This window comes from Motilimonas cestriensis (assembly GCF_021295315.1).
GTDB classification, from domain to species: Bacteria; Pseudomonadota; Gammaproteobacteria; order Enterobacterales; family CBDFNC01; genus Motilimonas; species Motilimonas cestriensis.
In genome coordinates this window covers 1-57,671 of sequence record NZ_JAIMJA010000011.1, presented here as the reverse complement: position 1 = coordinate 57,671, position 57,671 = coordinate 1, and the positions used below count along the sequence as shown (strand labels likewise).

The following is a 57,671-nucleotide window of genomic DNA, read 5'->3' as shown; positions in this document are numbered from 1 at the left end:
CATATGAATTGGTCAAAGAAGGTAAAGACAGAGATCAAGTTGTTGATTACATGGCAGCCCGTTTTGGCAACTTCGTTACCTATGATCCTCCAATGACACCGGCTACCATTTTCTTGTGGTTAGGGCCGTTATTTTTTGTGTTGGGTGGATTAGCAGTATTGTTGGTAAGAACGCGAAAAAATACCGCCTTAACTGACAACCCTGTGATGGATCCAGCAGAGCAAGCAAAGCTGGAACGAATTTTAAATGGAGATAAAGACTAATGCTGCTTTTTTGGCTGTTGTGTATTTTGCTGTTAGTCATAGCGAGTTTAGCTTTAATTGTACCGGTGTTAAAAAACCGCCAAGTGATTGAGGCTGATAGAGATAGTCTGAACAAAACCCTCTACAAGGGGCGTGTGAAAGAAATAGAGCAAGACGTCGAGCAAGGACTCGTTGCTGAACAGGCAGCGGTACTGACTGAATTGCAGCAAAATTTACTGGAAGATGTCGTCGAGGTTAAATCGTCGGCTCAACGCATTAATTTGCCCTTGCTGCTGGTGCCTGGGATCTTACTGTTTTTTGCTATATCCATCGGCTTATACCTGCAATATGGTGCGGGTCAGCAAGTGAGTCATTGGCAAAGTGTTATGACAAATTACGAAAATTTGCAGCGTAAAATGACGATGACGGACGGGCAGCCTCCTTCTAAGCAAGAGGTCGATGACTTTATGTTAGCCTTGCGTAGTCACCTTGCTAATCAACCTAGTGATACTCAAGGTTGGTTAATGTTAGGACGCCTTGCTTTCGCTCTGCGTGATGGTCAGTTGGCACAAGATGCATTGCATAAAGCCTATAAGTTATCGCCAACAGACAGTGATGTACGTGTTGCTTATGCGCAAGCGTTATTGCAGTCTGAGGATGCATTAAAGATCAAGCAAGCGGAAAACTTGATCATTGCTACCGTAGGGCTTGAGCCGAAGAATATTCAAGCTTTATCGGTATATGCCTTTATGGCATTGCAACAAGAAGACTTTGCTAGTGCGATTGAACGTTGGCGTAACATGCTCCCGCTGCTAGCGCCATCGAGTGAGCGTTACAGTATGGTTGAAAGCAGTATCGCTTATGCCGAGCAGCAACTGGCGAAAGTAAATGAGGCGAAGCAGAACCCAGTAGCGGACTCAATGTCTTACCAAGTAAAAGTGACGTTGAGCGATCAAGTTGATCTGCCTGACACAGGTTATTTGTTTGTTTTTGCGCAAATGGTCAATGGCCCTAAAATGCCATTAGCAGCAAAGAAATTACCGCTATCTGAGTTTCCAGCCACCGTTACGCTGTCTGACGCTGACGCCATGATGCCTGAGCTGAAGTTAAGCCAACAAGCTGAGTTTATTATCAAGGCGAGAATATCGATCGATGAGAATGTGGCGGTCGCGGCAGGCGAGTGGGAAGGCGAAAGTAGCGTGATTAAATCAGGTCAACAAGATGTGATAGAAATAGCCATAGATCACAAGATTTAGTGTTATTATTACCCTAGTTAGCGTTAAGGCGTTAGCTAGGCTAAATGTTGTTCTCTGTGACACTTTTAAAGGTATATATGTGATTCTCCCTGTATTAAACCGAATTACCGTGCTTATGGTTGCGGTATTTTTATTTTATTCCGCCTCTGCTGCGGCCTTTAAGCCTGTTGATAACAGCCCCATTAAGGACCCTTTTGAAGGTGTTAACCGAGCTATTTGGGATTTCAATTACGCCATAGACCAATCTATCTATGTTCCTGCAACAAAAACCTACTTATATCTTCCTGAAGGCAGTCGAGAGGCGATCAATAACTTTATTTTGAATTTTGAAGAGCCTTCAAGTGCGGTGAATCATTTATTGATGCTCGATATTGAGGCGTCAATGGGCAGTGTTATGCGTTTTGTGGTTAACTCTACGTTTGGTATCGGTGGTTTGATTGATGTAGCGGGACGCAGTGGCTTAGAGCGAAATCGTGCTGAATTTCAAAGTGTATTAGGAATGGTTGGGGTTAATCATGGTCCTTATCTGATGGTACCATTTTATGGCCCTCGAACTACTCGAAAGTTAGTCGGGGGAATAGTTGATGGTTTATATTTTCCCTTCAGTGAATTTACCTACTTTGAAAATTTGATTCATTGGGGAACAGACGCGCTTTATAAACGTGCTAATTTACTCGATCAAGACCCTTTAATTGAACAATCATTGGATTCATACATTTTTATTCGCGACTCTTACATCCAATATCAACATTACCAAACACCAGGCTCTGATAGTGTTGCGCCAATAGGCCCTTCTCTTTCTGATGAAGAGTTAGAAGAATTTATGAATGAGTAAAAGCAGTTGTACACTGGCGGACTTTACCTTCCTGGTGATTGAAGATGAGGCTGTATTCCGCCAACAATTAAGTGCTTTTCTCAAGCAACGCGGTGCTATTGTCGCGAATGCGGAAAATGGCCTTCATGGCCTTACTTTGGTGGCAGATTTAAAGCCTGACCTCGTGCTTTGCGATTTATATATGCCTGAAATGGGTGGGCAGGAGGTAATTAAAACTATCCTGCGCCAGTATCCAAGCCTGCCTGTTATTGTCATTTCAGCAGCCAGTGAGATGGTTGAGATAGCGGAAGCATTGCGTCACGGTGCAAAAGACTACTTTATGAAGCCATTGCAAAATTGGCTTACATTAGAACAAAGTATTTTATCGATTTTAAAGCCAAACTTGTCGGGGTTTGAGGTGCTATCTCATAAACATATGGCCGATGCAGAGTTAATTAGCCATATGAGCTACTTTCGCCAAGATGATCCTGCGTCGACGCTTTTGATGCAAGAGCTGGCGAGCGAAAGAGAGTTTGATGTTAATGGTTTTTCCTTTCGGGTTGACGCGCAACCACTGGGCTTACTGCTCGTTCATTATCCTTTAAGTGATCATGAAGTAGGTGTATTTGTGCTGGATGTATCCTTGTTTGGCTCTGAAGCGGCCGTGATAGGCGCGTTACTTAAAAGCTTACTCAATGACTCATATCGGCAACATCAATCTAATAGTCATTATCGTTTACGTTCGCCAGCGCAAATGATGCGTTTTTTAAATGATCAAATACATGATTTAGCATTGTCCCACCCCGTTAATGCGATTCAGTTTAATCTGGATGCTAGCCGACTTTGTCTAACATATTCTAATGCTGGTTTTGCCCCGCCTAATGACTTGTTTCAACACTCGGGTATGGGGCTCGGCATGTTAGCAGAACAAAAGTATCAGCAGAGCAGGGTTGAACTACCACGACAGGTTGAGTTCACTTTTACTTCTCAGCTCGGTAATGTATTGAGATTAGCCATATCAAATAAGGCGTCGGCGCCACTTTAATTGAGTGGCACCTAAGTGGTGCTAATATCTATTTTACAGCCAACAGATCTTTATTATTATCTAAAATGCTTTGGCCAATACCAGCCACTTCGAGTAATTGGTCGACATTTTTAAACTGACCAATTTCCTTCCGGTAAGCGATAATCGCTTTAGATTTTTTTTCGCCAACACCTTTTATTTTGGTGAGCTCATCTTCGGTTGCTGTATTAATATTGATTACTTGCTGACTCACAGCGCTACTTTCTTGAGTGACAGCAGTATCTGTTGCTGTTTCGGCTGCAAGGGCAAGTTGACCCATTGATGATACTGCAAATAAAGATGCGGCAATAAGTGTACGTAGTTTCATAATTATCCTCTATTGATTTATTTGTTAATTACAAGGTTAAAGGTAGGAGATAAAACCGCTACGGCATGGTTTTTTATTCTTTATTGTGAAATGCATCAATAAAATGGGAGGCAAGCTTTTATTGGTAGGAAAAATGGTTTACAGGTATATGAGTCAGCACATGATGCGAATGCTCATGTGCTCGATTTATATTACTAGGGGAGGACTAGTTTGAAGGGTTTGACTTCAACATTGGCATAAACACCCGCTGCAACATAGGGATCTTGTTCTGCCCAAGTCTTCGCTTCTTCAATAGAGGCAAATTTAGCAATCACTACTGAGCCAGTAAAACCAGAATCACCAGGGTTTTCATTGTCAACTGCAGGTGATGGGCCTGCCACTAATAAGCGTTGTTCTTTGTTTAGTGCTTCTAAACGAGCGAGGTGAGCTGGCCGGGCTTGTTGGCGCAATGCCAAACTGTTTGCGACGTCTGAGGCGTAAATGGAGTACCACATAAGATTATTCCTTATCTTCTTGAGGGAGATATTTGTACAAATAAATACCAGTGAGCAAGGTGAAAATGAGCATCATGCCCATCAAACCAAATACTTTAAAGTTTACCCAAACATCTTGCGATAGGTAGAAGGCCACGTATACATTAAGGGCGCCGCAGAAAATAAAAAAAACAGCCCAAGCTATATTTAAATTCTTCCAAACAGCATCAGGTAGGGTGAGCTCTTTGCCGAGCATTTGCTTTATTAAGTTCTTTTTAAGCATATATTGGCTGATCAGTAAGCCCGCGGCAAATAGTCCGTAGATGACTGTAACTTTCCACTTTATAAACGCATCATCATGTAAAACAAGGGTTAAGCTACCAAAGCTTATGACCATCACAAAGGTGATCAGATGCATCTTTTCTAATTTTTTATATTTAAACCAGTTGTAAGCAAGCATGACGCCTGTCGCCAGCATCAGTGCTGCAGTGCCTACATAGATGTCGTAAAACTTGTAAGCAACGAAAAATATAATTAGCGGGATAAATTCAAAAAACTGTTTCATTGTCATCATCAAATCGTTAATTAATGTGAGACACAGTGTACTGTTTTCTCCGTTGATAAAAAAGTTACTTTATAAGCTTGTCTGGTGCCAGCTGAACTCACTGACACCATATTGTGAGCAGGTTTACGTTGGAATTAAGTTTAAGAATGGGCGTCACAGGCGAGTGCATCTACCAGTGCTTGTTTTAGTTCATTCTGTTGCTTTATGTCTAGTGCGTGGCCATCCTCGGTAGTGACGATGAAAAAGTCTTCTACTTGCTCACCTATGGTTGTTATTTTTGCCGTGTGTAGCATCACATCTAATTTTTGGAATACATCCCCGATGGTTGCTAATAGGCCGGGTGAATCATAAGCAATTAGCTCCATCATGGTGCGATGGTTTTTATTACTCAGAAAATTAACTTGCGTGGCCACAGAAAATTGCTTTTTCTGCCGCGACAGTCGCTGAGATCGTGCGACGACATTTTCAGGGTGGCTTAATGCTTGCTCTAAAGCCGGCTTTATTTCACGGGTTCGATCGATGGCCAACGGCTCGCCGTCGGGCTCTAACACGATAAACGTATCTAACGTGTAGCCATCACGGCTATTCATAATGGTTGCATCATGAATGTTAAGATTTTTATTATTAAGCTCGGTTGCCACGGTGGCAAATAAATCTAATGAATCTTTACAATAGATAAACACTTCATTACCGCCTCGAGAGGCGCGTTTACTGATCACCACCAGCGGTTTGTCTTGGTCATAGTGCTGTAGAATATACTCGCTGTGCCAAGCAATTTGCGACGGCGTGTGGCGTAAGAAATAGTCTGCTTTAAAGCGCTTCCAAAGGGTTTCAACGGTAGTCGAATTAAACGCCTTACCAAGCAGTTTATTCAGTGCTTGTTGCTTGTGGTCGCGGATACGGCTGCGCACGTCAATGGGTTTTTCTAGGCCTCGTCTGAGGGCTTTCTGGGTTTGATAATAGAGCTCTTTGAGCAACGCGCCTTTCCAGCTATTCCAAACATCATCATTGGTCGCACAAATATCGGCGACGGTAAGCAGCAACAGGTAATTAAGGTATTTTTCATCTTGTACCACACGCGCAAATTCGGTGATCACATCTGGGTCTTGAATATCGCGGCGCTGCGCTGTTACCGACATAACTAAATGATGTTTAACTAACCAAGCGACCAACCGACCATCATGAGCACTTAAACCGTGTAAATCACAAAATGCTTGGGCATCAATGGCGCCGAGTTCAGAGTGGTCACCTTTTCTACCCTTGGCAATATCATGAAAAATAGCGGCCAAAAAAAGTAATTCAGGCTTTTTAATAGTTGGAAAAAGATCGCCACAAATAGGGTGTTCTACTTTTGATTCCTTGGTCGGGAAATTGTAAATATACTTAATCAGTCGATGGGTATGCTCATCAACGGTGTAAGCGTGGAAAAGGTCAAATTGCATTTGTCCTAAAATTTTATTCCACTGCGGAATGTAAGCGGCTAAAACGCCATATTTGTGCATTAAGGTAAGGGGTAAGCCCATTCCTCTCGGATGTTTAAGCAATGCCATAAATTTTTCACGACAGGGGGGGATGTCTTGTAACCAATAAGTAAGCCGACGACGGCTTTCTCGAATTTCACGTAAGGTTGTGGAATAAATGCCTTTGATATTTGGGTTGTCAGCAATGTGCAGGAACAGTTGTAAAATGCTTTCTGGGCGATGAAAAAATTCTCCTGCCGTAACGAGTACGATCAGATCGCCTTTGAGCTGAAAGTGATCATCAATGGGCACTGATTCTATTTCTGCATTGCCTAGAATATCCTCATCGAAATGTTGCAATAACATCTCGTTCAGCTCAGCCACTCGTCGTATGGTGCGATAGAACTGTTTCATCATGGTTTCTATGCCGGCATTGCCTTGGCCTTGATAGCCTAACTTTGCAGCAACATCGGTTTGATAATCAAATAATAGACGATTATCGGCACGATTTGTGACGAGGTGTAAGGCAAAGCGGATTTTCCAAAGAAAGTTTTGACACTCAAGTAACTCGCGATATTCAGCTTGGGTGAGATAATTATCGATGGTCATTTCAAGTAAATTGGCGGCGCCAAAATGACGTCTTGCGACCCAATACAGGGTATGAAGATCACGTAAACCGCCCGGGTTACTCTTGATGTCAGGCTCAAGGCTATAGCCGTTATCGCGGTAATTAAGATGACGCTGGCGTTGCTCCTCGCGTTTAGCACTAAAGAAGGCGGTGGAAGGCCAAAATGTCGGCGCATGTAACTTACTTTTGAGCAAACTGAAACTAGCGTCATTGCCGATGATTAAGCGACTTTCAATGAGATTTGTCGCAATGGTGATATCTTCTAAACCTAGTTGTATACAGTCATCAACCGTCCTAACGCTATGGCCGATTTCGAGGCGTAAATCCCATAGAAAAGTAATAAACGCGCTGATCTGTTGCTCTACTTCGGGACACAGCGGATGGACACTTAGTATCAACAAGTCAATGTCTGATTTTGGATGAAGCTCGCCGCGACCGTAGCCGCCAACAGCGACTAAGCTAAGCTCCTTTGCCATGCCATTGGTAAACTTATCCCACAGCTGTATTAACAGCTGATCCATAAAGTCGGAGCGCTCTAGCACCAGCTCACTAATATCATCGAGTTGGCTAAAGGCAGTTGCCTGTTTGGCGTTAAATTGCGCCATTGCCCCTTTGACACTCTTAAGTGACAGGTCGTCTAAAGCTAATGTCTCAGTGGCCTGCATGAACAGCTCCTATTATGCTTAAAGTAGTGGGATTGGCTTAGGCGTGGTTAATTACCTGTTCAATCGTTTCCTCTTGACGCAGGGTTAATATTTCGCAACCTGTTTCCGTTACTAGCAAGGTGTGTTCCCACTGCGCAGAGCGGGAGCCATCTTTAGTGGTCACCGTCCAACCATCTTTTTTATCTAACTTGGTATGTCGCTTACCTAAGTTGATCATGGGCTCGATAGTGAAGCACATGCCAGGTTCTAAAATAAGCAACGCGTTGGGATCGGTTTTGCTTTTATAGTGCAGAACTTGGGGCTCTTCATGAAAGGTTGCGCCAATACCATGGCCACAATATTCACGTACGACAGAGAAACCTTGTTGTTCCGCATGGACTTGTATTGCTGTGCCAATATCACCAAGGCGAATGCCCGGTTTAACTAATTTAATGCCTTTATATAAACACTCTTGCGCGTTTTGCACTAATTTTTTCGTCAGCGGGTTAGCATCGCCTACCACGAACATTTTTGATGTGTCACCGTGATATCCGTCCTTGATCACCGTGATATCGATATTAATAATGTCACCATTCCGTAATTTTTTATGGTTCGGGATGCCGTGGCAAACCACTTCATTAACGGAGGTGCAAATAGACTTAGGAAAACCGTGGTAATTTAATGGCGCTGGAATTGCCTGTTGTACATCAACAATAAAATCATGACATTTTTGGTTCAGCTCGTCTGTTGTTACCCCTTTAACAACAAAGGGTTCGATCATTTCTAGCACATCCGCTGCCAGCTTTCCGGCAATGCGCATCTTTTCAATTTCTTCAGCTGTTTTGATTACTACACTCATGATTCTCTCTTTTGTTTGTGACTGGCGCGGGGATGTTTTTGTCGCCAATTCCGCATCTCAGATTGTGATTATGACTCGGGTATGGTATAAAGCGCGCCGGGAATTGGCAATGTGAAATTACATTGTTAACCAATAATCGGGGACCACAAGTCACCGAATAGCCCGAAATCAACTTAATTAAACAACACACACACATCGTCACATATTTCGGGGTGCCTGTTAAGGGTCGAGATTATGGGATGTGTGGAGGCCTAACCCCAAGAGGAATTTAACATGGCTAATGTATCAATGCGCGAAATGCTGAAGGCTGGTGTGCACTTCGGTCACCAAACTCGTTACTGGAACCCAAAGATGAAGCCTTTCATCTTCGGCGCACGTAACAAAGTACACATCATCAACCTTGAGCAAACAGTTCCAATGTTCAACGAAGCACTGGATTTTATTTCTGGCGTTTCTGCGAAAAAAGGAAAAGTTCTTTTTGTTGGTACTAAACGTGCAGCAAGCGTTGCGGTAAAAGAAGCAGCGGTAAGCTGTGACCAGTTCTACGTAAACCACCGCTGGTTAGGCGGTATGTTAACGAACTGGAAAACTGTTCGTCAGTCTATCAAACGTCTAAAAGAGCTAGAAGCTCAAACTGAAGATGGCACATTTGATAAGCTAACGAAGAAAGAAGCGCTAATGCGTTCTCGTGAACTTGAGAAGTTAGAGAAAAGCTTAGGTGGTATCAAAGACATGGGCGGTCTACCTGACGCACTATTTATCATTGATGCAGACCATGAGCATATCGCTATCAAAGAAGCGAACAACTTAGGCATTCCTGTAGTTTCTATCGTTGATACTAACTCAAACCCAGACGGCGTAGATTTCATTGTTCCAGGTAACGATGATGCTATCCGTGCGGTACAGTTATACCTAACTTCTGCTGCTGATGCAGTAAAAGCAGGTCGTCAACAAGATATCGTTGTACAGGCTGAAGAAGACGGCTTTGTAGAAGAAGCTGCAGAGTAATAACGGCTTTCGCCCTTATTAACCAAACCATTTTTTTTGGTTAACAGGGGCCCTCAGGCCCCTGTTTTTCATCTTTTTATTGTTGAGGAAACTCAAAATGGCAATTACTGCTGCTCAAGTTAAAGAACTGCGCGATCGTACCGGTGCGGGCATGATGGATTGTAAAAAAGCACTTCAAGAAACCAATGGTGATATCGAAGCTGCTATCGAATTTATGCGTAAAAACGGCCAAGCAAAAGCGGCTAAAAAAGCAGGTAACATTGCTGCTGAAGGTGCTATCTTAATCAAAACTGCAGGTAATGTTGCGGCTTTAGTTGAAGTTAACTGTCAAACAGACTTCGTAGCTAAAGATGCAAACTTCCTAGGTTTTGCTAACGAAGTGGCTGATGCTGCTGTTGCTTCTAAAGTAACAATCGAAGAGCTACAAGCGCAATTCGAAGAAAAACGCATTGCACTTGTGACTAAAATTGGTGAAAACATCAATGTACGTCGCGTGTCTTACATTGAAGGTGCTGCTCTTGCTTCTTACAGCCACGGTTCTACTATTGGTGTTGTTGTTGCAGGTGAAGGTGATGTTGATTCACTTAAGCACATTGCAATGCACGTTGCTGCGAGCAAGCCTGAGTACGTTAACCCTGAAGACGTACCAGCTGAAGTTGTTGAAAAAGAGCGCGCAATCCAAATCGACATCGCGATGAATGAGGGTAAACCTCAAGAAATCGCTGAGAAGATGGTTGCAGGCCGTATGAAGAAGTTCACAGGTGAAGTTGCCCTAACTGGTCAACCTTTTATCATGGAACCAAAGAAAACGGTAGGCGCTGTGCTTAAAGAAAAAGGTATCTCTGTTTCTAGCTTCGTACGTCTAGAAGTGGGTGAAGGTATCGAGAAGAAAGAAGAAGACTTTGCTGCTGAAGTTGAAGCACAAATTGCAGCTTCTAAAGCTAAGTAAGCTCTGCTTTTGTAAATCATAAGTATTAGCCGCGGCCATTGCTGCGGCTGTTTTGCAACTAGGAATCGCGTAAAATGAGTACCAATCCGAAACCAAGCTATAGACGAATTCTGTTAAAACTAAGTGGTGAAGCCTTGATGGGCGAAGAAGGCTTTGGCATTGATGCCAAAGTACTAGAACGCATGGCGCAAGAAATTAAAGAATTAATTGAACTAGGTGTTCAAGTTGGATTGGTCATCGGTGGCGGTAACTTATTCCGCGGCGAAGGCTTAGCTAAGGCGGGAATGAATCGTGTAGTGGGCGACCACATGGGTATGTTAGCAACGGTGATGAATGGCTTAGCCATGCGTGACGCTTTGCATCGTGCATATGTTAATGCTCGCTTGATGTCAGCTATCCCACTGAAAGGCGTGTGTGACGATTATAATTGGGCAGAAGCAATCAGCCTACTTAAGTCTGGTCGAGTGGTTATTTTTTCAGCCGGTACTGGTAATCCTTTCTTTACGACTGACTCCGCAGCATGTTTACGTGGGATTGAGATTGAAGCTGACGCAGTGCTAAAAGCGACTAAGGTTGACGGTGTATATGATGCTGATCCAATGAAAAACCCAGATGCGGTTTTATATGATGAGCTTGATTATTCAACTGTACTTGAAAAAGAGCTTAAAGTAATGGACCTAGCAGCCTTTACATTGGCACGTGACCACGGCTTGCCAATCCGCGTGTTTAATATGAACAAACCCGGTGCGTTACGTCGCGTAGTGATGGGTGAAAACGAAGGTACAGTGATCAAAGCGCCAAGTGTTTCAGAAGAAGAATAAGGCTACTTGGCTGATATAATCTAGCCTAAAAATGTTTAAAAGGAATATACCGTGATTAATGAAATTAAAAACGACGCTCAAACGCGCATGGGCAAAAGCATCGATGCACTGAAATCGCAACTGTCTAAAATTAGAACAGGCCGTGCGCATCCAAGCCTATTAAGCAACATTACCGTGTCATACTACGGCGCAGACACGCCACTGAATCAAGTGGGCAACGTAAGCACTGAAGATTCTCGTACACTCACCGTGACAGTATTTGATCGTGCGATGATCCAAGCGGTAGAAAAAGCGATAATGTCTTCAGACCTAGGTTTGAATCCAAACTCTGCAGGGGCGGTAATCCGTATACCTCTTCCAGCGCTAACAGAAGATCGTCGTAAAGATCTTATCAAGGTCGTTCGTGCAGAAGCTGAAGCGGGCCGTGTGGCTATCCGTAATATTCGTCGTGATGCGAATAGCGATTTAAAAGCATTGGAAAAAGAAAAAGAAATCAGCGAAGACGAGCTACGTAAGTCTGAAGATGATGTGCAAAAATTAACGGATGCAGCCATTAAGGAAGTGGATAGTGTATTAGCCATTAAAGAGAAAGAGTTAATGGAAATCTAAATCCGGCTGGATTTTAGTTGCTAACGCCGTGTGCTAACACGGCGTTTTTTTGTCCATCACGAGAGGTTATTTGTGCAGGAAATGAATGTCGTTCCTCAACACGTTGCAATTATTATGGACGGTAATGGACGCTGGGCAGAGCAAAAAGGCAAAATTCGCGTCTTTGGTCATCAAGCCGGTGTGAAATCTGTAAGGCGTTGTGTCTCGTTTGCCACGCAAAATAATATTAAAACCTTGACCTTGTTTGCGTTTAGTAGTGAAAACTGGAAACGTCCGCCTGCTGAAGTTTCTACATTAATGGAATTGTTTTTTACGGTACTTAATCGTGAAGTAAAAAAGTTACATAAAAACAATATCTGCCTGCGTATTATTGGCGATTTAAGTGCTTTTTCGCCACGCCTACAAGAAAAAATTAAGCAAGCCCAGCAGCTTACTCAGGACAATTCAGGTCTGATATTAAATATTGCTGCAAACTACGGCGGCCGTTGGCATATTGCACAAGCGGCGCAGACATTATCGCAACAAGTGTTAGCGGGTGAAATTAAACCAGAAGATGTGACCGAAGAGGCACTTGATAATGAAATTAAAAAGCTGCCATTGTCGAATGTTGATTTTATGATCCGCACCGGCGGTGAACAGCGCATAAGCAACTTTTTACTCTGGCAGCTAACATATGCAGAGCTGTACTTTACTGATACACTTTGGCCAGATTTTAACGAAGATAGCTTTGCTTTGGCATTGTCTAGTTTCGGTAACAGGGAACGACGCTTTGGCCATACCAGTGCTCAAGTGCAAGCATTAAAACAAGGGTAGCTTTTTGTTAAAACAACGAATTATTACGGCTGGTGTGTTGGCTCCTATGACCATCGCCGCCATTTTTTTACTTCCATTAAAACTATTTTCTTTGCTGGTAGCTGCCATTTTTTTGTTAGCCTCTCGTGAGTGGGGAAGCCTTGTCTCTCGTGAAAAGCGAGCCTATATTCTTTATCCTTTTGGTCTAGTGCTAGGCGCTTCATTGATTGCCATTCCGGTGGAAGGCATTTGGCTTAGCCAAATAAACCAATACGTTTTAGGCATGTTAAGTGCCGGTGGTTTATGGTGGTTATGCTGTTTAGGGTTGGTACTTACTTTCCCTAAGAGTGCTAAGTTATGGCAAGGTCAAGCTTGGTTAAAAGGTCTGTTTGGTTTGTTGACCTTAATGCCGTTTTTTTGGTCGTTAATTACTTTGCGTAGTGTTAATTTTTATCATGATCCACAGCAAGGCGCTTGGCTGGTTTTATTCGTCATGTTACTGGTTTGGGGCGCGGACACTGGCGCTTATTTTACCGGTAAATCCTTAGGTAAACATAAGTTGGCACCAAAGGTCAGCCCGGGTAAAACCATTGAAGGCTTTGCGGGCGGTTTGGTCTCTACTGTTATTATTGCCATTGTTGCTATGTATGGTCTCGCGATTGAAGCTGACAAACAATTATTGTTTATTGTTGCCGCTGTTATCACGAGCTTAGCGTCAAGCTTAGGTGACTTGAGTGAAAGTATGTTTAAACGCCAAGCGGGAATTAAAGACAGTGGTACATTACTGCCTGGTCATGGTGGTGTGCTTGACCGTATCGATAGTTTAACGGCAGCGCTACCTGTGTTCACTCTTTGTTATATCGCTTGGTTGTAATTTGTGATGAAAAAACTGGCTATTCTTGGCGCAACAGGCTCTATTGGCAGCAGCACCTTAGCTGTTTACGCTGAAAACATTGAAACCATGTCGCTGACTTTGTTGAGCGCATGGCGCAACGTCGACAAGATGGTTGATTTATGCCGCGAGCACCACGTCTCATACGCTTTTATGTCATGCCCTGACGCGAACGCAAAGTTGCAACAGTTGCTTGAGCAGGATGCCACGCAGGTATTGGTTGACCAAACCGAATTTGAAGCATGCATTGCGAGCGTCGAAGTGGATGCTGTGATGGCAGCCATTGTTGGCGCAGCCGGCCTCGCACCGACGCTAGCGGCGGTGAATGCGGGTAAGCAAGTGTTCCTTGCAAATAAAGAAGCCTTAGTAATGTCTGGCGCGCTATTTATGGATGCCGCACAACGTAGTGGCGCGCAAGTACTGCCCGTTGACAGTGAACATAATGCCATCTTTCAATGTTTACCTCCTGAATGCCAAGCGTCTATTGGTCACTGCGATCTTAAAAAAAGTGGCATTTCGCAACTGATATTGACCGGCTCCGGCGGGCCATTTTTAACCACCCCGATTAGTGAGTTCAAACACCTGACGCCCGCACAAGCGGTTAAGCATCCTAATTGGTCAATGGGGCCGAAAATCTCCGTAGATTCTGCCACTATGATGAATAAGGGCTTAGAATACATAGAAGCTAAGCGTCTATTTAATACTGAAAAGTCGGACATTCAAGTGTTGATACATCCGCAATCAGTGATCCACTCCATGGTGCAGTACATCGATGGTTCCGTATTAGCGCAGATGGGACTACCTGACATGCGTACCCCCATTGCTCATGTAATGCAGTTTCCTCAGCGTATTCAAAGCGGTGTGGCTCCTCTTGATTTTACACAAATTAGCCAATTAACCTTTGCCGCGCCAGATTTTGATCGTTACCCTTGTCTCAAACTTGCCATAGATGCTTGTTATGCTGGACAGGGTGCAACGACTTTACTTAATGCGGCTAATGAGGTGGCGGTTGAGGCATTTTTGCAGCAAAAAATTCGTTTTGATCAAATCGCATCAATTGCTGCCGAAGTGTTATCAAAGTGCGGTGATCAGCATGCCACATCGATTGAACAAGTGATGTTTCTAGACGGTTTAGCACGCCACACTGCATTGACTTTAGTTGCAACAAACGTGAGGCAAGCTTAACCATGGGTGATTTTTTTTGGAACACGGCCGCTTTCATTGTTGCATTAGGTACATTGGTGACTATCCACGAATTTGGTCATTTCTGGGTGGCCAGACGCTGTGGTGTTAAGGTGCAGCGCTTTTCTGTTGGCTTTGGCCCATCACTGTACACTCGAACAGCAAAAGATGGCACTGAGTACACTCTTGCTGCAATCCCTTTGGGTGGATATGTCAAAATGCTCGACAGCCGTTTAGAGAAAGTGCAAGAGCAAGATTTGCACTTAGCGTTCAATAATCAAACGGTTTGGAAGCGTATTGCGATTGTGGCAGCAGGTCCTATTGCTAATTTTATTTTGGCAATTATCGCTTTCTGGTTAGTATTTATGCTGGGTACGACTTCGGTTAAACCTATGGTGCCAGACGTTGCAGCTAACTCACCTTTAGCCGCTTTAAGCCTCGAAACCCCCTTTGAAGTGATAGCGATAGGTGATAGTCAAACACCTGATTGGCAAGAAGTGAATATGGCGTTGGCTGGCTACATCGGTGACGATGAGCTGACGCTTTCTTATATTGGTCCCGCAAGCAATCAGGTTAAACAAGTGGTGATTAACCTCAGCCAGTGGCAGTTTGACCCGAAAAAAATATCGCCGATAGAGAGTTTGGGCTTTAAACCTTATCGCCCTCAAGTACATCTAGAGGTGGCTGCTATCACACCGCTATCGGCCGCAGAGCAAGCCGGATTAAAAGTAGGTGATCAGTTTGTGGCTGCTAACGGTGAAACATTGCGCGATTGGCAACAATGGGTTGATGTGATCCGTGCCCACCCAGGGCAACAGATTGCAATCGACGTTTTACGAGATGACAAGGTGTTAGCGCTTAATATTACGCCTCAAATTAGGAAGGATGCGTCAGATAATGAAATCGGCCATATCGGCGTTTCTCCTCTTGTTGATACTTACCCGAGCGAATATATTATTACCACCCAATATGGTCCGGTTGATTCCTTGGTTAAAGGTGTTGAAAAGACTTGGAGCTTAACAGCATTAACCTTCGACACCTTAGGTAAGCTTATTACGGGCACCATTTCCATTAATAACCTCAGTGGACCGGTCTCTATTGCAAAAGGAGCAGGCGCAAGTGCAAGCTATGGATTGGTCTATTTCTTGGGTTTCGTCGCATTAATCAGTGTAAATTTAGGTTTAATCAACTTATTTCCGCTTCCGGTACTTGATGGCGGCCACTTGCTTTATTACTGTATAGAGCTTATTAGTGGCAAGCCCGTCCCTGAGCGGATCCAAGAAATCGGTTTTAGAATAGGTGGCGCTTTTATTGTACTCTTGATGAGCGTCGCGCTGCTCAACGACTTCAACCTGTTATAGGGCATAAAGGACAAATAATAACAAGATGGCTAAACGCAGATTCTTAACCCCAAGTGTATTAATGGGCGCATGTTTATTCTCACATTCAGTGATTGCAGAATCATTTATTGTAGAAGATATTAAAGTAGAAGGGTTACAACGTGTAACTCTTGGTGCCGCGCTGCTAAATCTACCAATACGAGTTGGTGATGATGTTGATTCTTTCGCTTTATCTCAGGCCGTTAAGTCACTTTACAGTTCAGGCAATTTTGAAGATGTAAAAGTATTTCGCGAAAACGGCCAGCTCATTATTCAGGTGACCGAACGCCCAACGATCAGTAATATTGAGCTTTCGGGTAACAAAGCAATCAAAGAAGAGCAGTTGCAAGAAACGCTGAAAGCGTCTGGCGTGCGCATTGGAGAGGCACTTGACCGCACGTCTCTTGCTAATATAGAAAAAAGTCTAGAAGACTTTTATCACAGCGTTGGTAAATATGGCGCTAAAGTAACCGCTATCGCAACGCCACTGCCACGAAATCGTGTTGATTTGAAGTTCAACTTTGTTGAAGGTCGCAGTGCGAAGATTCAGCAAATTAACATCGTGGGTAATACCGTTTTCGCTGAAGAAGATTTGCTAAAACAGCTCGAGCTAACGGACAGTGCGCCGTGGTGGAACTTTTTAGCGGATAATAAATACCAAAAGCCAAAATTAGCCGGTGATTTAGAAACATTGCGTAGCTACTATCTTGACCGTGGCTATATCCGGGTTAATTTGGACGCGACGCAAGTGGCGATGACACCTGATCGTAAAGGCATTTATATTACGGTAAACCTTGAAGAAGGCGAAAAGTACACCGTAAAAAATGTTGCCTTGACCGGTAATTTGCTGGGTAAAGATGATGAAATCGCTCAAATAGTTGCGCTAACGGCCGGTAATACTTACTCTGGCGCCGACGTTACCGCTGCTGAAGAATCAATCAGTAAGTATCTAGGGCGTCATGGATATGCTTATCCTAAGGTGACGACTTATCCAGAAGTTAATGATGACGACAAGAGCGTTTCTCTGACCATTGCAGTAGACCCCGGGCAACGTATTTATGTTCGTCGTATCAACATTTCTGGCAACCAAGAAACCAAAGATGTAGTGCTAAGACGCGAAATGCGCCAAATGGAAGGTACTTGGTTATCAAGTGAAAATATCGAATTATCACGTGGGCGACTTAACCGTTTAGGTTATTTTGAAACCGTTGATATCAATACAAACCGTGTTCCGGGTCGTGAAGATCTTGTCGACGTGGACGTTCAAGTAAAAGAGCAAGCTGCCGGCTCTATCAATGCCGGTATTGGTTACGGTACTGAGTCGGGTATCAGTCTATCTGCGGGTGTGCAGCAGAATAACTTTTTGGGTACAGGTAATGTCGTTGGTATTAACACATCGTTAAACGATTATTCAAAAAGTATCGATTTAAACTACACCGACCCATACTTTACCCGTGATGGAGTGAGTGCTGGTGGACGTATTTTCTATACCGAGTTTGAGGCCGGTGAAGCTAACATTGTTGATTATAACAATACCACTTACGGTATTAGAGGTAATTTAGGTTTCCCTGTTAATGAGTTCAACCGACTGAATTTCGGCGTCGGCTTAGAGCGAAATAAAATTTCGCAATTGAAATCTTATGCCCAAGTACAGCAATTTTGGGATATTTATAAGAGCCAACTAGAAGATGATGGCTCGGTTGCGTTTGATACACTCGATTTTACTGCGAGCTGGACGAGAAATACTCTTGATAGAGGGCAGTTTGCTACCTCTGGCTCTTACCAATCTTTGTTTGGTAAAGTGACGGTGCCAAGCTCTGACTTACAGTACTTTAAAATTAATTATGAGCTACGCAATTATTACCGAATTACTGATGATGGCAGCTGGTCTTTCCTCGCTCGAGGCACTGCAGGCTATGGTAATGGCTACGGCACTGTAGATAATAACGACCAAGTATTGCCATTTTTTGAAAATTTCTATTCTGGCGGTTTTAGTACCATTCGTGGTTTCACCAGTAATACAGTAGGCCCTAAGGCGTTACATATACTCAATCAGGGTGGTAATAATAGTGTGGTTGCCACCGAGGACTCGGTTGGTGGTAACGCAGTTTATACGCTAAGTACTGAGTTAATCATGCCTACGCCGTTTTTAGATGAAGCTTACACTCGCCAAGTTCGAACCAGCTTTTTTATTGATGCAGGTGAAACGTGGGATACCGAGTTTAACTCCAACTGGGCCAATACCAATTATTGTGAGCAAAACTGTGATTACTTAGGTGATTACTCAAAACCGGGACGTATTCGTGTTTCTGCCGGTGTTCAAGTTCAGTGGTTGTCCCCAATGGGACCACTTGTTTTTACCCTAGCTCAACCATTAAAAGAATATGCCGGTGACAAGACCGAAGTATTCTCATTTAATATCGGGCAAACATTCTAATTTTTGCGATAGGAGTTATCCATTGAAACAGTTAATTAAAGCCGTAAGTTTAAGTTTAGCCTTAGTGGCAGGGTCATTTTCTACCGCGGCATTAGCGGCTGAAAAAATCGCGGTGGTTTTTCCAGCTGAAGTGTTTCAGCAGTTACCACAAAAAGACCAAATTATTGAAAAACTTAAAAAAGAATTTCAACCACGCATTAACGAAATGAAATCGTTAGAGAACAAAATCAAAGCAAAGCAAGAGAAAGAAAAGCGCGATGCTGAATTGATGTCTTCTGAAGATAAAACCAAGTTATCTCGCGAGATCCAAAGCTTAGTTTCTGAATATCAGTTAAAGCTTAAAGCCTTTGAAGAAGACAACCGTCGTCGTCAAGGTGAAGAGCAAAACAAAATGCGTGAAAAAGTAGTGAAAGCAATTGATGCAGTTGCTAAACGTGAAGGTTACGATCTTGTGCTTAATGGTGAGGCGGCTATTTTTGCTAAACCTAGCCTAGATATTTCAAAGAAAGTGATTGCTGAAATTGGTAAGAGTAACTAAGCGTGCTGCAAATTACTTTAGCCGAGTTAGCTGGCAAAATTGGGGCAAAGTGCCATGGTGATGGCACTTTAATCATCAATAGCGTTGCCTCCCTTGGTCAAGCGGGCCCCAGTGAAATCGCTTTTTTTTCGGATGCTAAGTACCTTGATGTACTTAATGTAAGCCGGGCTGGCGCGGTTATTTTACCCGAGCAAGCCTTAGCCGCTTACTCTGGTAATGCCTTGGTTATGGCTAACCCTTATCTTGGTTTTGCGTTAGCGGCTCAAGTGCTTGATACCACGCCTGCACCGGCGTCTAGCATTGCACCCAGTGCGGTCATTGCTCCAACTGCTCAGCTTGGTGTTGGTGTCTGTGTAGGGGCTAATGCCGTGATAGAAGCAGGGGCGGTGATTGGAGATAATACCGAAATTGGTCCCGGTACTTTTATCGGAAAAGAGGCTAAAATTGGGCCTTATGGTCGAATTTGGGCTAATGTTTCTATTTACCATCGTGTTGAAATTGGCGCGCAGTGTGTTATTCAAAGTGGCGCTGTTATCGGCTCAGATGGTTTTGGTAATGCCCCAGATAAAGGCCGTTGGGTTAAAATACCGCAGCTTGGTACCGTTATTATCGGCGATCGGGTGCGGATTGGCGCTAACACTTGTGTTGATCGTGGTGCGCTTGATAACACCATTATTGCCGATGGCGTCGTGATCGATAATCTTTGTCAAATCGCACATAACTGTGAGATTGGTGAAAATACCGCGATTGCAGGTGCAGCTACTTTTGCGGGGAGCCTAAAAATTGGTAAAAACTGCATGGTTGGCGGGGCGTCTGTGGTGAATGGTCACATGGAAATTTGTGACAATGTGATCATTACCGGCATGGGCATGGTGATGCGACCCATTGATAAACCTGGCGTGTACTCTTCAGGCATACCACTGCAATCAAACAAAGAATGGCGTAAAACAGCAGCCAGAACACTGCGTATCGATGATATGCATAAACGAATTAATAAACTAGAAAAACAGCTGGCAGCAGCTGCAAGTAGCGCTAAGGAATAACTTTTGAGCAACGAATTAAACCAGCTTCAAATTAAAGAGATAATGGATTTTCTGCCACACAGATACCCATTTTTATTGGTTGATCGTGTCCTAGATTACAAAAAGGGTGAAACGTTACACGGCATTAAAAATGTATCGTTTAACGAACCTCAATTTACGGGTCACTTTCCCAATACGCCGGTTTTTCCTGGTGTGATGATCTTAGAAGCGATGGCTCAAGCAACGGGTATTCTTGCGTTTGCTACGCACGGTAAGCCGAAGGATAACGAGCTTTACTTTTTAGCATCAATTGATAATGCTCGCTTTAGAAAGCCAGTCGTACCGGGTGACCGTTTAGAGTTATTTGTTGATTACCTCAAGGAGCGTCGAGGTATGGGTAAATTTAGCTGCGTAGCCAAAGTGGATGGTGAAGTAGTTTGTAGCGCCGACATTATGTGTGCGAGACGAGAGATTTAAATGACGCAACAGACAGTAAAAATTCACCCTACCGCTATTGTTGATGAAACAGCGGTGCTCGCATCTGGCGTTGAAATTGGCCCTTATTCCATTATTGGCGCGAACGTTGAAATTGGTGAAAATACTTGGGTTGGCCCTCATGTTGTCATCAAAGGTCATACTAAGATTGGTAAAAATAATAAGTTTTTTCAATTTGGTAGCATTGGCGAAGATTGCCAGGACCTGAAGTATGCGGGCGAGGAAACTTACCTTGAGATCGGCGACAACAATACTTTTCGCGAAAGTTGTACTATCCACCGTGGTACCACCCAAGATCAAAGTCTAACCAAAATTGGTAGTCATTGCTTGTTTATGGTGAACGCCCACGTTGCTCACGATTGTATTATTGGCGATCATTGTATTTTAGCCAATAACGCTACCTTAGCCGGGCATGTTGAGCTCGGTAATAATGTCATTTTTGGCGGTATGTCGGCCATTCATCAGTTTAGCAAAATTGGTGAACACGCCATGATTGGCGGCTGCTCTGCTGTTAACAAAGACGTGCCTCCTTATGTCATGGCCAGTGGTAACTATGCCGAAGCCCATGGTATTAACTCAGTTGGCTTAAAGCGTCGTGGTTTTAGCAGCGCGCAAATCATGTCTATCAAACGTGCATTTAAAATTATTTGCCGCAATGGCAATACCCTTGAAGAAGCAAAAGCATTATTAGAGGACATGGTGAAAGAGTCACCTGAAGTGAAGCCGATGCTTGATTTTATCAGCTCTAATACCCGAGGCATCGTTCGCTAATATGAGCCAACCGTTACGTGTTGGCATTATCGCTGGAGAAGTCTCCGGCGATATACTTGCCGCAGGTTTGATCAAATCCCTTCGTCTTCGTCATCCTGATTTAATTGTTGAAGGCATTGCCGGTCCTGAAATGGTCGAGCAGGGCTGTCACGCTCTTTTTAATATGGAAGAGCTATCCGTGATGGGGTTTGTTGAAGTGCTGGGTAAACTCAAGCGCATTCTACATGTTCGTAAAGCCATCACTGAACATTTTATTGCCAATCCTCCTGATATATTTATCGGTGTGGATGCGCCTGATTTTAACTTAACCGTTGAGTTAAAGTTAAAGCAACAAGGCATAAAGACGATACATTACGTCAGCCCGTCGGTGTGGGCTTGGAAGCAATGGCGCATTCATAAAATCGCTAAAGCAACCAATCTAGTCTTAGCATTTTTACCGTTCGAAAAAGCCTTTTACGACAAATTCAATGTGCCATGTCAGTTTGTTGGCCATACCTTAGCTGAGCGTTTACCGTTAATCCCTGAGCAACAAAAAAATAAAGCCGAATTAGGGCTAGATCTCAATAAGCCTTATTTAGCCATGCTACCTGGCAGTCGTCACGCTGAAATTGAATTGCTCAGTCCATTTTTCCTGCAAGCGGCCGTTGCGTTAAAACAGCGGCATCCTGCATTGCAATTTGTTGTGCCTATGGTCAATGCCAAACGCCGTGCCCAGTTTGAGCAATTTCATCAACAAGTGGCGCCGGACTTACCGATTACGATTGTTGATGGTAAGGCGAGCAGCGTATTACAAGCGGCAGACTACGTGCTGTTGGCATCAGGTACCGCGTCCCTTGAAGCTATGCTGGCTAAGTGTCCTATGGTGGTGGCGTATCGCGTTAATTGGATCACTTATCGTATTGCCAAAGCATTGGTAAAAAGTAAATACGCATCTTTGCCAAATTTATTACATGACGGGCCATTAGTGGCTGAGCTATTGCAATACGATTGCACCGTTGAAAATATTGTCAGCGAATTAGATAAGTTGATTGGTAAAGATAACAGCGCACTAATTGAACGCTTCACCGAGTTGCACCAGCAAATCCGTTGCAATGCCGATGAAAAAGCGGCAGATGCGGTGATTGAGGTCTTAGCGAGCAAGTCTAACTAGCGTATAATCTCCGGCTCATCAATTGGCAGGGGAATCATTATGGATCCAGTAATCTATCCAGAAAATAAAATTATTGCGGGCGTTGACGAAGTAGGGCGTGGTCCATTAGTGGGCGATGTTGTTACGGCCGCAGTTATTTTAGATCCCAACCATCCCATTGTTGGATTAGCCGACTCAAAAAAGCTCACGGAAAAAAAACGTTTGGCGCTATTTGATGAAATCAAACAAAAGGCGCTTGCGGTTTCTATTGGTCGTGCGACACCCGCTGAAATCGACGACATCAACATTCTTCACGCCACTATGTTAGCAATGCAACGTGCGGTGGCGGGGTTAAGTATTACACCTGAATATGTGTTTATTGACGGTAACCGTTGTCCTCAGCTCGATATGCCTGCCGAAGCCGTTGTTAAAGGCGACGCGCGAGTGGCAGAAATCAGCGCCGCATCCATTATTGCCAAGGTGACTCGCGATGCGGAAATGGCCGAGCTGGATTTGCAATATCCTCAGTTTGGCTTTGCTAATCACAAAGGTTATCCTACTAAAGCGCATTTTGCCGCTTTAGCGGAGCATGGCATTACGCCGTTTCATCGAAAATCATTTAAGCCAGTCCAGAACATTATTAACCAGCAGGATTAAACCATGGTCGATCCCAAGTTTGTCCACCTCAGGGTGCACAGTGATTACTCGATGGTTGATGGCTTAGCCAAAGTTAAGCCCATTGTCAGTCGCGCACAAGAATACCAAATGCCGGCCATAGCCATTACCGATCAAACTAACATGTGTGGTTTGGTAAAATTCTATGGCGCCGCCCATGATGCAGGGATCAAGCCGATTATTGGTGCCGAGTTTTGGGTGCAAAGTGATGAGCTAGGCGATGAGCAGTTTCGCATGACAGCGCTGGCAATGAACAACGCCGGTTATAAAAATGTCACTCTGCTTATTTCAAAAGCTTATTTGCGCGGCCATGTGCAAGGTCGGCCGATCATCGACAAACAATGGCTGGTTGAGCACAATGAAGGTGTCATTATTTTATCTGGCGGCCGCATGGGTGACGTTGGCAAAGTGTTACTCAAAGGTAATAAAAGCTTGACCCAGCGTTGTGTTGATTTTTATAAAACTCATTTCCCTGATCGCTATTTTCTTGAATTATTGCGTACCGAACGCCCCGATGAAGAAGCATACCTGCACATGGCGGTGGAGTTGGCGCAGCAAGTCGATTTACCCGTAGTGGCCACCAATGAAGTCGTCATTTTAGATAAAGACAAATTTGACGCCCACGAAATTCGTGTGGCTATCCATGATGGTTATACCCTGATGGATAAAAACCGCCCGAAGCTTTACAGCCCTGAGCAATATCTGAAAACCGAAGACGAAATGTGTGCGCTGTTTGCTGATATTCCAGAGGCGCTGCAAAACTCGGTGGAAATCGCCAAACGCTGTAATGTGACTGTGCGACTAGGAGAGTACTTTCTACCTGATTTCCCCACCGGTGGTCTGCCGATTGAAGAATACTTTTGCAAAGTGTCATGGGAAGGCTTAGAAGAGCGTCTTGATTTTCTGTTTGATAAAAACAGCCCCGATTTTGCCGAAAAGCGTAAACCTTACGACGAGCGTCTGCAAATTGAGCTTGACGTGATTAACCAAATGGGTTTCCCCGGCTACTTTTTGATCGTAATGGAGTTTATCCAGTGGAGTAAGGATAACGACATTCCGGTCGGCCCTGGTCGTGGCTCGGGTGCCGGCTCACTGGTGGCTTACGCACAAAAGATCACCGATCTTGACCCACTAGAATTTGATTTACTGTTTGAGCGGTTTCTAAACCCTGAACGTGTCTCGATGCCGGATTTCGATATCGATTTTTGTATGGACCGGCGTGATGAGGTTATCGATCACGTTGCTGAACTGTATGGCCGTGATGCGGTATCGCAAATCATCACTTTTGGTACCATGGCCGCTAAGGCCGTTATTCGCGATGTAGGTCGTGTGCTTGGTCACCCTTATGGTTTTGTTGACCGGATTTCAAAATTAATTCCGCCCGATCCCGGCATGACCTTGGCCAAAGCATTCGATGCTGAGCCTAAGCTACAAGAAACTTACGATGCCGATGAAGAAGTGCGCGATCTTATCGACATGTGTCGGATCCTCGAAGGTTGTACCCGAAACGCCGGTAAGCACGCCGGTGGTGTCGTTATTTCACCGACCACCATTACCGACTTTGCGCCGCTCTATTGCGATGCTGAAGGTAAATTCCCCGTTACCCAGTTTGATAAAAACGACGTGGAATACGCCGGTCTGGTGAAGTTCGACTTCTTGGGTCTGCGCACCTTAACCATAGTGCAATGGGCGCTCGATATGGCCAATGCCCATAAAGCGCAGCGCGGTGAAGACCCGATTGATATCGCTCGTATTCCGGTGGATTGCCCAGCGTGTTTTAGATTGCTGCAAAACTCTGAAACCACCGCCGTGTTCCAGCTGGAATCGCGCGGTATGAAAGATTTGATTAAACGCTTACAGCCGGACTGTTTTGAAGACATGATCGCGCTAGTGGCACTGTTTCGCCCCGGCCCATTACAATCAGGCATGGTAGATAACTTTATCGAGCGTAAGCATGGCCGTGAAGAAGTGTCTTACCCTGATGCCACTTGGCAGCATGAGTCATTGCAGCCGATCCTTGAGCCAACTTATGGCATCATCTTATACCAAGAGCAGGTTATGCAAATTGCTCAGGTATTAGCGGGTTATACCCTTGGTGGCGCCGACATGCTACGCCGCGCCATGGGTAAAAAGAAACCAGAAGAAATGGCCAAGCAACGTGCCGGCTTTGAAGAAGGTGCGGTCAAAAACGGCATTGATGGCGAACTCGCCATGAAGATTTTTGACTTGGTAGAAAAGTTCGCAGGCTACGGTTTTAACAAATCGCACTCGGCCGCCTATGCGCTGGTTTCTTATCAAACTTTGTGGATGAAAACCCATTATCCGGCTTACTTTATGGCGGCGGTGATGTCAGCCGATATGGATAACACCGACAAAATCGTCACCTTGGTGGATGAATGTGAGCGCATGGGCATGCCCCTTGCGCCACCTGATGTTAACAAAGGCTTATACAAGTTTAACGTTGATGAAACCGGCACCACTATCATCTACGGCATTGGCGCGGTTAAAGGGGTAGGTGAAGGCCCGATTGAAGCCATTATTGCCGCGCGCGACAGCGGCGGCGCATTTCGCGACTTATTTGATTTTTGTGCTCGCGTTGACCTTAAAAAAGTGAACCGTCGCGTGTTAGAAAAACTGATTTTATCGGGTGCCATGGATCAACTCGGCCCACATCGCGCGGCGCTAATGGCGACATTACCTGATGCGATGCAAGCGGCTGCGCAACATGCTGCGGCTGAGGCCCATGGCCAAACAGACTTATTTGGCGTACTGACCACTGAGCAAGATGAAATTGAACATGCATTTGCTAATGTGCCGCTGTGGCCAGACAAAATTTGGCTTGAAGGTGAAAAAGATACCCTTGGCCTTTATTTAACCGGACACCCAATCAATCAATACTTAGGTGAGCTGCGTCATTACACCTCTGGTCGACTAAAAGATATGGTACCGACCGATCGCCATAAAAACACCACGGCAGCAGGCTTAGTGATCGCGACGCGAGTGATGATGACTAAAAAAGGCAAGAAAATGGGCTTGCTAACCCTTGACGATAAAAGTGCTCGCCTTGAAGTCATGCTGTTTTCGGACGCCTTTGATCAATACGAATCGCTGATCGCCAAAGACAAAATTTTGGTGGTGAGTGGCCAAGTCAGTAATGATGATTTCTCTGGTGGTTTAAAGCTCACCGCGCGCGAGGTTTTGGACTTATCAGAAGCGCGAGAGAAACATGCCAAAGGCTTACACTTGCAGCTTAAGCAGTCACAAATCAATAAAGACTTCTTCCCGAAATTTACTGATACCTTAGCTCCCTTTAGCGGCGGTATTTGTCCGGTGACCATCAGCTACGAAAGTGAGTCGGCCACTGCAGATTTGACCTTAGGCACCCAGTGGCGGGTAACACCGGCGGATGAGTTGATGGATCAGTTGGACTTATTATTGGGGCCAAAAAACACCAAGTTGGTGTTTCACTAATGGCTCAAGGCCTATCATTGTTAAGCCATTCGCTGTATCAGCAAGTGGCGCAGCAATTTACTGCTTTCCCTAACAGTCAGCGAGTATTAGGCTTAAGTGGTGGCTTAGACTCGGTTGCTTTATTGCGTTTATTACATCAGTTGCGTGAGGTTGAGCATTTTGAGCTTAAGGCGATTTATGTTCATCATGGCTTGAGCCAATACGCCGACGATTGGCTTATCTTTTGCCAGCAGCTTTGCCAACATCTACATATTGACTTTGTCTCAGAGCGCGTCAACCTCGGTGATGTGAAAGGCGAAAGCATTGAAGCACTGGCGCGTAACGCGCGCTATCAAGCCTTTGCAAAGCATTTGCCCGTTGGCGGTCAATTACTTACCGCGCAGCATCAAAACGACCAAGTCGAAAGCTTTTTACTGGCCGCCAAACGTGGCAGCGGCGTAAAGGGATTGAGTGGTATGCCGATGATAAAAGCGTTTCAACACGGCACCCATTTGCGCCCTTTGCTTAACGTGCCCCGTGACGCACTGGCGGCGCTGGCTGAGCAAATGAACTGGACTTGGATTGAAGATGACAGCAATAGCAATAGCCAATTTGATCGTAACTTTTTACGGCTAAACGTGGTGCCAGCGCTGGTTGAGCGTTGGCCGAGCGCTGTTAGCGCTATTAGCCGCAGTGCGCGTTTGTGTGGTGAGCAGCAAGCCTTACTGGAAGAGCTGTTGACGGATGACTTGAAGCAATGTCTGAGAGCGGATTTGGCCTTTAACATTGCAGGTGTGACCGCTTTTAGTGAACAGCGTCGTTTAGCCCTGCTACGGTTATGGATTGCCAAGCAACATCAATACGCACCGTCAGAAGTACGGCTCAAAGAAATATGGCACAACGTCGCCTTGGCCCGCGCCGATGCGCAGCCGATGCTCTGTTTTAAACACTACCAAATCCGCCGTTTCTTAGGCCATCTCTACCTCACGCCAGGGCAGGGCACAGAGTTCGACCAAACCAGCACCGCGCCGCTGCTGTTAGATCAGGTTAATACCTTACCTTGTGGCAAAACCTTAACCCTAAGCGCAGCGAATGAAGGTGCGCGGATAACAATGCCGAACACTGAGCTGACCGTTGGTTATCAACTCGCGGGTAGCACTAAGCTTACCCCCGCAGGTCGCCACGGCTCACGCAGCTATAAAAAACTGCTGCAAGAATACCAAGTGCCGCCATGGCTGCGCGATAGTATTCCTATAATCTTTGCTGGTAAGGAAGTAGTTGCCGTGGGCGATTTATTTATTTGCCAGCAGTGGTTAGCGCAAGAAGATGAAATGGGTTATTTGGTTGGGCTCTTCGCTTAAAGTTGGAAAATAACTAACCTGAATTTTGGATAAGCGAAATAGTATTTTCCTGCAAAAACGTTGTGAATATGTTCCTATACGTTTTACATTTCATGTAGGGACGAATAGACAATATGCAAAAGAAATTAGATCCGTTAAGTCAATTTGTTCACCTCCTCTCGCCGAGTAGTGAGATCTTCACCCATGTTACTTTGTCAGCGCCTTGGGGAATTGAAGCCGACCAGCTAAAATCGGCTTATGTTGCCTATCTACCTGCTGGTACTTGTGTCCTTGAATTAGAAGGCCGGGGGTCGGTGACGTTATCCGCTGGCCAAATGTTAATCTTGCCTTATGGTCATGCTCACTGCATCAAAAGTGATATTTATGCCAAGTGCGTCAAGGTAAATGAATTGTTTTATGACAAGAATGGCGCAAGCGAACAACAGCATAACGCCAGCAACGGTGATAGTTGTGAGTTGGTTTACGGCACCTTTTCATTTGCGCCAATGCAGCATTGGGGCAAAGATGCGTTGATTGGTAGCTTGCCAGAACTGATTGTTTTAAACGCACCAAGCGGCAGTCGTTTGGCGCAACTTTTGACTTGGTTATACCAAGAAAACAGTCAACCACAAGCTGGGCAATCTTTGGCCATTGAATATTTAATGCAGTTACTGCTAATTGAAATGCTGCGAAATTTGGACCATTTTACTCATCAGCCCAGCTGGATGTTCGCTCTACAAGATACGCGTTTGGCTCCCGTTATTTTGGCCATTCAGCAGCAATTTTGTCGTGATTGGACCGTTGATGAGCTAGCCAGCCTTGCCGCTATGTCTCGCTCGGTATTTGCCGAAAAATTCAAAACCACAACGGGGACTAGTCCATTATTATTTTTACGTCAGTGGCGCTGCTTTATTGCGGCGCAATGGTTGGTTAATGAACGTTTTACCGTTGCGCAAATTGCTCACAAAGTGGGTTTTCAATCGGTCGATGTGTTCATTCGAAATTTTCGGCAATTTCATGATTGCACGCCAAAACAATACGCAACACGTGTAGCGAAAACCGACCCTTAAATATCGACGTTTTGTCTTATTCTATCGCCTTTTACTCCCAAGCTGTCTTACATGTATTTAATTGAAAAGCTGCCTTCAGTAAGCTTAGGTTGTTAATTAAGTTGAAGGAGGCGAAGATGAAAAATTGGTTTGAGAGTGATAACGATAGAGCGCGCGATGGCTCGTATAATCAAGTTCAAGTTCAAGTTCAAGTTCGAGTTCAGTTTGGTGAGTGGTCAACGTTGGCAGAGGTGCAGCGATGAAGTTAAAGGCATTATTGTCCTGGCAATGGCAAGACTATGCCATCAACCATCAATCCAAAACAAATTTATGGATCCACATCATTGCCGTGCCTATTTTTATTTGCGCTTTATTCGCGCTTTTTATCAACCTGTTTAGTGGCGCTATGCTCGGCGCGTTAGTGTCTGTTGCAGTAGCCATGAGCTCTTTAGTGTTACAAAGCGTAGGCCACAAGCAAGAGACGAAACAACCTGCGCCATTTAGCAGTGCTGGCAACTTTATTGCGCGCTTGTTAATTGAGCAATGCTACACTTTTCCAAAGTTTGTGTTAAAGGGGCAGTGGTTCAAATCAGTAAGAAGAAACTGAGCGCTCTAACAATAATAATTGGGTGGGGTTATTTATCACGCTTTATTAGAGTGCCCGCCCAATTCTCCACTCGCTGTCCCTTTACCCTTAAAAAGTATCAGATCGTTACTTATTTTGTCGCCAGCCCTTTACTGTTTAAATAGGGCAACATATGAGGACGCGACTCGCCTGCCAGTTTTGACGAGGTTTGCTGCGACCAAGTGGCTTGTTTTTGATTTGATGCGCGATGACTGTAGTAATCCAGCATGTGTTGTTCGTATTGCGCAATACGCGCTAAGTCGACGCCTTGATAGGTGTTTTCATGCACCACCACATCCACCGGTAAGCGTGGCTTTAACTCAGGGTCTTGATTGGGGTGGCCTAGGCACATGCCAAATAACACTGCAGTGTAGGGCGGTAATTCAAGTAGCTTATCTGCCTCTGATGCTTGATTTCTTAACCCGCCAATATATACGCCGCCTAAGCCCATGGATTCAGCAGCCAACAAGCAGTTTTGCGCCATGATCCCTGCATCGACCGCGCCAATCAAGGTTAACTCAGTAAAGCCTGCTTGAATGTCAGGATTAATGGTGGCGTGACGCTGATAATCAATGCAGAACACTAAGAACTCGGCAGCCGATTCAACATATTGTTGTTGCCCCGCAAATTGTGCTAATTGTGCTCGCATCGATGGTTCGGTGACGCGAATGACTGAAACGACTTGTAACATACTGGAAGATGATGCGGCGAGGCCAGCGCGAATAATGGTGTCTAATTGCTCTTTGCTGATGGCTTGTTCGGTAAAGGAGCGAATAGAGCGGTGTGAGAGAATAGTGTCTATCACGGAATTCATAATGCAATCCTAAATAAAAAACTTGGCTCAATAATATTCGGTATTGGTATGATTGTCGAACAAGTGTCGTTACGCCTTTAAAAATAAGTAAGTGAGAACAATAATGAAAAAGCAATGTACGCCTTTATTACTGCTGAGTGTATTCATGTTATTTAGCCCTGTGAGTCAGGCTGAATCTTCAACCGATAAGTTAACCAAAGCAGTCGCCGCCATTGAAGCTAGGCTATCGGCTCGCGTTGGCATTGCTACCTTTCAGCCCGACACCGGACGTTTATGGCAATATCGTGGTGATGAGCGTTTTCCGATGATGAGCACTGCTAAAACCTTAATTTGCGCAAGAATGCTGGGCGACATTGATGGCGGGGGTTTAGATCCTAAGGCCAGCACCTTAATCAATGGGGAAATGTTAGTGCCTTGGTCACCGGTGACTGAAACTAAGATTGGCCGCCGTATTTCGGTATTTGATGCCTGTGAAGCAACCATGCTCACCAGTGATAATACTGCCGCCAACTTAGTGTTAGCCCATATTGGTGGACCAAAAGCAGTGACGCGTTTTATTCGCTTACTCGGCGACACCACCACCCAGTTAAATCGCATTGAACCAGACCTAAATGAAGCAACGCCAAACGATATTCGCGACACCACCACGCCAGTGGCAATGGTACATAGCTTAAACCAGATCTTTTTTAGTTCTGCGCTTAACCAAGGATCCCGCCAGCAACTTAAGCAGTGGATGATGGATAATACTGTTTCAGATCCGCTGATCCGCTCGGTACTACCACCAAATTGGCACATTGCCGATCGCTCTGGCGCCGGTGGCCATGGCTCGCGTGGTATTATCGCACTGCTTTGGCAAGGTGAGCAAACGCCAACTATCGTCAGTATTTATCTAACAGAGAGTAAGCTCGACTTAGCGCAGCGTAATCAGGCGATAGCAAAGCTAGCTAAACTGTTAATCGACACCCCAGAGGTATTGTTTGCTGGTGAACAGTGATCGACCCGGCTAGCCCTTACGTTTTACTCAGATAATTAACCAAGGTTAGATTAACTATGTCTTCATCTCATCACGTAAAACTGGGCTACTTAGGGTTGCTGCCTTTTCTGTTTTTAACCGGAGGCTACTTTTTAACTGAGGCCGACTGGTTGCTACAAAGTTTTATCATTTACAGCATTAGCATTTTATCTTTTGTCGCCGGCAGCTTATGGCAACCCGCTACTAAGCCCAGCGCAAAGGGTGAGGTTAAGGCTATTAGCCAATCTCATACTCAAGCTTGGCTGGTGGTACTGGTGACCTTGCCATTGCCGTTAAGTGTATTTGTGGCTGAATCAGTGGTATTGATTTGCTTAGCGTTAAGCTTTGTTTGGTTATTAGCCTTACAAAAGCGGTTAGCTAGCTGGCTTGAAATGACACCTGATTATCAGCAAATGCGCGGTAAAATTACCGCTGTGGTGTTTGTCTGTCACTTATTTATGTTAGCGCAGCTAAATCATACTCCCGTGGTTGTTTGAGGCTGATGTAACCTGCTTAAGCTGAATTCAGGGGTTACTTTTAGGGATTTTGTTGGCAAACACACTGTAATACAAAATAGGGATCACCACTAACGTTAGCAACGTCGAGATAAAAATCCCGAAGATTAAACTGATGGCTAAGCCATTAAAAATCGGATCGTCCAAAATAAACAGAGCGCCGATCATCGCGGCTAGCGCGGTAAGTAAAATCGGTTTTGCCCGCACCGCGCCGGAGTGGATCACTGCTTGCTCAAGGGGCACGCCTTGCGCAATTTCTTGATGAATAAAGTCCACCAGCAAAATAGAGTTACGCACGATGATCCCCGCTAGGGCTATCATGCCAATCATCGATGTGGCGGTAAATTGCGCGCCCAAAAGCGCATGGCCAGGCAATACGCCGATAATGGTCAGCGGAATAGGCGCCATGATCACTAGCGGTACTAAGTAAGACTTAAATTGACCTACTACCAGCAAGTAAATCAAAATCATACCCACCGCATACGCGATGCCCATGTCGCGAAAAGTTTCATAGGTAATTTTCCATTCTCCGTCCCATAAAATGCCAATGCCTGCAAGACCATCGGGCTGTTCAACGTAGTGCTGTGTGACATCTAGGCCTAATTCGTCCATGTTTAACGCCATTTCAAACATGCCGTATAAAGGGCTGTCTAATGGGCCGGCCATATCGGCGATAACCATGATCATCGGCTGCATATTTTTATGCATGATGGCGGTTTCAATATGGCCTTTTTCGATACTAACCAATTCCACCAGTGGCATTTTTTGTCCCTGAGGATTAGTTAAAGATAGGTTAAGTAATTCTCGTAATGCCAGCTTATCGGTTTCTTGTAGTTGCAGGCGAATGGGCAACGGACGCTTTTGTTGCGGATCATGAAATACCGCCACGTCTTTGCCAGCTAGTCCCGTATAAACGGCGTCGATGATAGCTGATTGGGTAATGCCAAGTTGCGTCGCTTTATTGGTGTCTATGTTTATTTGCCATTGCGGTTGCATGGCTGGCAGGTCAATGTCCATGTCAACAATGTCTAGCGTTTGTTTGAATATATCCAATAAGGTATTGGCAGCGGTTTCTCTGCTCACTTGGTTTGGGCCATACACTTCTGCCACTATCGGTGACCACACGGGCGGGCCGGGTGGTACTTCAACTACTTTAATATTAGCTTGATAGGCTTTGCCTATATTTTGCAGCTCCTCGCGCACCGATAAGGCGATGTCGTGACTGCTGCGATCGCGGTGTTTTTTATTCACTAAATTCACTTGAATGTCAGACAAGGCTGGGCTTTGACGCAAAAAGTAATGGCGTACTAAGCCGTTGAAGTTAATCGGTGCACTGGTGCCAGCGTAGAGTTGTACATGTTCAACCTCGGGCACTGTGGTTAAGTATTGCGCAAGGGCAAAGCCCAAGCGTTGACTGGTTTCTAAGGTGCTGCCTTCGGGTAAATCGATCATCACCTGAAATTCAGATTTATTGTCAAACGGCAGCATTTTTAAGACCACTTTCTCACTGATTGGCAAGGCGACTGAGCCTAAGATCAGCAGGGATACCACTAACCATAAGCCGGCTCGTGCGCGCTTACCGGTATTGGGGCGCAAAAAGGGCGTCATAAAGTAGGTGAAAATACGCAAAATTTTGCTGTTATCGTTGTGATTCTCTTCATTATTGGCTGTCGTTGCTGTTATGGGTGAAGTGCCATGGTTATGGCGGCGCAATAGATGGCGGCTCAGCCAAGGCGATAGAATAAAAGCGACCATTAATGAAATGAGCATGCCTAAGCTGGCATTGATGGGAATAGGGCTCATGTAAGGCCCCATTAAACCGGAAACAAATGCCATTGGCAGCAAAGCTGCGATCACGGTAAAGGTGGCTAAAATAGTCGGTCCGCCCACTTCATCTACCGCCACGGGGATAAGTTCACTCATGGACTTTTTGCCCATGGCCATATGGCGATGAATATTTTCGACCACCACGATAGCGTCATCAACTAAGATGCCGATGGAGAAAATCAAGGCAAATAAAGAGACGCGGTTAAGGGTAAAGCCCCACGCCCATGAGGCAAATAAGGTCATGGCCAAGGTAACGGTAATTGCAATACCGACGACAATAGCTTCACGCCAGCCCATGGTGATCACCACTAAAATAATCACCGCAGCAGTAGCAAAAATCAGCTTGGCGATTAAGGTATTAGACTTGTCACCAGCGGTGATGCCGTAGTTTCGCGTCACGCTGTAATGAATATCACTTGGCAACAGTACATTCTTCAACTGCTCAATGCGCTCGGTAACTTGTGCGGCCACTGCCACGGCATTTTTACCCGGTTGTTTGGCGATGGCTAATGTAATACCAGCAAAAGTGCCGCGCTCATTGGTGTGCCAAACACTTTGTGTTGGTAGTTCAGCACCTAAGCTGACGCTGGCCACGTCTTTTAAATACACCGGCGCGCCTTGGTGCATGGCGACAATTAACTGTTCAATTTCATCTAACCGGGTGAAAAACTGCCCTGTTTTCACTTGAATGATTTGGTCATCTTGTTGCAGCGGCGCAAGACCACTGCGAAGGTTACTTTGTGATAGTAACTGGCTTATTTGATTAAAAGACACGCTATAAGCGTTCATTTTTTGGCTGTCTAAGCGCACACTAAGCACATTAGCTTGCTGACCGAGTAGCTCAATGGTGCGGGTGCCGGGAATGCGTTTAAGCTCGGTTTCTAAGCTGGTGGCTACCTGACTGAGCTGAGCCATATCGGCATTGGTTTGCTCCGACCACAGGGTTAAACTGACAATGGGGACGTCATCAATGGCTTTGGGTTTTATTAACGGCTGACCAACGCCAGCTTGTTGTGGCAGTTTATCAAGATTGGCATAAAGCTGATTATACAACCCGACAATGGCTTCATTACGTGGCACGCCGACATCAAATACCACAATTAGCATGGCGCCTCCGGGCTGGGAGAAAGAATACAAGGTATCGATGCCGTGTAGCTCGGAAACAATTTGCTCAACAGGATAGGTCAGTAGATTTTCCACCTCTTGCACCGATGCTCCGGTAAACGGAATAAACACATCAACGAAGGTGACATCAATTTGCGGCTCTTCCTCTTTCGGTGTGACGATCACCGCAAACAAACCTAATAACAAACCGACTAGGGCCAGTAGTGGCGTAATAGCAGAGCCTTGAAATGCACTCGCGATGCGTCCTGAAATGCCCATGTTTTTTCCTTATTTGAATGCGCTGTGACGATTACTGACTGGATGCTAAATTTTGTTTTAGTTGCGCCGACATGACCGCTTGTGCATTTAGGGCGACCTCGTCTTGGTTGCGCAAACCCGAGATAATTTGCACTTGATCGCCTTGCGTTTGGCCGAGGCGTACCTGGGTTAACTGCCAACCTTGTGCTGTATTGAGGTAAACGGCGTTAAGTTGATAATGCTTGGTGACAGCGCTGCGCGGTAGCCAAATTTGCTCCGTCTCACCAATCGCAAAGCGTATTTTTACCCACATGCCGGGGCGCAATTGGGCGGCGGGTTTATCTAAGGTGCTGTTAAAAAGGTTGTTAAAGTTAATCCGTAATTTAAAGCCATGGCTGGCGCTGTCGGCATAACTAAACAGCACCGCATCGCGGCTTGAAATAACTTGCGCGTTATTAAGCAAAATATCGTATTGGGTATCGGGGGTGATGTAGCCTAAATAGGATTGTGGAATTGACGCCAATGCTCTTAATTTGTCGAGAGAGAAACCTGAGTAAAGCGGCGTGCCCATCATCACGGTTTCGCCAATCTCAACATGACGTTCTGTTACTACCCCGGTAAAAGGTGCATTAACTTGAGTGTAGCTATGGGCTTGTTGCGCTTGGCTTAAATGCGCTTTCGCAGCTTGTAAGCGGCTAAGGGCGGCTTGAGCATTGGCTTTGGCTTGATCGAGTTGACCTTTGGAAATAGCCCCTTGTGGATAGAGAGCTTTAAGGCGCTGTAAGTTTAAATTTGCATCGGTGTTATTCGCCTCACTGGCAGCCACATCGGCTTGCGCAGCAAGAATATCTGCCGCTTGATTGGTGTCGGTTATCTCTAATAGCGTGCTCCCCCCTGATACAAAATCACTGACATCATAATTAAGTTTAGTAATGCGACCAGAGGTTTGTGCGGATACGGTGCCTTGGTTGACAGCTTCGATGGTGGCATTAAGGGTTAAGGTTTCTGTGTGAAGGCTTGCTTGAACGAGGATTTTTTCAAACTCGTCAGCTTGGCTGGCTTGGCTCAAAAGTGTGATTAGCGAGAGTATCAGTGTGGTCAATAACCCCGTGATAAATTGCTGAGTTTGCTGTGGCTTAAAAGCTTGAATATTCTTCATATTATGACTCCATATTAAATGGGGGTCTGGCAAACCTAGTCACATGCAGAGTAGAAAATCGCGTGTTGGTTTACTCACTTACCTACTTAATTATTCTAGTCGTACAGAGCTAACCTCATGTTTTTTGTTGATCTGGCGCATCAAGGTGCGCCAAATCAACGGAGCGATTATCCCATTAAGCTTGTGCGAACTGGTAAGTGCGGAAACCGCCAAGCAAGTTACGCGCTTTGTATCCATTATTAACCAGTTGACGATAAGCGACATTACCGCGCAAACCTACTTGGCAATAGATGATGATCTCTTTGTCTTTTGGCAGCTCATTAATACGTTGGCGCAACTGATCAACGGGAATGTTGATTGCGCCGGCTAAGCTACCCATCGCTTCAAGCTCACCGGGATTACGCACATCTAACAGTAATTGCTCATCCGTTAGGTGACTTATTTCATGGTAATGTATGGCTTTCGCATCCCCTTTCATTAGGTTACTCGCAACAAATGCAGCCTGATTAATCACGTCTTTAGCACTGCCGTACGGAGGCGCATAAGTAAGTTCGAGATGCTGTAATTGTTCAACGGTCATTCCTGCCCGTTGTGCCACCGCCATTACGTCGATGCGCTTATCGATGCCGTCTTTACCGACAGCTTGAGCGCCTAAAATTTTGCCCGTGTTTGGGTCAAACAGCATTTTAAACGAGACAATTTCAGCGCCGGGGTAGTAGCTGGCATGGCTGGCAGTATGAACATATACTTTTTCATACTTGATACCATCACGCTTAAGTTGTTTCTCGTTTTTACCTGTAGAAGCGACCGCAATGTCAAAAATTTTACAAATAGCGGTGCCTTGCGTACCTTGGTAAGCCTCATTGCGACCAAACATATTGTCTGCCGCCATGCGACCTTGGCGGTTAGCTGGCCCTGCTAATGGCACTAAGCTCGGTGCGTTCGTAACAAAATCTTTGGCCTCAACCGCATCGCCGACAGCATATATAGCAGGGTCGCTCGTTTGCATCATTTCATTGGTGCAAATGCCACCTAGTTCACCGATCTGCAGACCTGCTTGTTGCGCTAACTTAATCTCAGGTCGTACGCCAATCGCCATAATTAGTATATCGGTAGTGAGTGTTTCTCCGCTGTTAAGAGACAGTTTTAGTTCGCCTTCAATATGTTGATGGGCAGCATCCTCTCCCGAGTTTACATCTGCAATATGTTCACTAGGCAAGTATTCAACTGACTCTAAAGCAACCCCTAGTTTAAGATCGACCCCTTTTTCACGAATTTCGGCATGAGCAAAACCTGCCATCTCGCGATCGACAGGGGTCATAACCTGATCGGCCATTTCGACTAGCGTTGTTTTAATGCCAAGTTGATGGAATGCTTCCATCATTTCTAATCCAATAAAGCCTCCACCAACAACCGTTGCATGCTCAGGCTTATTCATCTCGATGGTGTTTAGAATGCGCTCCATATCAGGAATATTACGCAGCGAGTGAGTAAGGGGATTGTCTAAACCTGGGATAGGCGGAACAATGGGGCCCGCACCAGGGCTAAGCAGTAAAAAGTCGTATGCTTCTCGATACTCGCTACCATCAAGTAAGTTTTTCACTGTTACTGTTTTATCTTGACGATTGATGTGAGTGACTTCGTTCATCACGCGTACGTCAACATTAAAACGAGCAAGAAAACTCTCAGGCGTTTGTAGCAGTAACTTGCTTTTATCTTTTATGTCACCGCCAATATGGTATGGCAAGCCGCAGTTAGCAAAAGAAACGTAGTGGCCTCTTTCGAACATGATAATTTCTGCATCTTCACTTAAACGGCGTGCTCTGGCAGCAGCAGAGGCGCCACCTGCAACGCCTCCGATAATTAAAATCTTTGTCATGTAACCTCGCTGATAAAAAAAATTTGCTTAATAATGATGGGCTAAGGCTGAAAGCCTAGCTTTTTAAGCACACTTGCTGCTGGGCAAATTCCAGTAAATGCGCTTTGAATTAAGTTAAAGCCAACAAAAGCCGTGAGCCATACAAAGTGAGGAGATACCCAATAGGTGAGCGCAATAGACAATAAAACCATGAACCCTGCAAACACGCGTACCGCATTTTCTAATTTCATTTGATGCTCCTTGGTGACCCTATAAGTGTTAGGGAAATACTATATTAGTATAATCTAATAAATCAAATTGTATTTTAGTTTTTACTAATTAAGTTTGATCTAAAATAGTTTTGACTAATCTTATATGCTTCACTTAGAATGCCCCGAACAGCTTAAAGAGGTAGCTATGATAGATATTGAAACAATGCAGCAGCAGTCGGCTGTCGTTGCTGACTTTTTAAAAACCGTGGCGCACCCAGATCGGTTAATGGTGCTGTGTTTATTAACCCAAGGTGAAATGAATGTGAGTGAGTTATCGCAACACTCTCGCCTTAGTCAGTCGGCGTTCTCACAGCACTTAAGTGTGCTGCGCAAGCAAAATATCGTGAAAGTGCGTAAAGAGTCGCAGCAAGTGTTTTACTCCCTTGCTGACCATCGTATTGAAGCACTATTAGGCGTGCTTAAAGAATCATTTTGTGATGAGCCGAAGGCTTAGAGCAACCATTGATAAAATAGGAAAATAAAGTGGAAAATTTTACTCCTTGGAGTGCGCTCGCAGGTGGTGCTTTATTAGGGCTGTCGGCGGTGATTTTATTATTGTTTCGAGGCCGAATTGCGGGTATCAGTGGCATATTGTCGGGCCTTTTTACCCCTCATAAAGGAGACACCAGTTGGCGCGTGTTATTTTTGGTTGGCATGATGTTGGGGGCGGCTATCTTATTGCCGATGGGGTTTAGTATTGCGAAGGTGCCGCAAGGCTCCACTTTATTGTATGTGCTGGCTGGGCTGTTAGTGGGGATCGGCACTAAGTTAGGCAATGGTTGCACCAGTGGTCACGGCATTTGCGGCATGGGGCGATTTTCTGTGCGCTCGGTGGTGGCGACAGTGGTGTTTATGGGCGTGGCGATTTTAGTGGTGTTATTACGTGAACAGCTGGGGTGGTTTTAATGAATCGTGTTATCGCTTTGTTGGCAGGCATTTTATTTGGTATGGGCATGGTGGTTTCGCAAATGGTTGATCCCGCCAAAGTCATGGGTTTTTTAAATATCAGCGGTAACTGGGATCCCAGTTTAGCCTTTGTCATGGGCGGTGCGTTGTTGATGTTTAGCCCTTGTTATCATTTGTTTATTAAGCCGCGTCAAACAGCCATTAGTGGCGAGGTACTGAAAGTGCCAACCACAACGGCTATCGACAAGCCCCTTATTATTGGCGCTAGTTTATTTGGTTTGGGTTGGGGACTGGCGGGCATTTGCCCAGGGCCGGCTTTAACGGCTTTAGTCACGGGACAACAAGAAATATTATTGTTTTTGGCGGCGATGGCTGGTGGACAGTTACTGGTCATTGGTTGGTCGAAACTGCGCGTGCGGGCGATGCAGCGAGCGTCATCATAGCGGTTAATTAATAGTGCCTATTTCAGCTACTATTAATGACTAATCAGAGCTTGGCGAGGTTGGTTGAGCCCGATTAATATCACCACATAGATGTTGGAAATTGATTTTTTGCTGGGCAATTTCTTGGCTAATTAATTGATAGTTTTGGTCCGATTCTGGCAAATATAAAGGACGGCTTGGCAAACAAAGCCAACAAAATAATCGGCCAATCAGAGATCCTTTCATATTCCCTGCAATATTTTGCAGTAGCGCTTCTATTTCATTGATGACTTTATCCAATGCTGAATACTTGATGGTGGTGTGTTGGTGACTTCGCAGTAGCGCGGTCATGACATAGATTAGTGAAAGTAGGCGTAATAGCCGGCCTTGTTGCTTATCTCTGCTTACGGGATGTGGACTTGAAAACAATAAATCTTCACCCAACACGGCCAATATATGGCTGTAGCGTTCAATTAACCGAAAATAGAATTGGTCACACGCTTTGTAGGAATAGCGCGCAAACAGCTTATGAGTAAACACGATCAGCAGTTGGTTAAGGGTAAAGCCGAGGTGGCTAATCACTTGTTGGTCAAAGTGTTCAAGCTGATCTGGTTCTTGGCAGCTTTGATATTCCGTTAATAAATAGGGGTGGCATGTGTAAAGGTATTCAAAATATTGGCTTGATAATGGCAGCACATAGCGTGACCGGGTATGGTCAATTTCATTGGTGAGTAAGTCAGCTATCAGAATCGGGTTTTCGCCATTGTCAGTGGCGGAGCAGGTCATGGCGATACAAGCATCAAAGGAGGAGACCCGCAGCAATAGCCCAACTAATCGATCGGATCTTGGCTGCTTTGTGGTGTCTGGTGTTGTAAGGGGCGCATCAGTCGTTGAATGAGTGCTAATTAATGCTTGTTTCATTTGCGCGGCTTGTAAGGCGCTTAAATTGAGTTTTAACCACGCTTGCGCCCGGCAATACCAAGGTTTTACGGTCTCAGGGCAGATCAAGTCAGATAAAGCGAAAGGGTAAGCGGCGATAGAAAAACTACCCAATTGATTTTGACAGGTAAAAGAAAGTTGTTTGCAGTGCTCGGTTTCAATTAATAGATAATGCTCTTCTCCCTTTGCTGTTAAACGCACAGGTAAAATTAATAGATCGGGCATAACAGGGCTAGGGATAGGGTGTTTATCAATGGTTAACTCACCCTGAAGTGGGGTCATCTGTTGCACGAGTGTGGCTGGTTCAACACTAAATAGCGCTTGTTTTCGGCCCTTGCAAATTGCTCGAAGCCAAATGCTTTGAGCTTCGCGCGGTGCACAATGTTGCAGAAATGACGCGCTACCTAAGCTGTTATGTAGCGCAACGGTTTCAGCTATCTCACTGTTTACGCTGGCGACTTTTTGGATGATTTTATTGATGCCATAGCAAGAAAAAGCATGCCCCCCTAAATGGTAAGGTTGGCTTAAAGCAAAAAAACCGCGTTGATTAAGATAGCGCCAGCAGGCTTCATTGATGCCACCTTGGCACGGTTCACTGTTAATCAATTGGCATAATTGATGAGTTGGTCCATCAAGGAAAGCTTGCTCTTGTGCGTTGATGCGCGGTGCTGGCTGGGCATGTAAATGGTGCCATTGGATTAACCCCGTTATTATTTTTCGCTCTAGCCAACCTTCACTATGGGGGAGTTGGGGGGGTAACCAGTTTTTTTTACGGCGGACAAATAAGGCCTGTAAAGGGCGAGAGAGATAACGTTGGCGTAGATAATGATTATTGAGTAACACCGCCAATACCAAATAGATGATAAATACGGAAACGGGCAGCCACTGCCAATACAGGGTAAAAAGAACAAATAAGCCTAAAATCAAGGTGGCACTGGCTAAAGATGCTTTGCCAATAATCAAGCACAATAGGGTAAAAATCGATGTTAAAACAATTGCAAAACTTAGCATCTATCACCTCTTTGTTAGTATAGATGAAGTGTTTTGGGTATATAGGAATAAAGTCATAGATATGGCACAATGCCGCTTTTATAGTATGTTGAGCGCAGGCCATGTATCAGCAAATAATCCAAGCAGAATTAACAGAAGCGGCGACTGTTTTAGATAACTTTATTAGTCAGCCTGAAAACCTTAGTAAGATTGAAGCGGCAGCCAAGATGATCGCAGCCAGTTTTAAGGCCGATGGCAAAGTTCTCTCTTGTGGTAATGGCGGCTCGCACTGTGACGCGATGCACTTCGCCGAAGAGTTAACCGGTCGCTTCCGTGATGACCGACCTTCCTTACCGGGCATCGCTATTGCTGATGCGAGTCATATGTCTTGTGTCAGTAACGATTATGGTTTTGACCATGTTTTTTCGCGCTATGTTCAAGGCGTAGGGCGTACTGGTGATGTTTTGTTAGGGTTAAGCACCAGTGGTAATTCGGTCAATATTTTAAACGCTATTGAAGTGGCGAAAAGCAAAGGCATGAAAACCATTGCCCTAACGGGTAAAGACGGTGGCAAGATGGCGGGACTAGCCGATATTGAAATTCGCGTACCACATTTTGGCTATGCCGATCGCATTCAAGAAATACACATCAAAATTATCCATATATTAATTTTACTTATTGAAAAAGAAATGGCGAGCTCGGCTGCTCAGTAAAGGATGAGTCATTATGTGTGAGTTGTTAGGGATGAGCGCGAATGTGCCAACCGACATATGTTTTAGCTTTACGGGATTAGTTAAGCGCGGCGGTGAAACTGGGCCACATCGTGATGGTTGGGGCATTACTTTTTATGAAGGTAAAGGTTGTCGCAGCTTTAAAGATCCGCGGCCCAGTTGCGAATCGGAAATAGCCGAGTTAGTCAAAGCGTATCCGATAAAGAGTGAAGCGGTGATCAGCCATATTCGTCAAGCTAACCGTGGTGGTGTAAGTTTAGAAAACACCCACCCTTTTACTCGCGAGTTGTGGGGGCGCCACTGGACTTATGCTCATAATGGTCAACTCAGTGATTATCACGATCTGCCCACTGGTGATTTGTTGCCAATAGGTGAAACGGACAGTGAAAAAGCATTTTGCTGGATCCTTGCTCAACTCAAGCAACACTTTCCAACTAAGCCAAGTGATCTCACGCCAGTATTTGAATTTCTTGCGCAATCTGGCGATACCCTAAGAGCAAAAGGCGTGTTTAACATGCTGCTAAGTGATGGCGAATATGTGTTGGCCTATTGCAGCAATAACCTACACTGGCTAACACGTCGAGCGCCGTTTGGTAAGGCGCGCCTAATTGATGAAGACATGGTGATAGATTTTCAGCAAGAAACCACACCCAATGATATTGTCACAGTGATCGCGACTCGCCCACTGACCGAAGGTGAACCTTGGGTCAAAATGGCCACGGGGGCATTTGTGGTGTTTAAATACGGTGAGATAGTGTTTGAGCGGGTGATAACTGACGATTTGGCTAAGGCAGACTAAGGCAGTTGATGCGCCTTTAGCTTAAACCAGCGCAATTTTTTACAATCTTTAACGTGACCTTCGCATTATTGTTATGAAAACATCTTTTGGAGATAAATAATGATAAGTGCGATTGTCGCGATGAGTCTATTTGCCCTAGTCGGCGCCATTTCCCCTGGTCCTGTGAACATCATTGCTACTAGCATTGGCGCGCAGCATGGTTTTAAGCAAGCGCTGCCCCATATTACCGGTGCAACGTTGGCATATACCTTGATTGTGTGGCTAGTAGGACTAGGCGTACAAGTGTATTTGGTGAGTTGGCCTTTTGTACTAGAAGGCATGGGCTACCTTGGTGGACTATTTTTATTATATTTGGCGTATCAAATTGCTGTTGCCACTCCTGTTGACACCACTGCTCATCACGAGCCTGCATCAATTCCGACGATGATGACAGGGGCGATGGCACAATTACTTAATCCTAAAGCGTGGCTTGTCTCAATCTCTGGCGTCTCTTTATTTATTTCGGGGCAAGCTGATAAAGCACTGTTGTTGGGTTATTTTGTGGTGATCTCATTACTTATGTGCTCAGTGGGTATTAGTAGCTGGGCGTTACTTGGCCAAGGCTTACAAAAACTTCTTGCTGATCCTATGCGTCAACGCTATTTTAATTGGTTAATGAGTGCGCTATTGGTATTGAGTGTGTTAACTATTTGGTCGTCAACTCACACCTTAGCATGAGCATTTAATTGTGGAGACGGTGATGGAACAAGCTCAACAGCGTTTTTACCAAAATCGCATAATGCCTATGCTTGAAATGCGCCAAGCCAATCAATCGTCGGCTTGTTATCAAGCCCATAGTCATGATGAGTTTTCATTTGGAGTGATTGATGTTGGCGCTGCGGATTATCAAAATCTATCGCGTAAGCACAGTATTCATGTCGGGGATACGGTGCTGATTAACCCCGGCGATGTCCACGCCTGTAACCCAAAACAAGGCTTATGGTCATATCGAATGCTGTTTCTGGATACGCCTTGGCTAGCAGAGTTACAACAAGAAAGTGAGTTAACCTCGAGTGCAGACTATCAATCGTTTGCAACATGTTTACGACGAGATAAGCAAGCTTACCAAGATTTTACTCGCTTGTTTTCAGCCCTTGGTGAATCGAGCTCTCCCTTAAGAATGGAAACATTGTTGATTGGTTATTTAATGCCATTGTTTACCATGCGCGCAGAGTCGCGTGTAAGTGCTCAGTTATATCGCGCTAAAGAGCGACTTCTTGATCAGCTAGACAATGCGCCATCCCTTACTGAGCTAGCGCAAGAAGTCGGGATCAGCCGTTATCACCTTATTCGTAGCTTTAAAGCTGCATTTGGCTTATCTCCTCATGCTTTCTTGTTGGATGCTAAAATTAAAATGGCGAAACGTAAACTTAAGCAAGGGCAAAGTATTGCTGACACTGCTTTTGCATTAGGCTTTAACGATCAAAGTCATTTTCAGCATCAATTTAAAAAACGTCTCGCGGTGACTCCTAGACAATATCAAGGCAGCTTCCTTTAAGTGTTACGGCAGCACATCACGGTTAATGGGGTTTTGTAGCGAAATCAAGGTTTCCGTTGACTGGATCGCATCAATGGTTTGGATTTTATTAATCAGGGTTGCTTGTAAATGATCAATCGAGCGGGTCATGACTTTGACAAAAATACTGTAGTTACCTGTGGTGTAATAGGCTTCAACCACTTCTTCTAGGGCTTCTAATCTTTTAATGGTGTCAGGGTAATCCTTGGCACTGGTCAAGTTTACGCCTATAAAACAACACACATCGTAACCGAGCTTTTTGGCATTTATCGCTACTCGCGTACCTTCAATAATGCCCGCTTGTTTCATTTTCTCAACTCGAACATGGATTGTTCCGGCACTTACTGAGCAGTTTTTAGCCAATTCTGCGTAAGGTATACGTGCGTTTGCTGTTAGCGCTTGAAGTATCTGTTTATCGAGATTATCGATCTCATAATTTTCTTGCATATATGTTACCTGAAATTATCGAATCACCAAATTATGGGGTTAAAAATAACGATTGTTGGATCATAAAGCTATTTTTATTGAGGTATATTGATCAAAAGTTGCGAATGAGTGAATATTCGTTCCAGATAATTAAGAACAATTTAAGCAAAGGGATATTTTCATGAGCAGTCAGTACATTCAAAGCCAACGTCAAATTAGCAAAGTTAAGCAAATTTTTTCGGCGCAATTAGAAGAGAAGTTAGGCTTAGTTGAAGTTCAAGCACCGATCTTAGCCAAAGTAGGTGATGGTATTCAGGATAACCTAAGTGGTCATGAAAAAGCGGTGTCAGTAAAAGTGAAATCACTGCCAGAGCAAGATCAAGATTACGAAGTGGTGCACTCTTTAGCAAAATGGAAACGTAAAACCTTAGGTGATTACCGCTTCCAAGTAGGCGAAGGCATATACACTCACATGAAGGCGCTGCGCCCTGACGAAGAAAAACTAAGCCCAATCCATTCTGTGTACGTTGATCAATGGGACTGGGAAAAAGTCATTTGTGCCAGCTCTGAGCGTTCATTAGATTATTTAAAGGCAACGGTTGAAACGTTATACAGTGCTATTAAAACAGCGGAAGCGCAGGTTGATGCACTTTATGGCCTAAAACCATTTTTACCTGAAACTATTACTTTTGTGCACGCACAGCAGCTGGTTGAGCAATACCCAGAGCTAACCTCAAAAGAGCGTGAGCGCGCAATCACTAAAGAGCATGGAGCGGTATTTCTTATCGGCATTGGCGGCGTCCTTTCTCACGGCGAAATTCACGATGTACGTGCGCCAGACTACGATGACTGGTCAACGGCAACGTGTGAAAAATACGCAGGCTTAAACGGCGATATTCTAGTATGGAACCCGGTATTAGAAGACTCGTTTGAGATTTCTTCAATGGGGATCCGCGTTAACCCAGAAGCATTAGCAAAACAACTTGAAATCACAGGCGATCAAGATCGTTTAGCATTTGATTGGCATAAAGATTTGCTAGACGCGAAATTGCCACAAACCATTGGTGGCGGTATTGGTCAGTCTCGTTTAGCCATGTTATTACTGCAAAAACAACATATCGGCCAAGTGCAAGTGGGCGTATGGGGTCAACAGTTGAAAAAAGAAGTAGCTGAGATCCTTTAGTCCCTCATCCTTTTCGTTTATTCGTAACAACACCCGCCATCTTGGCGGGTGTTGTTGTTTGTGCATTAGGGTTTCACTCATCTTTTTATTGCTAAATTAAGTCAGGGTAATTATTTATTCTTGCCCATCCCGCTTTCCTGTATCATCCTGTTTATTATTGCGGGAGATAATATAAAACGTCTCTTCGCCTCGTTTATTAGTGTAGTTAGGCGCAGTCATGATTGAAAAACAACAAAACAACCCCTTGCACGGCCTTAAAAATGAAGTATTGCTGGCTGAGCTGGTGGACTTTTATGGCTGGAATATCCTTTATGAAGCGCTGCGGTTAGATTGCTTTAAGCTCAACCCAAGTATTGAAAGTAGTCTGAAGTTTTTAAAAAAAACCGAATGGGCCAGAGATAAAGTAGAAAACTTTTACTTGTATCGTTTTAAACGCATGCCAAGACCCAGCGTACAACAATTTGAGTTAAAACCTCGTGAGCGTGGTTTTGCCGATGGTATTTTACCGCGCGCACCACAAGAGCTGACCGTTGAATTGATTGCCGAAATGAAGGAAAAGGCACAACGTGATTACGAGGCACAGCAAGCTTTGAAAAAACAAAAGTCTTTTAAATCAGGTGGTAAGCCATCGCCAAAAGGGCATGGTAACAAGGTTGCTAAGCCGCGTCCTCAAGATGACAGCGATAACAGCAATCCTTGGGCAAATTGGAAAAAACAGTAACTTGATGCCCTTTATTATAAATCAACGGCTTAATGTTGGAGCATTGTATATGGCGCAGGGAGAGGATCAGTGAGATTTATTAGCGTAGTTTTGTTCATATTATTTATCAGTGCCTGTAGTTCAACTCCCGAGCCTACGCCGAAAAAAGTCGTGGTATTGAAAATGGCACCGGTTGAGCCACCTTTTAAGCGACCAACTTCGGAACAGCTTGACTACCTTGATGTGCTAAGAGCACTCGAAGTTGATCTTGAAAATGAAGAAATTCGTCAACTATATGATTGGGTGAAAGCTGAGTACGATTACTTTTACCAAACTAATTTTGTCACTGGATCTTTGGTTCGGGGTAATCGCTATATTCCTTACTTACAATATCGTTTACGCCAAGCGGGGTTGCCGATTGAATACAGTTATTTGGCGATGATCGAGTCGGCATTTAAAACGGTTGCGCTTTCCAACAAAGGTGCCCATGGCGTGTGGCAGTTAATGCCGGCAACAGCGAAAGAGCTAGGTATTACGCCAGAGCAACGTAAAGACGTGGTGAAAGCCACCGATGCGGCAATTAAATATATTCAAGCGCGTGAAGCGGCATTTGGTAACGATGCGCTACTGATTGCGGCATCATACAACGCAGGTGAATATGGCGTGAGTAAGCGTTTTGTTCATGTTGATTCTGAGCGTTATAACTACGTTACTGTTTATTCCCATTTACCCAAAGAAACGCGTCATTATGTCCCCCGTTGGATAGCTGCCACCATGCTGGCTAATCAAATAAAGCGTCAAGGTAAAATGCCTGCGCCAGAGTCAGTTCTGATCACTGACAAGGACTATCAAATTGCGCCACTAGCCAGTGCCTTGGGCATGAATAAAAAAGAGTTTGAAACGCGTAACCCTGATTTTGTTGGCGAGGAGTTTCTCTCGAATCAGCATAACTTTATTGTTCACCCTAATGCTCACCCAGTGAATGCTGTAGATGGGCTGCATATCAGCGCGGCAACAGGATTTGAGCCACAGTTTATTGCTGGTGGTCAGTTGAATATTGCGACTCGTGCCAGTGCTGAACTGGAGAGAAAAGCGTTACTGGCTAAATCAAATCGCAAAAGTAAACCGACTATCAAGCGTTCGCCAAGCCCTACTAGTAGCAAAGTGGTAAGTCAAACTCAAAGTAATGCTAGTTACATTAAGGTAGCGATCCGGCCAGGCATGACATTTAGTCGCCTTAACCGCTGGTTTGATGTCACCGAAACTGAGCTTGTTGCTTTAAATCCAAGCTTAAAGAAAGGGTTACGTGCGGGCAGTGAAATAAAAGTACCTGCTACAAATGTGTCTGTTAAGCAATATAAAGTGCAAGCGGGCGATTCGTTAATGCGCATAGCCTCGAACCATCAAGTCGAACTCGACGACATACGCTTGGTTAATCAGATAAAGGGTAACCATATTCGTGTAGGGCAAGTACTGACCTTGTACTTGCCTGAGGGTTAATATGGGCCGCTTGTTTTATCTGTTAAGTATATATTTTCTGAGTCTGCCGGCAGTTGCTCAAAGTATTTGCTACGGCACTACCAGTAAAGGACGTTTAGAAAACGCGGTAGAGCTGCCCAGAAACGGTAAAAACTTTGTCACTTACAGCGACGTAGCTCGCCTCGCGGGGCGAAGCTATGTCCATGATAAGGTGCGAGATATTGTGCTTGCAGCGTATGCCGATTTGGCTAAGAGTCATTCTGATAAGGTGTACAAGTATGCCGAAACAGGACTTGCTACTGGCGGCAAATTTCGTCCCCACAAAACCCATCAAAATGGTCTGTCGGTTGATTTTATGACGCCAATGATTGACCAGACGGGTCACTCGGTCCATTTACCCACTTATCCGTGGAATAAGTTTGGCTACAACATCGAGCTAGATAAGAACAACCAATACGATGGCTTAAGCATTGATTATCCCGCGATGGCTGCTCATATTGTTGCACTACATAAACAAGCTCGCGCCCATGGCGTTGGTTTGTGGCGGGTTATTTTCGCCCCTGAGTTGCAAAAAGGTTTGTTTAAAACGCAATACGGCGGCTATCTTAAGCAACATATTAAGTTTTCTAAACGCCGCTCTTGGGTTCGTCATGATGAACATTATCATGTTGATTTTGCTGTGCCTTGTCGAGAATGATTGCAGTACTCGATCTTCTAGCCTTTTTCCGCGGCTTGCCCATCGAGCATCGTCATTTTCTAAATTCTTCTAAGGTAAAATAACCCTCAACAATTTTGTCGTAACTACCGTCACTTTTCATTTCCGCTAACACGCGATTGAACTCAGGGATAATGCCGACATACTGCGAATTTTTGCGAACCATAAGGCAAAAAGAGTTTCCTCTTAAATAATGCTTCGAATGTATCAAAGAGTTATTCATGTCTAGCTCATTTTTTCTTAAGGTATATCGGCTGACATTAACGGGCATGATGGCCAGATCGGCTCTGTTGAGCAGCAATATTTGCGGTAAGGTATTTTGACCAACCCACATAATATCCAGATCTAAGCCATCGCGTGTTAACTCTGTTTCTGCCCAGCCGTTACCTTTTAATTCAACTATTTTATAGCCATGAATGTCAGCAATGCTGTCGATGGCCATTATTTTTTCCACTCTGGGGTGATCACGGCGGGCCCAGATGGCAAAAGGTTCAATAAATAATGGGTCGCTGGCCACTAAGTATTCCAGCCTCGCCGGGGTTGGTATGGTGATCATGGCATCTGCTGCGCCTTCGGCAATCAGCTTTTGTGTGCGTCGCCAAGGGTAACCCTCATATAGTAAAGGTATATTAAGTCGGCGAAACACTTCTACATAGATTTTGGGGAAAATTCCCGCTAACTCTCCGTTTGCATTGTTATAACTGAAAGGGCCAAAGTCGCCATCATCAGCCAAAACAAAAGGAGATTTAGGTTGGGCTCCTTGTGCTGAAAGGGAAACACTCAAACCAATAAAAAATAATATTTTAACAAGTCGTTGCCTGGTTTTAATGGCTTGTTTAAGCAAGATAAAGAGACTCCAACAAGTAGATAGGTATGTCATACTACACCTCAAGTTTGGGGATAGTTTTGATAGGTACTCCTGCTCCGAAAGGGACATCATGGCTAAAGTATATGTCCAAGTTTGCTTAAGGGGCAAAGAAAATGCTAGCTTGGTGGCGTGGCTTCCCAACTTGGTTTGGCCGCATGCACACAACCTTTTTATTGCTAATAAATTAACCGTCGTATTATTTAGCCTACCGCCACTAACAGCGTAAGCTTTGCGTGACTAAAGTGCAACAATCGGGTCACGGCACATACCTGCGCCTTAATTTTCTTTCATTAACAATAACGCCAAATTTCCTATTTTAGGTTATTTTCATTAGGCTTTATTCGTCAGACTGGTAACATGGCTTTTTTTCATTAACTTCCTAGGTTTAGCATGAAAGCTACTGTTGAAATTAGCATGTATCCATTTAATCAAGACTTTATTCCCCCGATCAAAAGCGTGATTGCCGGCTTTAATGATTACCCTAATATTGATGTGATCACCACCGCTACTAGCACCCAGCTGTTTGGTGATTATGATGAAGTGATGGATTGCGTCAAAATTGAATTAAAAAAGTCTTTTGAACAGTATGGTTTTGCTGTGTTTGTGGCCAAAATATTAGGTCGTGATGTGCGTGAACCGTACACTGATTTACAGGAGTAATACGGGTGCCTGAATCTTTTAGCCAGAATATTCAAGCGGCTTGGGCCGCTATGTCAGGTTTTGAAATTGTCGCAGTGGTGCTTGCAATCGCTTATTTAGTACTGGCGATTAAAGAAAGTAGTTGGTGTTGGTATGCCGCTTTTGTCAGCACCGCGATTTATACTTGGCTGTTTTGGGACGTCAGTTTAATAATGGAGTCGTTATTGAATGCCTACTATATGGCCATGGCCATCTATGGTTGGTATCAGTGGCGCAACCCTGCCGGTGGCGAGCAAGTGTCGGGACGTCCCATTGTACGCTGGCAGTTACAGCAACACATGCAGGCTTTTGCCGTTGTGATAGTTTTAACGTTCGCTTCAGGCTATTTCTTAACGGCGAATACTGGTGCGCAATTGCCTTATTTAGACTCGTTTACCACTTGGGCCAGTGTGTTAACCACATATATGGTTGCCAAGAAGGTACTGGAAAACTGGCTTTACTGGTTAGTGATCAATGCGTGTGCCATTTATTTGTATGTGGATCGTGAGCTGTATTTAACCGCATTGTTGTTTATCAGTTATGAAGTGATGGCGGTCATTGGTTTTATTCGTTGGTATCGTCACTATCGTTTACAGTCAGGCGATGCAAGCTTGGCCGCGGCTTAATTTATTGTGAGTGAGGGAAGCCTTGCGCTAAACGCCTTACCCCTTGCTTGTGTTAAGCAAATCCATCGCTTGTCGCAAGTCGGTGGGCCGTTAGCGGATATTCAACTCAGTCAAGTCTTGCTGTTAACGCAAGGTGTTAGCCATCAAAGTGTGCGCTTAATCGGCATTAACTGCGCGGGTGACGGGATCGATTGGGTACTGCGCTTGCCCCCTAAAAGCCAGGTTACACCTTGGCTAAGCGATGATAACGAAGCAGCTCTACTGCGGCAACTGGCGCAGCGAGGACTTTATCCTGAGTTAATTTACAGTCACGGCGGGGTGTTGATCAGTGCATTTTTTGCTGGAATACACCTTAGCCCACAGGACTTTGCTTTGTCAGCAAATCGCGCTGGCTATCTGCAACATCTTGCCGATGCCTTGGCGCAATTAAATCTCATCAGCTTGCCTCCTGCGCTTTATGCTGCGCTGCCTAAATTAAACTTAGCTAAACGTTGTCAGCAGCTTTATCAATCTGTGTTGGTTTTTCCTGGAAATATTTGTAGCGCAAGCTTACATGCCATGGTGGGCAAGCTTGAATTATTACCCGCTTTTGCGCCGACTGAGTTAACCCTTTGTCATGGCGATTTACATCGGCATAATATTTTATTTTCTGAGCAGGGGTTAGCATTACTTGATTGGGAATATGCCAGTATAGGTAATCGTTTAATTGATATTGCGGCTCTGGCTGAAGATTTACAGCTATCGGATGCACAAGCTGCTGTACTCATTGCGCGCTGTGGCTGTCATATGTCGCAGCTGGCGTTGTATCGCTTAGGCTATCGTTTATTGGAGCTGTTGTGGTATCTGCAGCCTGAGAACGTAGCCAGTGCGAGTGATCAGTTATTGGCGCAGCAATGGCAGCGACTAATACAATTAGATCAGGTTTGTTAGGCGCGTATAAGCGCCATTTGTCAAAACACTCTAAGGCCGCTTATGTATATTTTTGATCCCCGCTTAGCGCAGCAAATTGTCGATCGCACCATGGACATCATTGGTTTTAACATCAATGTCATGAACGCCAAGGGGGTGATCCTTGCTAGCGGTGATACTCAGCGTATTAACACGGTACATGAAGGGGCTTTGTTGGCGATTGCTAACGGCCGCACTGTGGAAATAGATCTAGAAACGGCCAATAATTTGGTCGGCGTAAAACCTGGGATCAATCTGACTTTGTCATTTGCGGGTGATGTAATTGGGGTGGTTGGGATCACTGGCGAGCCAGATGCTATTCGCAATTACGGTAAGTTAGTAAAGATGACCGCCGAAATGATCGTAGAGCAAGCGGCCTTGCTGGAGAAATTACAATGGGATCGCCGTCATAAAGAAGAGTTCATTGTGCAGTGGGTGAAAGGCCAGCTAAGCCATGAGCAATGCATTGATTGGGCACAGCGTTTAGGTATCGATATCGCTATGCCACGAGTGGCTGCGGTGATAGAGCTGAGTGCAAGCCAAGGGCAAGGAGTTTCAACCCAAACTATTCGTCGCGTGATTGAGTTATTGGAGTACCCCGCGCGAGACAACTTAGTGGCAATGCTTTCTATGTCTGAGCTGGTGGTACTGAAACCCGCTTTTTTAGCGGAGCAACAATGGCAGCCTGAGTTAGAGCGCCAGCGTATTAGCGCTTTGCTACAGCGCATTGAACAAGAGCAAACGATCCAAATTAATGTCGGCTTAGGCCACTTCTTCGATACCCGTAATGGCGTTAGTCGAATTCCTTTGTCTTATCAAAGTGCTTTACAAACTTTAGCGGTTGGCAAGCAACTGCAACCCGATCAACAGCAATACTTATATCACGATTTATCACTGCCAGTGTTAGTTTCAGCGCTAGCGGAAGATTGGCGCGGTCAAGAACTGATCAAGCCCTATCAAATGTTGCGCCAGCAAGATAAATCAGGCCAGCTGGAAAAAACCCTTAAGGCGTATTTCACTCATTTTGGTGATTTAAATGCTTGCGCCACCAGCTTATTTGTTCATCGTAATACCTTGCGCTATCGATTGGATAAAATTATCCAAATTACTGGGCTTGATCTACAAAGCCTAGATGGTTTAGTGCAATTGTATCTTGCCAGCACAGTGGTACAGGTTTGTGATCTTAAACATAAATAATTGTGATCAATGTCTCCACATTAAATAATTCAATTTAAATACAACTAGTTACATTGTTTATGTGTTTTTGCACTTGTTACCAATTGTGCAAATGCACATAAATTAGCAATTTTGTAACATTCGATTGGTGCGCTTGGCTAAAGCAATTTGAGACCGACTTGGTGATAATTTGCTGTGCAAAAAGGAATGCCTTTTTGTGTTAACTTTGGTCTATGCCTGTGCTCAATGCCAGTGGCAAAGACTCCATCACGCCATTGCAGGAGGCAAACATGCTCATGATCTTTATCTTGGTTGCTGTCATAGGATTTATCGTCCTAGCAACCGCCAAATTTAAACTCCATCCGTTTTTAACCCTTATTTTAGCGGCCTTTTTGGCGGCTTTTGCTTATGGTTTACCCGCTGCTGATATCGCTAAAACCATCAGCTCTGGTTTTGGTGGCATACTGGGTTATATCGGCCTGGTGATCGTGTTAGGCACCATTATTGGTATTATCTTAGAGAAAAGCGGTGCGGCCATTACCATGGCCGATGTGATCATCAAGGTGCTAGGGAAGCGCTTCCCTACATTAACCATGTCGATTATTGGTTACTTGGTATCGGTGCCTGTGTTTTGTGATTCTGGTTTTGTCATTCTAAACTCGTTGAAAGAGTCGATGGCTAAGCGGATGGCGGTATCGAGTGTTGCCATGAGTGTGGCATTGGCAACGGGTTTATACGCTACGCATACGTTTGTGCCGCCAACTCCTGGTCCGATTGCGGCTGCGGGTAATTTAGGCTTAGAATCAAACTTAGGTTTAGTTATTTTTATCGGTGTGTTTGTGGCAGCCGCGGCGGCGATTGCAGGTATGCTATGGGCGAACCGTTTTGCCAAGGTGCAACCTGATGTGGTGGATGGATCTTCGGCGCAGCCAACCGAGCAAGATTTTGCTGCAATGAAAGCGGCTTACGGCACGCTACCTTCACCAATGAAGGCATTTGCACCGATTTTTGTGCCGATTATTTTAATCTGTTTTGGCTCTATTGCTAAATTTCCTTCCGCTCCTATGGGTGATGGTAGCTTGTTTGAGCTGTTCAACTTTTTAGGGCAGCCGCTTAATGCCTTATTGGTGGGGTTAGGTTTGTCTCTTGGCTTGTTAAAAGGTGAGAATAAAATTGCTGAATTCAGCGAACGTATTGGCCAAGGCTTAACCGCTGCCGCCCCTATTATTTTGATCACTGGTGCTGGCGGCGCGTTTGGTGCGGTACTTAAAGCAACGCCGATTGGTGATTATCTAGGCGCGACGTTATCGGCTTTAGGCGTAGGTATTTTTATGCCATTTATTGTCGCGGCAGCGCTGAAATCAGCACAAGGCTCGTCAACGGTTGCTTTGGTAACAACATCAGCACTGGTTGCACCATTGCTGCCTGAATTGGGTTTAGACACTGAAATGGGACGCGTGTTAACGGTAATGGCCATTGGTGCGGGCGCAATGACGGTATCTCATGCTAACGATAGTTTCTTCTGGGTGGTATCACAATTTAGCAAAATGAGTGTTTCCCTTGCTTATCGGGCTCATACCATGGCGACCTTGATCCAAGGTGTTACGGCTATGACGTTAGTTTACATCCTGAGCTTGATTTTACTGTAATTAACTTACCCTAGCTGACGGGCAAATTTGCCCGTCGTTTAGCTAAGGCGTAGGACTGGAGAGAAAGAATGAAAATTGTTATTGCCCCAGACTCTTTTAAAGAAAGCCTGACTGCTCTTGAGGTGGCAAATGCAATTGAGCAAGGCTTCAAGCAAGTGTTTCCCAATGCCAGTTACATTAAAGTGCCGGTAGCCGATGGTGGTGAGGGCACAGTACAAGCCATGGTGGATGCCACGCAAGGTGAGCTCGTCAGCTGCCAAGTGCACGCCCCATTAGGCAATATTGTTACCGCGCAATATGGTTTATTAGGCGGTGGTGAAGTGGCTGTGATTGAAATGGCGGCGGCTTCGGGCTTGCACTTAGTGCCGATTGAACAGCGCAATCCGATGCAGACGTGTAGCTTTGGCACTGGTGAATTGATCTTAGACGCCCTTGACCGTGGCGTTCAAAAAATCATTATCGGCCTTGGCGGCAGCGCCACCAATGATGGCGGCATGGGCATGCTGCAAGCTCTTGGCGTTGATTTTTTAAATGATGCTGGCGAGCCAGTAGCGCGCGGCGGACAGGGCCTTGGCGAAATACAACAGACAGATGTGAGCGCATTGGACGCGCGTCTCGCTAAAGTTGACATTGAAGTGGCTTGCGATGTTGATAACCCTTTATGCGGTCCATTAGGTGCTAGCGCTGTATTTGGCCCACAAAAAGGTGCGGATGCAGCCATGGTGACCGCGCTTGATGCTAATTTGGCGCATTATGCTGATAGTATCAAGCAAGCCTTAGGCAAAGATGTCGCTGACATTAAAGGCGCAGGCGCAGCGGGTGGCATGGGCGCGGGTGTGTTGGCGTTTTTTAATGCCAAGCTACGTCCTGGTATCGATATCGTAATGGAAACGGTTGGCCTAGCGGAGCAAGTTGAAGGCGCAGATCTGGTGATCACCGGGGAAGGTCGCATTGACAGTCAAACGATTCAGGGTAAAACGCCAATGGGAGTGACTCGTGTTGCCAATTTACATGGCTGTCCGGTGATTGGCATTGCAGGATGTGTCAGTGAGGATTATGGCGTGGTGCATCAGCATGGTTTAGTGGCGGTTTTTCCTGCTGTGCCAAGGGCCATGTCATTAGCCCAAGCCCTTGCTAGTGGTGCGCTTAACATCAGTAATACCAGTCGCAACATTGCGATGACGTTGAAATTAGGTCAACAACTAAAGCCAAGTTAACCTCTATCAATGGCAAGTTGGGCGCTGAGCAGCTTGCCTTGGCTGACTTATTTATGTTCGTCAGCTAATACATAATCAAAATACTTTTTATGTTCAACACCCGCTTGATGGGAATTAATCTTATTCGGGTGTTTGTATTCTTTCCAAGCCGCCACTTGGCGTCCTGCATTTAACTTGGGAAAATCAACATCCCCCGCTATTGGCATTCCTAGGAACTGCTTGATTTTTAACAAGCTCCCCGGCTCACTGACATCAATGGTTAGCAAGTCATCACGGCCTTTAAAATAGGCTTGTACGCCCTGTTCATGGCGGCGGTAGCAAACCATAAGCTCATCGCTGCTAAGCGGCAAGGTTGGCGAGAAGGTATGGTGAAAGCTGCGCTTTAAAACAGGGCTAAACTTGCCTGTTTTCGGCGCTAAATGGGGAGCCATTTTGTCTAATAGCATGGTAATTGACGGTAGCCAAAGCTCCATCTTGCGGGTTAAATAGATAAATTTTGAGCTTGGAAACAGCTGGTCTAACTGCCGGTAGTCACTGAAACAAGGCGCGTCTGATATAGCATCTGCTAGTTCAAAAGCCCTTTTGGTAAATGCTGTGTGAGCAACCGATAATCCCATGTCTAACAGCGCTACACTGATGCTGGTAGTGCCGGTGCGGGGCAGGCCGATAATAAAAATCTTAGACATTTGGGGCGACTCATTTTCAAAAAGGCATGAGTATAAAGGCAATGGCAGACAAGGGGGAAGAAAGATAAGCTTAAGGGCCTAAATTGTTGTGAGTACAGGCTTGCATATTGGTTTATATCTACTCGAACGGGCTAAATTATTTTTGCCCCAAAACGAGTTTGGTTGAGTGTCGCAAATGAGCGAAGAGCGGACGTTACTCCTTGACCTTTAAACGTCAGCTTTTCAAGTGCTAGCTGCCAGTATGCCACTAAATATATGAGAGGAAACCCGAGCAGCTAATTCTAATTTAACAATAATTGGATGCGTGCTTACTTGCATCTGAAAAATAAAATGGAAATAAACATTAAGTTATTGTATTTTATTGTTTTTTATATGTGGCTACATCGCATGTCAACCAATAGGATTGAAATAGCTAAAAATGGAAGATACACAATTTAAAAGTCCATTGTTTGATGCAACCGCGACGTGGAACGGTTTTTCTTATCAAGGAAAAGTCGGACTTTATGTATGTTTAAAGCTTATTAATGATGCATTGCTCTGAGGAATCCCCTGATGATTTCATTAAAAATCATAAATTTAAGTAGAATGGCATCTTTCCGTATGATCTAATGAATTCGCCAAAACACAAAAAACCAAACAGAAAGATGCGCGAACTTAAGATTTT

The 57,671-nt window shown here is 44.8% G+C and carries 57 protein-coding genes (1 of these 57 running past the window's edge); 43 read left to right on the top strand and 14 right to left on the bottom strand.

What is annotated here, in order from left to right:
• The 4 genes from K6Y31_RS11910 to K6Y31_RS11895 all read left to right on the top strand — a co-directional run.
• On the top strand, positions 1-263 hold the 3' portion of the coding sequence (locus K6Y31_RS11910; RefSeq protein WP_233052995.1) for a cytochrome c-type biogenesis protein. The gene continues 196 nt to the left of window position 1, outside the view; 263 of the gene's 459 nt are visible here — the last part of the coding sequence; its start codon lies beyond the left edge, outside the window; it ends in the stop codon at positions 261-263.
• Positions 263-1,498 (top strand): c-type cytochrome biogenesis protein CcmI, encoded by a 1,236-nt coding sequence (gene ccmI / locus K6Y31_RS11905; protein WP_233052994.1) that lies wholly within the window; start codon positions 263-265, stop codon positions 1,496-1,498. The genes K6Y31_RS11910 and ccmI overlap by 1 nt, the downstream gene beginning before the upstream one ends.
• A gap of 79 nt (positions 1,499-1,577) precedes the next feature.
• Positions 1,578-2,333: an MlaA family lipoprotein gene (locus K6Y31_RS11900; RefSeq protein WP_233052993.1), complete on the top strand. Its 756-nt coding sequence runs from the start codon at positions 1,578-1,580 to the stop codon at positions 2,331-2,333.
• Positions 2,326-3,357 carry a response regulator gene (locus K6Y31_RS11895; RefSeq protein ID WP_233052992.1) on the top strand — a complete coding sequence of 344 codons (1,032 nt, stop codon included), beginning with the start codon at positions 2,326-2,328 and terminating at the stop codon, positions 3,355-3,357. Before K6Y31_RS11900 ends, K6Y31_RS11895 begins: the two co-directional genes overlap by 8 nt.
• 28 nt (positions 3,358-3,385) lie before the next feature.
• Here the strand turns inward: K6Y31_RS11895 and K6Y31_RS11890 are convergent, their stop codons facing one another.
• From K6Y31_RS11890 to map, 5 genes are all read right to left on the bottom strand, one after another.
• Entirely contained in the window at positions 3,386-3,703 is a 318-nt protein-coding gene (locus K6Y31_RS11890; RefSeq protein ID WP_233052991.1) for a ComEA family DNA-binding protein, read from the bottom strand.
• A 194-nt stretch (positions 3,704-3,897) separates the two neighbouring features.
• Positions 3,898-4,197 carry a YciI family protein gene (locus tag K6Y31_RS11885; protein ID WP_233052990.1) on the bottom strand — a complete coding sequence of 100 codons (300 nt, stop codon included), beginning with the start codon at positions 4,195-4,197 and terminating at the stop codon, positions 3,898-3,900.
• Positions 4,198-4,201: 4 nt separating this feature from the next.
• Positions 4,202-4,741 carry a septation protein A gene (locus K6Y31_RS11880; RefSeq protein ID WP_233052989.1) on the bottom strand — a complete coding sequence of 180 codons (540 nt, stop codon included), beginning with the start codon at positions 4,739-4,741 and terminating at the stop codon, positions 4,202-4,204.
• A 140-nt stretch (positions 4,742-4,881) separates the two neighbouring features.
• Positions 4,882-7,494 (bottom strand): bifunctional uridylyltransferase/uridylyl-removing protein GlnD, encoded by a 2,613-nt coding sequence (glnD, locus tag K6Y31_RS11875; RefSeq protein ID WP_233052988.1) that lies wholly within the window; start codon positions 7,492-7,494, stop codon positions 4,882-4,884.
• Between the two features lie 37 nt (positions 7,495-7,531).
• Entirely contained in the window at positions 7,532-8,380 is an 849-nt protein-coding gene (gene map / locus K6Y31_RS11870; protein WP_282560168.1) for a type I methionyl aminopeptidase, read from the bottom strand.
• Between the two features lie 225 nt (positions 8,381-8,605).
• Here map and rpsB point away from each other — a divergent pair, with 225 nt between their 5' ends.
• From rpsB to K6Y31_RS11775, 20 genes are all read left to right on the top strand, one after another.
• The gene (rpsB, locus tag K6Y31_RS11865; RefSeq protein ID WP_233052986.1) at positions 8,606-9,340 is read left to right on the top strand and encodes a 30S ribosomal protein S2; all 735 of its coding nucleotides are present in this window, start codon (positions 8,606-8,608) and stop codon (positions 9,338-9,340) included.
• 97 nt (positions 9,341-9,437) lie between these two features.
• Positions 9,438-10,289, top strand: coding sequence for a translation elongation factor Ts (tsf, locus tag K6Y31_RS11860; RefSeq protein ID WP_233052985.1), 852 nt, complete (start codon positions 9,438-9,440; stop codon positions 10,287-10,289).
• A gap of 74 nt (positions 10,290-10,363) precedes the next feature.
• The gene (gene pyrH / locus K6Y31_RS11855; protein ID WP_233052984.1) at positions 10,364-11,110 is read left to right on the top strand and encodes a UMP kinase; all 747 of its coding nucleotides are present in this window, start codon (positions 10,364-10,366) and stop codon (positions 11,108-11,110) included.
• 51 nt (positions 11,111-11,161) lie between these two features.
• A complete protein-coding gene (gene frr, locus K6Y31_RS11850; RefSeq protein ID WP_233052983.1) occupies positions 11,162-11,719 on the top strand; it encodes a ribosome recycling factor in 558 nt (185 codons plus the stop codon).
• Positions 11,720-11,800: 81 nt separating this feature from the next.
• Positions 11,801-12,532, top strand: a complete 732-nt coding sequence (gene uppS, locus K6Y31_RS11845; protein WP_233052982.1) for a polyprenyl diphosphate synthase — start codon at positions 11,801-11,803, stop codon at positions 12,530-12,532.
• A gap of 4 nt (positions 12,533-12,536) precedes the next feature.
• Positions 12,537-13,385: a phosphatidate cytidylyltransferase gene (locus K6Y31_RS11840; protein ID WP_233052981.1), complete on the top strand. Its 849-nt coding sequence runs from the start codon at positions 12,537-12,539 to the stop codon at positions 13,383-13,385.
• Positions 13,386-13,391: 6 nt separating this feature from the next.
• Positions 13,392-14,588, top strand: a complete 1,197-nt coding sequence (gene ispC / locus K6Y31_RS11835; RefSeq protein WP_233053137.1) for a 1-deoxy-D-xylulose-5-phosphate reductoisomerase — start codon at positions 13,392-13,394, stop codon at positions 14,586-14,588.
• A gap of 2 nt (positions 14,589-14,590) precedes the next feature.
• On the top strand, positions 14,591-15,946 hold the full coding sequence (gene rseP, locus K6Y31_RS11830) for a sigma E protease regulator RseP (RefSeq protein WP_233052980.1): 1,356 nt from the start codon (positions 14,591-14,593) through the stop codon (positions 15,944-15,946).
• A gap of 25 nt (positions 15,947-15,971) precedes the next feature.
• Positions 15,972-18,401, top strand: a complete 2,430-nt coding sequence (gene bamA, locus K6Y31_RS11825; RefSeq protein WP_233052979.1) for an outer membrane protein assembly factor BamA — start codon at positions 15,972-15,974, stop codon at positions 18,399-18,401.
• 22 nt (positions 18,402-18,423) lie between these two features.
• A complete protein-coding gene (locus K6Y31_RS11820; RefSeq protein WP_233052978.1) occupies positions 18,424-18,939 on the top strand; it encodes an OmpH/Skp family outer membrane protein in 516 nt (171 codons plus the stop codon).
• Between the two features lie 5 nt (positions 18,940-18,944).
• A complete protein-coding gene (lpxD, locus tag K6Y31_RS11815; RefSeq protein ID WP_233053136.1) occupies positions 18,945-19,982 on the top strand; it encodes a UDP-3-O-(3-hydroxymyristoyl)glucosamine N-acyltransferase in 1,038 nt (345 codons plus the stop codon).
• 3 nt (positions 19,983-19,985) lie between these two features.
• Positions 19,986-20,438 carry a 3-hydroxyacyl-ACP dehydratase FabZ gene (gene fabZ, locus K6Y31_RS11810; protein WP_232800441.1) on the top strand — a complete coding sequence of 151 codons (453 nt, stop codon included), beginning with the start codon at positions 19,986-19,988 and terminating at the stop codon, positions 20,436-20,438.
• A complete protein-coding gene (lpxA, locus tag K6Y31_RS11805) occupies positions 20,439-21,227 on the top strand; it encodes an acyl-ACP--UDP-N-acetylglucosamine O-acyltransferase (protein ID WP_233052977.1) in 789 nt (262 codons plus the stop codon).
• A 1-nt stretch (position 21,228) separates the two neighbouring features.
• Positions 21,229-22,377 carry a lipid-A-disaccharide synthase gene (lpxB, locus tag K6Y31_RS11800; protein ID WP_233052976.1) on the top strand — a complete coding sequence of 383 codons (1,149 nt, stop codon included), beginning with the start codon at positions 21,229-21,231 and terminating at the stop codon, positions 22,375-22,377.
• Positions 22,378-22,416: 39 nt separating this feature from the next.
• Positions 22,417-23,013, top strand: coding sequence for a ribonuclease HII (rnhB, locus tag K6Y31_RS11795; RefSeq protein WP_233052975.1), 597 nt, complete (start codon positions 22,417-22,419; stop codon positions 23,011-23,013).
• Positions 23,014-23,016: 3 nt separating this feature from the next.
• Positions 23,017-26,502, top strand: a complete 3,486-nt coding sequence (dnaE, locus tag K6Y31_RS11790) for a DNA polymerase III subunit alpha (RefSeq protein ID WP_233052974.1) — start codon at positions 23,017-23,019, stop codon at positions 26,500-26,502.
• Complete coding sequence (gene tilS / locus K6Y31_RS11785) at positions 26,502-27,842, top strand: tRNA lysidine(34) synthetase TilS (protein ID WP_233052973.1); 1,341 nt, start codon at positions 26,502-26,504, stop codon at positions 27,840-27,842. Before dnaE ends, tilS begins: the two co-directional genes overlap by 1 nt.
• Before the next feature lie 113 nt (positions 27,843-27,955).
• Positions 27,956-28,891 carry an AraC family transcriptional regulator gene (locus tag K6Y31_RS11780; RefSeq protein ID WP_233052972.1) on the top strand — a complete coding sequence of 312 codons (936 nt, stop codon included), beginning with the start codon at positions 27,956-27,958 and terminating at the stop codon, positions 28,889-28,891.
• A 116-nt stretch (positions 28,892-29,007) separates the two neighbouring features.
• Positions 29,008-29,133 carry a hypothetical protein gene (locus tag K6Y31_RS22320; RefSeq protein WP_282560167.1) on the top strand — a complete coding sequence of 42 codons (126 nt, stop codon included), beginning with the start codon at positions 29,008-29,010 and terminating at the stop codon, positions 29,131-29,133.
• Positions 29,130-29,477: an Mpo1-like protein gene (locus K6Y31_RS11775; protein WP_233052971.1), complete on the top strand. Its 348-nt coding sequence runs from the start codon at positions 29,130-29,132 to the stop codon at positions 29,475-29,477. Before K6Y31_RS22320 ends, K6Y31_RS11775 begins: the two co-directional genes overlap by 4 nt.
• 109 nt (positions 29,478-29,586) lie before the next feature.
• Here the strand turns inward: K6Y31_RS11775 and nfsA are convergent, their stop codons facing one another.
• The gene (nfsA, locus tag K6Y31_RS11770) at positions 29,587-30,309 is read right to left on the bottom strand and encodes an oxygen-insensitive NADPH nitroreductase (RefSeq protein ID WP_233052970.1); all 723 of its coding nucleotides are present in this window, start codon (positions 30,307-30,309) and stop codon (positions 29,587-29,589) included.
• 103 nt (positions 30,310-30,412) lie between these two features.
• Between nfsA and bla the strand changes: the two genes are divergently transcribed.
• A complete protein-coding gene (bla, locus tag K6Y31_RS11765) occupies positions 30,413-31,303 on the top strand; it encodes a class A beta-lactamase (RefSeq protein ID WP_233052969.1) in 891 nt (296 codons plus the stop codon).
• A 56-nt stretch (positions 31,304-31,359) separates the two neighbouring features.
• Complete coding sequence (locus K6Y31_RS11760) at positions 31,360-31,818, top strand: DUF3429 domain-containing protein (protein WP_233052968.1); 459 nt, start codon at positions 31,360-31,362, stop codon at positions 31,816-31,818.
• 27 nt (positions 31,819-31,845) lie between these two features.
• Here the strand turns inward: K6Y31_RS11760 and K6Y31_RS11755 are convergent, their stop codons facing one another.
• The 4 genes from K6Y31_RS11755 to K6Y31_RS11740 all read right to left on the bottom strand — a co-directional run bounded on the left by K6Y31_RS11755 (position 31,846) and on the right by K6Y31_RS11740 (position 38,293).
• Positions 31,846-35,046: an efflux RND transporter permease subunit gene (locus K6Y31_RS11755; RefSeq protein WP_233052967.1), complete on the bottom strand. Its 3,201-nt coding sequence runs from the start codon at positions 35,044-35,046 to the stop codon at positions 31,846-31,848.
• A 31-nt stretch (positions 35,047-35,077) separates the two neighbouring features.
• Complete coding sequence (locus K6Y31_RS11750) at positions 35,078-36,184, bottom strand: efflux RND transporter periplasmic adaptor subunit (protein WP_233052966.1); 1,107 nt, start codon at positions 36,182-36,184, stop codon at positions 35,078-35,080.
• A gap of 175 nt (positions 36,185-36,359) precedes the next feature.
• Positions 36,360-38,063 (bottom strand): FAD-dependent oxidoreductase, encoded by a 1,704-nt coding sequence (locus K6Y31_RS11745; protein ID WP_233052965.1) that lies wholly within the window; start codon positions 38,061-38,063, stop codon positions 36,360-36,362.
• A 41-nt stretch (positions 38,064-38,104) separates the two neighbouring features.
• Positions 38,105-38,293, bottom strand: a complete 189-nt coding sequence (locus K6Y31_RS11740) for a YgaP family membrane protein (protein ID WP_233052964.1) — start codon at positions 38,291-38,293, stop codon at positions 38,105-38,107.
• A 166-nt stretch (positions 38,294-38,459) separates the two neighbouring features.
• Between K6Y31_RS11740 and K6Y31_RS11735 the strand changes: the two genes are divergently transcribed.
• From K6Y31_RS11735 to K6Y31_RS11725, 3 genes are read left to right on the top strand one after another with little or no spacing between them, the layout of a single operon-like run.
• Positions 38,460-38,768 carry an ArsR/SmtB family transcription factor gene (locus K6Y31_RS11735; RefSeq protein ID WP_232800468.1) on the top strand — a complete coding sequence of 103 codons (309 nt, stop codon included), beginning with the start codon at positions 38,460-38,462 and terminating at the stop codon, positions 38,766-38,768.
• Positions 38,769-38,797: 29 nt separating this feature from the next.
• A complete protein-coding gene (locus K6Y31_RS11730; protein WP_233052963.1) occupies positions 38,798-39,220 on the top strand; it encodes a YeeE/YedE family protein in 423 nt (140 codons plus the stop codon).
• Positions 39,220-39,663, top strand: a complete 444-nt coding sequence (locus K6Y31_RS11725; RefSeq protein WP_233052962.1) for a YeeE/YedE family protein — start codon at positions 39,220-39,222, stop codon at positions 39,661-39,663. The genes K6Y31_RS11730 and K6Y31_RS11725 overlap by 1 nt, the downstream gene beginning before the upstream one ends.
• Before the next feature lie 39 nt (positions 39,664-39,702).
• Here the strand turns inward: K6Y31_RS11725 and K6Y31_RS11720 are convergent, their stop codons facing one another.
• Entirely contained in the window at positions 39,703-41,592 is a 1,890-nt protein-coding gene (locus K6Y31_RS11720) for an acyl-CoA dehydrogenase domain-containing protein (RefSeq protein WP_233052961.1), read from the bottom strand.
• Between the two features lie 101 nt (positions 41,593-41,693).
• Here K6Y31_RS11720 and lpcA point away from each other — a divergent pair, with 101 nt between their 5' ends.
• The 4 genes from lpcA to K6Y31_RS11700 all read left to right on the top strand — a co-directional run bounded on the left by lpcA (position 41,694) and on the right by K6Y31_RS11700 (position 44,638).
• Positions 41,694-42,284 (top strand): D-sedoheptulose 7-phosphate isomerase, encoded by a 591-nt coding sequence (gene lpcA, locus K6Y31_RS11715; protein ID WP_232800472.1) that lies wholly within the window; start codon positions 41,694-41,696, stop codon positions 42,282-42,284.
• 13 nt (positions 42,285-42,297) lie between these two features.
• Positions 42,298-43,101, top strand: coding sequence for a class II glutamine amidotransferase (locus K6Y31_RS11710; RefSeq protein WP_232800473.1), 804 nt, complete (start codon positions 42,298-42,300; stop codon positions 43,099-43,101).
• A gap of 99 nt (positions 43,102-43,200) precedes the next feature.
• Positions 43,201-43,818: a LysE family translocator gene (locus K6Y31_RS11705; RefSeq protein WP_233052960.1), complete on the top strand. Its 618-nt coding sequence runs from the start codon at positions 43,201-43,203 to the stop codon at positions 43,816-43,818.
• Between the two features lie 22 nt (positions 43,819-43,840).
• Positions 43,841-44,638 (top strand): AraC family transcriptional regulator, encoded by a 798-nt coding sequence (locus tag K6Y31_RS11700; protein WP_233052959.1) that lies wholly within the window; start codon positions 43,841-43,843, stop codon positions 44,636-44,638.
• A gap of 3 nt (positions 44,639-44,641) precedes the next feature.
• Here the strand turns inward: K6Y31_RS11700 and asnC are convergent, their stop codons facing one another.
• Positions 44,642-45,103 (bottom strand): transcriptional regulator AsnC, encoded by a 462-nt coding sequence (gene asnC, locus K6Y31_RS11695; RefSeq protein ID WP_233052958.1) that lies wholly within the window; start codon positions 45,101-45,103, stop codon positions 44,642-44,644.
• A 160-nt stretch (positions 45,104-45,263) separates the two neighbouring features.
• On the opposite strand from asnC, the gene asnA reads away from it, so the two are divergent.
• The 4 genes from asnA to K6Y31_RS11675 all read left to right on the top strand — a co-directional run bounded on the left by asnA (position 45,264) and on the right by K6Y31_RS11675 (position 49,141).
• On the top strand, positions 45,264-46,265 hold the full coding sequence (gene asnA / locus K6Y31_RS11690) for an aspartate--ammonia ligase (RefSeq protein WP_233052957.1): 1,002 nt from the start codon (positions 45,264-45,266) through the stop codon (positions 46,263-46,265).
• A 217-nt stretch (positions 46,266-46,482) separates the two neighbouring features.
• Positions 46,483-46,986, top strand: a complete 504-nt coding sequence (locus tag K6Y31_RS11685; RefSeq protein WP_233052956.1) for a VF530 family protein — start codon at positions 46,483-46,485, stop codon at positions 46,984-46,986.
• Between the two features lie 69 nt (positions 46,987-47,055).
• Complete coding sequence (locus K6Y31_RS11680) at positions 47,056-48,465, top strand: lytic transglycosylase domain-containing protein (RefSeq protein ID WP_233052955.1); 1,410 nt, start codon at positions 47,056-47,058, stop codon at positions 48,463-48,465.
• A gap of 1 nt (position 48,466) precedes the next feature.
• On the top strand, positions 48,467-49,141 hold the full coding sequence (locus K6Y31_RS11675) for a penicillin-insensitive murein endopeptidase (RefSeq protein ID WP_233052954.1): 675 nt from the start codon (positions 48,467-48,469) through the stop codon (positions 49,139-49,141).
• 52 nt (positions 49,142-49,193) lie between these two features.
• Here the strand turns inward: K6Y31_RS11675 and K6Y31_RS11670 are convergent, their stop codons facing one another.
• Entirely contained in the window at positions 49,194-50,039 is an 846-nt protein-coding gene (locus K6Y31_RS11670; protein ID WP_233052953.1) for a substrate-binding periplasmic protein, read from the bottom strand.
• A 378-nt stretch (positions 50,040-50,417) separates the two neighbouring features.
• Between K6Y31_RS11670 and K6Y31_RS11665 the strand changes: the two genes are divergently transcribed.
• From K6Y31_RS11665 to K6Y31_RS11640, 6 genes are all read left to right on the top strand, one after another.
• A complete protein-coding gene (locus K6Y31_RS11665) occupies positions 50,418-50,687 on the top strand; it encodes a YkoF family thiamine/hydroxymethylpyrimidine-binding protein (protein ID WP_233052952.1) in 270 nt (89 codons plus the stop codon).
• Between the two features lie 5 nt (positions 50,688-50,692).
• On the top strand, positions 50,693-51,331 hold the full coding sequence (pnuC, locus tag K6Y31_RS11660; RefSeq protein ID WP_233052951.1) for a nicotinamide riboside transporter PnuC: 639 nt from the start codon (positions 50,693-50,695) through the stop codon (positions 51,329-51,331).
• A 6-nt stretch (positions 51,332-51,337) separates the two neighbouring features.
• Positions 51,338-52,261, top strand: coding sequence for a phosphotransferase (locus K6Y31_RS11655; RefSeq protein ID WP_233052950.1), 924 nt, complete (start codon positions 51,338-51,340; stop codon positions 52,259-52,261).
• Positions 52,262-52,303: 42 nt separating this feature from the next.
• Positions 52,304-53,476: a sugar diacid recognition domain-containing protein gene (locus tag K6Y31_RS11650; RefSeq protein WP_233052949.1), complete on the top strand. Its 1,173-nt coding sequence runs from the start codon at positions 52,304-52,306 to the stop codon at positions 53,474-53,476.
• 269 nt (positions 53,477-53,745) lie between these two features.
• On the top strand, positions 53,746-55,104 hold the full coding sequence (locus K6Y31_RS11645) for a GntP family permease (RefSeq protein WP_233052948.1): 1,359 nt from the start codon (positions 53,746-53,748) through the stop codon (positions 55,102-55,104).
• 68 nt (positions 55,105-55,172) lie between these two features.
• The gene (locus tag K6Y31_RS11640; protein ID WP_233052947.1) at positions 55,173-56,321 is read left to right on the top strand and encodes a glycerate kinase; all 1,149 of its coding nucleotides are present in this window, start codon (positions 55,173-55,175) and stop codon (positions 56,319-56,321) included.
• A 47-nt stretch (positions 56,322-56,368) separates the two neighbouring features.
• On the opposite strand, the gene K6Y31_RS11635 is transcribed toward K6Y31_RS11640, so the two are convergent.
• A complete protein-coding gene (locus K6Y31_RS11635) occupies positions 56,369-57,007 on the bottom strand; it encodes a sulfotransferase family protein (protein ID WP_233052946.1) in 639 nt (212 codons plus the stop codon).
• Between the last annotated feature and the right edge of the window lie 664 nt (positions 57,008-57,671).

What these genes read in the sequence shown, in the direction of transcription:
- ccmI (WP_233052994.1), top strand. Translation starts at nt 263, where the DNA reads ATGCTGCTTTTTTGGCTGTTGTGTATTTTGCTGTTAGTCATAGCGAGT.
- K6Y31_RS11895 (WP_233052992.1), top strand. Translation starts at nt 2,326, where the DNA reads ATGAGTAAAAGCAGTTGTACACTGGCGGACTTTACCTTCCTGGTGATT.
- K6Y31_RS11890 (WP_233052991.1), bottom strand. Translation starts at nt 3,703, where the DNA reads ATGAAACTACGTACACTTATTGCCGCATCTTTATTTGCAGTATCATCA.
- K6Y31_RS11885 (WP_233052990.1), bottom strand. Translation starts at nt 4,197, where the DNA reads ATGTGGTACTCCATTTACGCCTCAGACGTCGCAAACAGTTTGGCATTG.
- K6Y31_RS11880 (WP_233052989.1), bottom strand. Translation starts at nt 4,741, where the DNA reads ATGAAACAGTTTTTTGAATTTATCCCGCTAATTATATTTTTCGTTGCT.
- glnD (WP_233052988.1), bottom strand. Translation starts at nt 7,494, where the DNA reads ATGCAGGCCACTGAGACATTAGCTTTAGACGACCTGTCACTTAAGAGT.
- rpsB (WP_233052986.1), top strand. Translation starts at nt 8,606, where the DNA reads ATGGCTAATGTATCAATGCGCGAAATGCTGAAGGCTGGTGTGCACTTC.
- tsf (WP_233052985.1), top strand. Translation starts at nt 9,438, where the DNA reads ATGGCAATTACTGCTGCTCAAGTTAAAGAACTGCGCGATCGTACCGGT.
- pyrH (WP_233052984.1), top strand. Translation starts at nt 10,364, where the DNA reads ATGAGTACCAATCCGAAACCAAGCTATAGACGAATTCTGTTAAAACTA.
- uppS (WP_233052982.1), top strand. Translation starts at nt 11,801, where the DNA reads ATGAATGTCGTTCCTCAACACGTTGCAATTATTATGGACGGTAATGGA.
- ispC (WP_233053137.1), top strand. Translation starts at nt 13,392, where the DNA reads ATGAAAAAACTGGCTATTCTTGGCGCAACAGGCTCTATTGGCAGCAGC.
- rseP (WP_233052980.1), top strand. Translation starts at nt 14,591, where the DNA reads ATGGGTGATTTTTTTTGGAACACGGCCGCTTTCATTGTTGCATTAGGT.
- bamA (WP_233052979.1), top strand. Translation starts at nt 15,972, where the DNA reads ATGGCTAAACGCAGATTCTTAACCCCAAGTGTATTAATGGGCGCATGT.
- lpxA (WP_233052977.1), top strand. Translation starts at nt 20,439, where the DNA reads ATGACGCAACAGACAGTAAAAATTCACCCTACCGCTATTGTTGATGAA.
- lpxB (WP_233052976.1), top strand. Translation starts at nt 21,229, where the DNA reads ATGAGCCAACCGTTACGTGTTGGCATTATCGCTGGAGAAGTCTCCGGC.
- rnhB (WP_233052975.1), top strand. Translation starts at nt 22,417, where the DNA reads ATGGATCCAGTAATCTATCCAGAAAATAAAATTATTGCGGGCGTTGAC.
- dnaE (WP_233052974.1), top strand. Translation starts at nt 23,017, where the DNA reads ATGGTCGATCCCAAGTTTGTCCACCTCAGGGTGCACAGTGATTACTCG.
- tilS (WP_233052973.1), top strand. Translation starts at nt 26,502, where the DNA reads ATGGCTCAAGGCCTATCATTGTTAAGCCATTCGCTGTATCAGCAAGTG.
- K6Y31_RS11780 (WP_233052972.1), top strand. Translation starts at nt 27,956, where the DNA reads ATGCAAAAGAAATTAGATCCGTTAAGTCAATTTGTTCACCTCCTCTCG.
- K6Y31_RS22320 (WP_282560167.1), top strand. Translation starts at nt 29,008, where the DNA reads ATGAAAAATTGGTTTGAGAGTGATAACGATAGAGCGCGCGATGGCTCG.
- K6Y31_RS11775 (WP_233052971.1), top strand. Translation starts at nt 29,130, where the DNA reads ATGAAGTTAAAGGCATTATTGTCCTGGCAATGGCAAGACTATGCCATC.
- nfsA (WP_233052970.1), bottom strand. Translation starts at nt 30,309, where the DNA reads ATGAATTCCGTGATAGACACTATTCTCTCACACCGCTCTATTCGCTCC.
- bla (WP_233052969.1), top strand. Translation starts at nt 30,413, where the DNA reads ATGAAAAAGCAATGTACGCCTTTATTACTGCTGAGTGTATTCATGTTA.
- K6Y31_RS11760 (WP_233052968.1), top strand. Translation starts at nt 31,360, where the DNA reads ATGTCTTCATCTCATCACGTAAAACTGGGCTACTTAGGGTTGCTGCCT.
- K6Y31_RS11755 (WP_233052967.1), bottom strand. Translation starts at nt 35,046, where the DNA reads ATGGGCATTTCAGGACGCATCGCGAGTGCATTTCAAGGCTCTGCTATT.
- K6Y31_RS11750 (WP_233052966.1), bottom strand. Translation starts at nt 36,184, where the DNA reads ATGAAGAATATTCAAGCTTTTAAGCCACAGCAAACTCAGCAATTTATC.
- K6Y31_RS11745 (WP_233052965.1), bottom strand. Translation starts at nt 38,063, where the DNA reads ATGACAAAGATTTTAATTATCGGAGGCGTTGCAGGTGGCGCCTCTGCT.
- K6Y31_RS11740 (WP_233052964.1), bottom strand. Translation starts at nt 38,293, where the DNA reads ATGAAATTAGAAAATGCGGTACGCGTGTTTGCAGGGTTCATGGTTTTA.
- K6Y31_RS11735 (WP_232800468.1), top strand. Translation starts at nt 38,460, where the DNA reads ATGATAGATATTGAAACAATGCAGCAGCAGTCGGCTGTCGTTGCTGAC.
- K6Y31_RS11725 (WP_233052962.1), top strand. Translation starts at nt 39,220, where the DNA reads ATGAATCGTGTTATCGCTTTGTTGGCAGGCATTTTATTTGGTATGGGC.
- K6Y31_RS11720 (WP_233052961.1), bottom strand. Translation starts at nt 41,592, where the DNA reads ATGCTAAGTTTTGCAATTGTTTTAACATCGATTTTTACCCTATTGTGC.
- lpcA (WP_232800472.1), top strand. Translation starts at nt 41,694, where the DNA reads ATGTATCAGCAAATAATCCAAGCAGAATTAACAGAAGCGGCGACTGTT.
- K6Y31_RS11710 (WP_232800473.1), top strand. Translation starts at nt 42,298, where the DNA reads ATGTGTGAGTTGTTAGGGATGAGCGCGAATGTGCCAACCGACATATGT.
- K6Y31_RS11705 (WP_233052960.1), top strand. Translation starts at nt 43,201, where the DNA reads ATGATAAGTGCGATTGTCGCGATGAGTCTATTTGCCCTAGTCGGCGCC.
- K6Y31_RS11700 (WP_233052959.1), top strand. Translation starts at nt 43,841, where the DNA reads ATGGAACAAGCTCAACAGCGTTTTTACCAAAATCGCATAATGCCTATG.
- asnC (WP_233052958.1), bottom strand. Translation starts at nt 45,103, where the DNA reads ATGCAAGAAAATTATGAGATCGATAATCTCGATAAACAGATACTTCAA.
- asnA (WP_233052957.1), top strand. Translation starts at nt 45,264, where the DNA reads ATGAGCAGTCAGTACATTCAAAGCCAACGTCAAATTAGCAAAGTTAAG.
- K6Y31_RS11685 (WP_233052956.1), top strand. Translation starts at nt 46,483, where the DNA reads ATGATTGAAAAACAACAAAACAACCCCTTGCACGGCCTTAAAAATGAA.
- K6Y31_RS11675 (WP_233052954.1), top strand. Translation starts at nt 48,467, where the DNA reads ATGGGCCGCTTGTTTTATCTGTTAAGTATATATTTTCTGAGTCTGCCG.
- K6Y31_RS11670 (WP_233052953.1), bottom strand. Translation starts at nt 50,039, where the DNA reads ATGACATACCTATCTACTTGTTGGAGTCTCTTTATCTTGCTTAAACAA.
- K6Y31_RS11665 (WP_233052952.1), top strand. Translation starts at nt 50,418, where the DNA reads ATGAAAGCTACTGTTGAAATTAGCATGTATCCATTTAATCAAGACTTT.
- K6Y31_RS11650 (WP_233052949.1), top strand. Translation starts at nt 52,304, where the DNA reads ATGTATATTTTTGATCCCCGCTTAGCGCAGCAAATTGTCGATCGCACC.
- K6Y31_RS11645 (WP_233052948.1), top strand. Translation starts at nt 53,746, where the DNA reads ATGCTCATGATCTTTATCTTGGTTGCTGTCATAGGATTTATCGTCCTA.
- K6Y31_RS11640 (WP_233052947.1), top strand. Translation starts at nt 55,173, where the DNA reads ATGAAAATTGTTATTGCCCCAGACTCTTTTAAAGAAAGCCTGACTGCT.
- K6Y31_RS11635 (WP_233052946.1), bottom strand. Translation starts at nt 57,007, where the DNA reads ATGTCTAAGATTTTTATTATCGGCCTGCCCCGCACCGGCACTACCAGC.